A 55,768-nucleotide genomic window follows, 5' to 3' on the forward strand; every position below is an offset into this window, starting at 1 on the left:
CGCGGGCCAGCACGTAGACGTTCTGCGCGGTCGGCAGCGCGGCGCAGACCACGGCCGCGAGCCGCAGCGGCCCGTCCACGCCCAGGGCGAGGCACGCCAGGAACGTCACCAGCGGGTGCAGCAGCAGCTTCAACGCCACCGCCGCGCCGACCTGCGCCCGGTCGCGCCGATCAGGCGCACGCAGGGCGGTGAGCGACATCCCGAGCACCACGAGCGCCGTGGGGACGCCGGCCGCGCCGAGCGCTTTCACCGGGTCGAGCACCAGCGCGGGTACCTGCCACCCGCTCGCGGCGACCACCACGCCGAGCAGCGACCCGAGGATGACCGGGTTGCGCACCGGCAGGGTCGCCAGCGTGCGCAGGGCCCCGCTGCGCTGCCCGGACCCCAGTTCGACCGCCGCGAGCACGATCGGCATCACGACGACCGGCTGGAAGAGCACCACGGCCACCATGAACGACGAGTCGCCGAGCACGCCGACCGCGACCGGGATGCCGAGGTTGCCGGAGTTCACGTACGCGCCCGCCATCGCGCCCAGCGCCCGGTCGGGCAACGACCGCCGGAACACCCGGCCGAACAGGACGAGGCCGATCGTGCCCACCACGAACGTGGCGATCACAAAAGCCAGCACGCCCCGGTTGGCGAGCGCCGCCGGGTCGCTCCCGACCAGCGTCGTGAACAGGACGGCGGGCATCGCCAGGTAGAACGCGAACCTGCCGAGCACCGCTTCGCCCCGCTCGCCCAGCACGTTCGTGCGGGCGGCGAGGAACCCGATTGCCGTGAGGACCCAGATGGGCACGAACCCGCCGAGCACCCCGGCCACGGGTCACAGGTGCCTGTAGACGTCTTCGAGCGTGAGTCCCCGGCCGAGCATCAGCACCTGGACGCGGTAGAGCAGTTGGGAGACCTCTTCGGCCAGCCGCTCGTCGGACTCGTGCTCCGCGGCGATCCAGACCTCGCCCGCTTCCTCCAGCACCTTCTTGCCCTGCGCGTGTACCCCGTCCGCCAGCGCCGCGACCGTGGCGGACCCCTCGGGGCGGGTGCGTGCGCGTTCGCTGAGTTCGGCGAACAGCTCGTCGAAGGTCTTCACGGGGGCTGATCCTCGCATCCCCAGGACGGCCGCCGGACACCACCCCGAAAGTGCGTGTCCCGAAATCTTGCGGGGTCCGCATTTTTCCAGTACCTTGATCACATGGACGAACGAGTGGGCTTGCGCGAGCGCAAGAAGCAGGAGACCCGCCAGGCGCTGAGCTGGGCGGCGCTCCGGCTCGCGGTCGAGCGCGGCCTGGAGAACGTCCTGGTGGAGGACATCGCCGCGTCGGCGGGGGTGTCACCGCGCACGTTCAACAACTACTTCTCCAGCAAGGCCGAGGCGATCACCTCCCGCCACCTCGACCGTGGCCGGCAACTGGCCGACCACGTCCGCCGCCGTCCCCGAACGGAGTCGGTGTGGGAGTCGATCCTGGAGGCGGCGCTGGAGCAGTACGCGCCGAACGACCACGTGCCGGACCCGGAGTGGACCGCCGGCGTCCGCCTGATGACCAGCGAACCGGCGTTGATCGGCGAGTTCCTCCGGGCCAGCTCGGTGATCGAGCGCGAACTGGCCCTGGCGATCGCCGAACGCACCCGAACAGACGTGGCGGTCGACCTCTACCCCCGGTTGGTCGCGGCGTCCGTGGGCGCCGCAATCGAAGTGGCCACCGACCGCTGGTTGACCGCCGATCCCCCAATCCCCCTCGGCCCCCTGGTCCGCGAGGCCCTGACCCAGGTGGCTGCCGGCATGCCGGCCCCGCAGCCCGAGTAGCCGACCGCCGACCCTCCGCCCCCGCCGCCACTCAGCCGGGTGACCGGCCCCCACCGCCACCGCCCCTCCACCTCCGCCGCCGGCCGCTCAGCCGAGTGACCGGACCCCATCTGCCGCCGTCCCTCCGCACCTGCCGCCGCCCCGCCCCCTCTGCCTGGGCCGCCCCTTCCATCGCTCTGCCGCCGGTCCTTCCGCCGGGCGGCCGGATTTTGCATCCCTTCGTGGTCCCACCCGACGTGGGGCCTGTTCAACGACGTCTCAAGGAGCCGAAATGTCAGTCGTCACCTCCCCTTCCACCGATGTCGTCATCGTCGGTGGTGGGCCCAACGGGCTCATGGTGGCCGCCGAGCTGATGCTCGCGGGTGTCCGGCCCACCGTGCTCGACGCCCTTCCCGAGCGCACTTCCACACCCAAGGCGAACGGACTGGTGGGCCGCGTCGTGCAAGCGCTCGACTACCGGGGCCTGTACGAAGCCGTCACCGGCACCTCGTCCCCACCGACACCGGCACCGTTCTTCCAGTTCGGCGCGCTCCCCCTCGACCTGTCCACCCTGGACGACAACGCCCTGTTCGCCCTGCCGGTCCCCCAGCGCGAACTGGAAGAGCTGCTGGAGCGCCACGCGGGCGTCCGGGTCGAGCGCGGCCACCGGGCGACCGACCTGACCCAGCACGACGACCACGTGACCCTGGACGTCTCCGGCCCGGACGGGCCCTACCGGCTCGCCGCGCGGTACGTCGTCGGCGCGGACGGTGGGCACAGCGTGGTCCGCAAGCGGGCCGGGATCGGGTTTCCCGGCGTCACCGACCACGGCTTCACGCACCGCAGCGGTCAGGTGGTGATCCGCGAACCGGTGGCCGACCACCGGACCGGGCGGCTCGACGTCGAGGGCTTGGGCGTGCTCTGGCCGGGCACGTTCCACCGCACCGAGCACGGCGTGTTCGCGTTCGGCATGTTCCAGCCGGGCGTCTACCGCATCGCCCTGATCGAGTGGGGGCAGTCCGGCCTGACCGACACCGACGAGATGCCCCTGTCCGAGCTGCGCGACGCCGCGAAGCGCGTGCTCGGCGTCGACCTCCCGCTGGCCGAGCCCGAAGGCCGACCACCGGCCCTCAACCGCCGGGCGGAGGGCACGAACTCGCGCCTGGCCGACCGCTACCGCGAGGGCCGGGTCCTGCTCGTGGGCGACGCTGCGCACGTCCAGTCCGGCGTGGGTGGCCCGGGGCTCAACCTCGGTCTCCAGGACGCCCTGAACCTGGGCTGGAAGCTGGCCGCCGTCGTCGGCGGCTGGGCTCCGCCGCACCTGCTGGACAGCTACGAGGCCGAGCGCCGCCCCGTGGGCGACAGGGTGATCACGCACAGCCGTGCCCAGTCGGCGCTGCTCGCCGAGGGCCCGAACGTCACCGCCCTGCGCCGGGTCCTCACCGAGCTGCTCCAGGACGAGGCGGCCGTGCGCCGCATCTCGCACCTGATGTCCGGCGCGGACACGGTCTACGACATGGGCACGTCACCTCACCCCATGACCGGCCGGTGGATGCCCGACCTCCCGCTGGGGCACGGCACGTCCTTCGCCCGGCTGGCCCGTTCCGGCCGCCCGCTGCTGCTCGACTTCACCACCACTTCGGCCCTGCGAAGCGCTGCCCGGCCGTGGGTCGACCGCGTGGACGTCCACGCCGCCACCACACCGACACCACCCGCCGACGGGGTCCTGGTCAGACCGGACGGGTACGTCGCCTGGGCGGGCACCGCCCCGGAGGACCTGACGCACGCCCTGCGGCGCTGGTTCGGTGTCCCACCCGCACAAGGTGTGTCCGGTGCTCGGTGAACGGCCTCACCGAGAGCTTGTGTCAGAGGCCGAACTGGGGCGTGGTGAACGGCCAGTCGCGGGCGATCCACTCGGGCACGAAGGCGTCGAGGGTGCGTTCCAGCTCCGTGCCCGCGTACTCGTCCACCACCCACCACGAGACGAGGGCGTCCTCGGCCGGATCGATGTAGACGCAGCCGAGCAGCGCGGTCTCGTCGTTGTCGAACAGGGCGTAGTTGAACGACTCGTGGGCTTCGGCCTCCCGCGCGTGGCGGGCGAGGTCGGCGCGGTCCTCTTCGTAGGTCATGGTCACCGGTGGCCAGTTCCACTTCTCGCCGAAGATCGACCACAGCCGTTCCCGGGAACCCATCACCGCCGGGTAGTCCAGGTCCACATCGGACGCCTGGATCGGCCGCAGGTGGTGGCCCGGACCCAGCTCGACGCGGGTGGGGTGGACGAAGTCGGACGGGAGCCAGGACATGGCCGGGATTGTGCGTCACGCGCGGCCCGGCGGCCAAACGGGTTCGGGGGCCGGCTCGGGAAATGCGGTGGCACGTCGGCGGGAGGAGGCCCGACACTGCACGGATGACCTCGCCGAGCGGCTTGGTGCTGCGCACCGCGCAGCCGCGTGACCTCGACCAGATCGGTGCGCTGTTGGCCGAGCGGGGCGAGCCGGAGGACGCGGTGGACCACCGGCTGGTGGTCTCGGACCCGGACGCCGGGTGGGACGCGTGCGCGGTCGTCGTGGACGGCGACCGGGTCGTGTCGACCCTCACCCTGCTGGACGAGACGCTCGTGCTGGACGGCGTGGAGATCCCCGCCGGGCAGGTGGAGCTGGTCGCCACCCACCGGGACTACGAGGGGCGCGGCCTGGTCCGGGCGTTGATGGGGTGGGCGCACGAGCGCTCGGCGGCTCGCGGGCACCTGGTCGGCATCATGGTCGGCATCCCGTACTTCTACCGGCTGTTCGGCTACACCTACGCCGTGCCGATCTCGGCGACGCGCGACGTCGTCGGCACGCCGACGGCCGGCACGGACGTGGTGCGGGAGGCCACGCTCGCCGACATCCCGGCGATGGCGGCGCTGCAGGACGCCGAGCAGTCCCGGGCGGACCTGCGGATGCCGCACGGTGCCGGCCTGTGGCGCTGGCTGGTCGAGCGCGGCGGCAGCCACCAGTGGCTGGTGGAGCGGGACGGGGTGCCGGTCGGGACCGGCCGCTCGACGCCGCCGGAGGAGGGCGTGCGGTTGTGCGAGGTGGCTGCGGTGGACGCCGCCGCCGTGCACGCGCTGGTCGCGCACACCAAGGCGACGTCGGCGAACGAGCGGCCGGGGACGGTCGCGGGCCAGGCGCTCGAACCGCTCCTGGGGCCGGTGCCGGAGGACGCGGGCTCGTACTACGTGCGGGTGGCCGACCCGGTCGCGCTGCTGGACCGCCTGCGGCCGGTGTTCGGCAGGCGGCTGGCCGCCTCGGCGTTCGCGGACGCGGAGGGCGAGGCCGTCGTGTCCTTCTACCGCCGGCACGTGCGCCTGCCGTACCGGGCCGGCGAGGTGGGGCCGGTCGTGGCCGGAGGGGTGATGCAGGCGCCGTATGCGGCGGGCGGGGCCGGGGTGGCGCCGGACCTGCTGGAGTCGCTGCTGTTCGGCCCGCTCGGCCTGCGCGGGCTGACCGCCCGCTTCGCCGACGTCTACCCGGGGCCGAACGCGGACCTCATGCACACCCTCTTCCCACCGGTCACGAGCGACATCACGACCTTCTACATCCCGTAACGGGCTACCTCCCGTAGCGGGCCGGCGGCCGGGCAGACTGATCGCGTGTCCGACTACGAACCGGTGCTCTCCACCCTGCGGCGCGTCCGAGGTATCAGCCCGTTCTTCGCGCTGGACGTCGGTCGCCCGACCGCCGCCGACGGTGCCGGCTGGCGGTCGGGTGCCGAACTGGTCGACGGGCGGGCGCTGCCGGACGCGCTGTCGGCCATCGGTGAGCGGTACCGGACCGGGGAGGCGCGGGTCGCGGCGTCCTTGTTCTTCCTCGGGTACTCCGCGCGGCTGCTGTGCCCGACGGTCGCCGCGCACGCCGTGGGCGGGGTCGTGCCCGACATCCGGCCCGGGAACGTGTGGTGGCGCTTCGGGGCGGACGGGATGCGGGTTCGGATCGGCGAACCCGTCGCGGGGGTGTCGATCTCCGAGTCGTTGGAGCCGGTGGTGGCGGCGATCCGGGACGTGGTGCCGGTGGCGCGCGGGCTGCTGTGGGGCAACGCGGCGTCGTCCATCGCCGGGGCGCTGCGGACGGTGGGCCACAGCGGCACCGCGTCCACCGAGGAGTGCGTGGTGCTGGGCGAACGCCTGCTGGACGCACCCGGGCTGCGGGGCTCCGGCGACTTCGTGCCGTTCCCCGGCGAGGTCGCCTTCCGGCGGCGGAGCTGCTGCCTGTACTACCGCCTCGACGGCGGCGGGACCTGTGGCGACTGCCCGCTCCCGCCCCGCCAGACCTGATGGGACGACCTCGCGGACCGTCTGCGCGGAGTACGACAACTCGTCTGGTCGGTTGTGCCCGGACGCGCCGGACATCTACGGTTCCACAGCCGCAGTGGACGGGAAGCCGGTGGGAATCCGGCGCGGTCCTCGCCACTGTGACCGGGGAGCCAACCCGCCGAGAACGTCACTGGTCGCACGGTGCGGCTGGGAAGACGCGGGGACGGTGTCGATCCGGGAGTCAGGAGACCGGCTGCGGCGCGAGTTGTTGTTGACCTTCCACGAGGTATGGAGGAGGCCGTCTTGACGAGCCCCGCGCACTCCCTGTCCATCCCCATCCCCAAGTGGGCCTACGCCGTCGCCCTGGTCGCGCTGATGGTGACCTGGCTGGTCCTCCAGGAGAACGGCATCGCGCTCGGTCACGCCGCCGAGTCGCTGCACGAGTTCTTCCACGACGGGCGCCACGCGCTCGGCGTCCCGTGCCACTAGGGCCGACCGTGGACACCTACAAGAACGTGCTGCTGCGCGGCGTCGGTGCGGGTGGCGTCGCCGGGCTGCTGGCGGGCCTGGTCGGCCTCGTCGTGGTCGAGGTGCCGATCCGGGCCGCGCTGGCCGTCGAGGAGGCCCGCGCCGCCACCGAACCGGTGGAGCCTGGCGGGCACGACCACGGCGAGATGTTCGGCCGGGGCACCCAGATGCTGGGCGGCGTGCTCGCGGCGGTGATCGTCGGGTTGGCGGTCGGCGCGCTGTTCGCCACCGCCTACGCCGGGTCGCGGCGCTGGTTCGCGGGCCGGCCGCCGTTCACCCGGAGCGTGACGCTCTCGGCGGCGGTGTTCGGGGCGGCGGCGCTGCTGCCGGCCGTCAAGTACCCGGCCAACCCGCCGGCGGTGGGCGACCCGGAGACGGTCGACTACCGGACGGTGCTCTACCTCGGGGTCGTCGCGGCCGGTCTGCTGGTGGTGTTCGGCGCGAGCTTCCTGGCGTCCCGGCTGGGGCACCTGAGCGGCCCGGTCCGGTCCACGGTGGTCGGGGTGGCCGTGGTGGTCGCGGTCGCGGTCGTCCTGCTGGTCTTCCCCGCACCGCCGGACGCGGTGCCCGCCGACATGCCGAGCGACGTGCTGTGGGAGTTCCGCCTCGCGTCGCTCGCCGAGACGGCCACCCTGTGGCTGGGCCTCGGCGTCGTGTTCGGCCTGCTGGTCGACCCGGCGGTCCGGCGCGGCGGCAGGAAGGCCCGGACGGCGGCCGTCGCCTGATCGCGCCCGTGCCCGGTCCGGCTCCCACCGGACCGGGCACGGCTCGATCGAGCCCGGCCCGATCAGGCGCGGAGGGCGCCGAGGACGGCCAGGTCGACCCCGACCAGCGAGTCGCGGAAGACCCGGCGCTCCCCTGGCGGCACCGGGACGTCGCACGGCACGACCAGCACCGTGCACCCCGCCGCCACCGCCGACCTCACGCCGGTCGGCGAGTCCTCGACCGCCACGCACGCCGCCGCGTCCACGCCGAGCAGGGTCGCGGCTTTGAGGTACGGGTCCGGGAGGGGCTTGTTGCGGCCCTCCACCTCGTCACCGCACACCGTCACGTCGAACAGGTCCCGGCCGATGGTGTCCAGCGCGACCTCCGTCAGCGCGCGTTCGGTCGAGGTCACCAGTGCCATCGGCACGCCGGTCTCCCGCACCGCGCGCAGCGCCTCCCGCGCCCCCGGGCGCCACGGCAGGCCGGCCCGGAACACCTCTTCGGTGCGCCGCATGATCCAGGCCGCGCCGTCGGCCGTCTCCTCCTCGGTGGGCGTCAGGCCGACCTCGGCGAACAGCAGTGCCATCGTCGTCGGCACGTTGGACCCGACCATGGCCTGCCGGGTCTCCAACGACAGCGTGCCGCCCATCTTCTCCGCGAACTCGTACAGCGGGACGTCCCACAGCTTCTCCGAGTCCAGCAGCGTGCCGTCCATGTCCCACAGCACCGCTTCGACGCTCACCTCTGGGTCCCCTCCACTCCCTCACCGGCCGGACGTCCCGCCCGGACCGGTCCACGACGCCCACCCTCGCCGGTGCGCGCAGGCCACACTGTGCCTGACCACCGCGCCACCACCCGAGCCGTTTCCGGGCACCCCGCCTCCCGCACCGCTTCGGACCTGTGCGCGGGACCACGGCCTCGCGCACGGGAGCGGCCTCGCGCACGGGGGCGGCCTCGACGGCGGACGGTTCCGCAGCCGACCGGGATTCGCCCGGAAGGTGCACTTCGGACAACTCCGACCGGCGGGGAGCCGGCTCCTCTCCCCGCCCGCCGCGCGGTGCCCTGCGCCCGGTCACCACCGCCACCCGCCACACGTGCCTTGACCTGCGGTGTCGTGGTCGGTCCCGGGCACTGCCCGAGGTGCGGCACCCGCCGGGGCGTCCACAGCGGCGGGGCGGTCGGCCGGTGCGTCCCGGACGGGCGGGAGGACACGAGCCGACATGGCCCAAGCCTACGGCGTCGGGTGCGCGGCGGTGGTCGTAGTCTGACCCGGTGACCGATCCGGACCAGGCCGCCAAGATCCCCTTCGACCCCGCGAAACCGCTCACCAACCCGATCATGGTGGCGGCGTTCGAGGGGTGGAACGACGCTGGAGACGCTGCCAGCACGGCGGTCGAGCACCTGCAACTCACCTGGGACGCGACGCCGCTCGCGGAGATCGATCCGGACGACTACTACGACTTCCAGGTGACGCGGCCCACCGTCCGGATGGTCGACGGCATCACCCGAAGGGTGGAATTCCCGACGACACGCCTGTCGGTGTGCCGGCCGCCGGGGTCGTCCACGGACGTCGTCCTGGTGCACGGCATCGAGCCGAACATGCGCTGGCGCAAGTTCGCGGGCGAGCTGCTGGGGCACATCGAGAACCTCGGCATCACCACCGTGGTCACGCTCGGCGCGCTGCTCATGGACACCCCGCACACCCGCCCGGTCCCGGTGACCGGCACCGCCTACGACGCGGCGGCGGCGCAGAAGTTCGGGCTGGAGCGCTCGCGCTACGAGGGGCCGACCGGGATCGTCGGCGTCTTCCAGGACCTGTGCGTGCAGGCGGGCGTGCCGGCGATCTCGTTCTGGGCGGCGGTGCCGCACTACGTGTCGCAGCCGCCCTCGCCGAAGGCGACGCTCGCGCTGCTGCACCGGGTCGAGGAGGTGCTCGACGTCGAGGTGCCGCTCGGCGCGCTGCCCGAGCAGGCCGAGGAGTGGGAGCGCACGGTCAGCGAGATGGCCGACGAGGACGAGGACGTGCGCAACTACGTCCGGGCGCTGGAGGAGCGCGGCGACGCGGAGATCCAGATCACCGAGGCGAGCGGGGACGCGATCGCGGCCGAGTTCGAGCGCTACCTGCGCCGCCGGGGTCGCGGTCCCGGTCGCGGCCCGACCGGCATCTGACCCGACCGGCATCTGACCCGGCCGACATTTGCCCCGGACAGGCAGCGGAACCGGCAGCCAGGAGCGCGGGCCGACGTGCGACCGCCGGGGAGCGGGCGCGGCTGAGCGGGGCCGTGCGGGAGCCGGTGGGCGGGAGCTGCCGGCCGGGTCGGCGCTGGTCACACCGCGAGCCCGCGCGGCCCGGTGTGGGGGACACTCGGCGGGTGGCACAGGTGCGGGCGGGTGGTCGGCGGCTCGCGGTGGTCGGGCTGTACGCCGGGGGGTTCCTCGGGCCGTTCGGCGGTGCGATGACCTCGTCCGTGCTGCCGGAGATCGGCGCGGACTTCCGCGTCTCGGCCGGTGCGGCGGCGGCCACGTTGACCGGGTACCTGCTGCCGTTCGCCGGGTTCATGCTGTTCTCCGGGACGTGGGGCGAGCGGTGGGGCGCGCGGCGGACGGTCCGGGGCGCGTACCTGGTCTACGCGGCGGCGTCGGTGCTGTGCGCGGTGTCGTGGTCGTTCCCGGTGCTGCTGGGCGGGCGGGCGGTGCAGGGCGCGGCGAACGCGTTCACCACTCCCCTGCTGCTCGCGGCCATCGCGGCGGTGACGCCCAGGGAGCGGCTGGGGCGCGCGTTGGGCGTGTTCGCGTCGATGCAGGCCGCCGGGCAGACGTCCGCGCCGCTGGTGGGCGGCTTGGCGGCCGAGGTGTCGTGGCGGTGGGCGTTCGCCGGGGCGGCGGTGGTGGCGGGGCTGCTGGCGGCGGCCGGGATGCCCGCCGACCCGCCGCGCACCCGGCAGCCGCCGAGGCTGCGCAGCGCGTGGCGACCCGAGGTGCTGCGGTTGGCGGCGGTCGGCTTCGTCGGGTGGGGCTGCCTGGGCGGGGTGTCGTTCCTGGTGGCGCTGCGGCTGGGCGACGACTTCGGGTTGGGCGCGGGTGAGCGCGGTCTGGTGCTGACCGGGTTCGGCGTGGTCGGGATCGTCAGCGCCCGGCTGACCGGGTGGATGGTCGACCACGTCGGGGCGCGCAGGTGCGTGCTGTTGGGGACGACGGTCGGCGCGGTGCTGCCGGCGCTGATCGGGGTCCTGCCGAGCCTGGTCGCGGTGGGTGCGCTGTGGGCGGTGGCGGGCGCGTTCTCGCAGGTCGTGATCGTCGGGTTGAGCGCGGTGGTGCTGGGGCGCGACGGCGGCAACCGGGGTGGGGCGATCTCGGTGCTCCAGTCGTTCCGGTTCCTCGGCGGGGCGGCGTCGCCGCTGGCGTTCGTGCCGCTCTACCACGCCCAGCCGGCCGTCGCGTTCCTCGCGCCGGCCGCGCTGGTCCTGCTCATCCCACCCGCGCTGCTGCTCCGCCGGCGCGCGCCCGACGCGCGATCAGCAGCGCCAGCAGACCTGCCGTGAGGTAGCAGCCCGCCTGCACGTCGAGCAGCGCGGTCAGCCCGAGCGGCACGGCGAGCGCGCCCGCGAGCACCATGCCCACGGCCTGGAAGCCGTCGTAGAGGCTGCCGAAGGTCGCCAGGACTCGCCCGCGCGCCGCGTCGGAGGTGTGCAGTTGCAGCACGGACATCATGCCGACGCCCGACATGACCCCCGGAGCGCCGCACACCGCGAACACCGCCAGGTAGAACGTGAACGCCGTGGTGACGTGCACGCCGTTCCAGCCAGCGAACGAGAGGACCGAGAACGCGACCAGCGACCACGCCAGCAGCGGCCACGCGGGCACCCGGCGGGCGACCAGCCCGACGACCGCCCCGGCGACGAGCCCGCCGACGGCCTGGATGCCGCGCAGCAGCCCGACCTCGGCCTCACCACCACCGAGCCGCTCGGTCACGAACACCACGAACAGCACCACGAACATGCCCTGGCCCGCCGCCATCAGCCCGACCACGGCCACCATGCCGCGCAGCGGCCCCCGGATCTCGCGCAGCCCGTCCAGCCAGGCCCGCCAGACCGGCGCACCGCTGCGCGCGCCCCGGGCCACGCCGAACGGCCGGACCAGCAGCGCCGCCGCGACCAGGAACGACGCCACGTCGAGCAGCAGCACGCCGGGCAGCCCGGACCAGCCGAGCACCAGCCCGCCGAGCGAGGCGCCGAGCAGCCGGGCGAGGTTGGCGTTCAGGCCGACCAGCCCGTTCGCGGCGGCCACCTGCGCCCGGCCGACGAGGTCGGGCAGCAGGGCGTTCTTGGCCGGTTCGAACACGGCGGCGAGGGCCGCCTGCACCGCCATCACGACGTTGACCAGCACGAGGTCGCCGGTCAGCAGCGGCAGCAGGGCGGCGGCCTGGGCGAGGCTGGTCCAGAGCATCAGCCTGCGCCGGTCCCACCGGTCGGCCAGGACACCGGCCAGCGGAGAGAGCGCCAGGCCGGGCAGCAGCGCGACGACGAAGGTGGTGGCGGTCGAGCCGACGGACCCGGTGAGCTGGTAGACGTAGACCGGCAGCGACACCATGAGCACCCAGTCGCCGATCTCGGAGACGAACCCGGCCAGCCACATCCGGCGGAAGGCGGGCACCGCGAGCGGTCCAACGGGGCGGGTCCGGGCCTGCGGCGGGGCGGTCATCGGGGGAACGCCCGCAGGCCGACGTGGGCGGGCAGCGCGCCCTCGGGGGCGTCCGCCCGCAGCGGCACCAGGTAGGGCCGGAGGATGTCGTCGATCATGCCGAGCAGCCCGGTGAGCTCCTCGGGCGTCACGTTCACCGTGTAGCCGTGCATCCCGGCCGCGTCGAGCCACTCCCGGGAGAGTTCGTGCTGCCGGTCGAGGAACCGCTGCGCGAGCCGGTTGTCCTCGTTGAGCTGCAACGCGATCAGCGCGTCCTGCTGGCTGCGCACCGCCGGGTCTTCGGAGAACGCGCCCACCGAGTAGCCGACGTCGAGCGCCCGCCACGGCCGCTCGCGCCCGTCGCCCGCGTCGACCCGGTCCACGAAGCCGGCTTTGGCGAGCTGCCGGAGGTGCCAGCTGCAGTTGGACGCCGAGGAGCCCACCTCGGCGGCGCACTCGCTGGCCGTGCGCGGGCCGACCGCCACGAGGTGGTTGAGCAGCGACACCCGCAGCGGGTGCGCGAGCGCCTTGAGCGCGTCGACGTCGGTGACCCGTCGGGGCTGGGGAAGGTCCATGCCCCGACGGTATACCTGAAACACCTCTTTCGAAAGGTTACTTTCAGACTTTCCACCGCACCACCTCACTCGGGCGTACCCGGGCGGTCAGCCGATGTCGCGCCGTCGGAACCCCGCAAACCCGACGGCCACCAGCACGCCCGCCACCACCGTCAACCACACCAGCGGGCCGGCCGTCACCTCGACGCCGGGCACCTTGGGGATGTGGCTGAACGGCGACAGGTCCATCGCCCACCGGTCCAGGCCGAGCAGCGGCCCCAACTGGCCCAGGAGCAGGAAGACCACGAGGAACGCCCAGACCACCGGGGTGAGCTTCGGCAGCACGCCGAACAGCGCCAGGGCGATGCCCGCGACCACCCACACCGCCGGCACGTGCGCCACCGCCGCCCCGACCAGCCGCACGACCTGGCCGCCCACGTCGCCGACCCGCACGCCGTGCACCAGGCCCGCGCCCAAGCCCGCCGCCGCGAGCACCACGGCCGCGCCGACCGTGGCGAACAGCAGGTGGCCGGCCACCCAGGACGTCCGCCGCACCGGGGTGGCCAGCACCGGTTCGGCCCGGAGGCCGGATTCCTCGGCGCGCAGCCGCAGGATCGCCTGCACCACGTAGACCGAGCCGACCAGGCCGATGATGCCGAGGATCGACGCCAGGTAGACGTCCACGACCGCGCCCGTCCCGCCCATCCGGGAGATGACCTGCCCCAGCGCCGGGTTGGCGTCGAGCATCTGCTCCACGCCCCGGGCGACCGCCCCGTACACCGCGCCGAGTCCGAACAGGCTCAGCGCCCAGCCCAGCAGCACCCCCCGCTGCAACCGCCAGGCCAGCCCGAACGCGCTGCCCAGGGACGCCGGCGCGCGCGCCGGTCCGAGCCGGGTCGGCAGCAGGCCGCCGCCGTGGTCGCGCCGCGCCACCAGCGCGGACGCCACGCCGACCAGCACCCCGCCCAGCGCGGGCGACAGGAGCAGCACCCACCACCGCTCGTCGGCGAACGCCCGCACCTGCTCCAGCCAGCCGATCGGCGACAGCCAGGTCAGCCACGTCGGCCCGGCGTCGCCGGCCGCGTCGCCGACGGCGCGCAGCAGGTAGGCGACGCCGAGGACCGCGCCGGAGATCGCGTTGGCGGACCGGGCGCCCTCGGTGAGCTGCGCGGTCACCGCGCCGACCCCGGCGAACACGAGGCCGGCGGCGGCGAGGGCCAGGCCGAACGCGACCGAGCCGGCCGCCGCCTCGCCGAGGGCGACCAGGCCCGCCGCCGACAGCAGGCCGATGAGCAGGCTCGCCAGCCCCGACACGGTGACCGCCGCCGCGAGCGGGGCGTGCCGCCCCGTGGCGGTGGAGCCGATCAGCTCCAACCGCCCGGCCTCCTCTTCGGCCCGGGTGTGCCGGGTGACCAGGAACATCGCCATCAGGCCGGTGAGCAGCGCGCCGAACACGCCCCACCGCCAGGCCAGGATGCCGCCGGTCGACGTGGAGTCGTGGACCGGGCCCAGCATCGCCAGGAACGCCGGGTTCGTGCCCGCCGTGACGCCGATCTGCTGCCGCAGCGCCTCCGTCCCGTACAGCTCGTCCACACCGGACGCGGTGGCCAACGTGGTGCCGACCAGGCCCAGCACCCAGACCGGCAGCAGCACGCGGTCGCGGCGCAGTGCGAGGCGGACCAGTGCCCCGGTCCCCACCAGGGCGGTCATGGCCGCACCGCCGCCTCCGGCACCTCGTAGTGGCGCAGGAACAGCTGTTCCAGGGTGGGCGGCCGGCTGGTCAGCGCGCGCACGCCGCAGCGGACGAGGACGCGCAGCGCGTCGTCGAGGTGGTCGGTGTCCACTTCGAAGCGGACCCGGTCGCCCTCGACCACCAGGTCGTGCACGCCGGTCAGCGCGGCCAGGCCCTCGGGCGGCGCGGCGAGTTCGGCCGACACGCTGGTGCGGGTCAGGTGCCGCAGGTCGGACAGCGTGCCGGTCTCCACGGTGCGGCCGTTGCGGATGATGCTGACCCGGTCGCACAGCGCCTCGACCTCGGCCAGGATGTGGCTGGACAACAGCACCGTGCGCCGGCCGCGCTCCTCGTTGACCGCCTCCTGGAACACCGCCTCCATCAACGGGTCCAGGCCCGAGGTGGGCTCGTCGAGGACGAGCAGTTCGACGTCCGAGGCCAGCGCCGCGACCAGGGCCACCTTCTGCCGGTTGCCCTTGGAGTAGGTGCGCCCCTTCTTGCGCGGGTCCAGCTCGAACCGGTCGAGCAGGTCCTCCCGGCGCTTCTCGTCCAGCCCGCCGCGCAGCCGGCCCAGCAGGTCGATGACCTCGCCGCCGGTCAGGTTGGGCCACAGGCTGACGTCGCCGGGCACGTAGGCCAGCCGCCGGTGCACTGCGGCCGTGTCGCGCCACGGGTCGCCGCCGAGCAGCGCGACGTCGCCCCCGTCGGCGCGCAGCAGCCCCAGCAGGACCCTGATGGTGGTCGACTTGCCCGCCCCGTTGGGGCCGAGGAAGCCGTGCACCTCCCCCTCGCGGACGGCGAGGTCCAGGCCGTCCAGTGCGCGTGTCGACCCGAACGACTTCACCAGGTTCGACACGGCTATCGCATCGCTCATGGCCGGAAAGCTACAGCGATTTCACAAACTCGTGAAGTTAAGGAACCGTATAAACTCCACTCCGATCGACGTGGCGGACGGCATGATTCGGCGGTGACCCAGGTGACGGAACGGGACCAGCAGGCGGTGTTGCGCTTCATCGAGCGCTTCGCGGCGGCGTTCGCGGAGTCGGGGATGCCGAGGATGCCCGCCCGGGTGTTCGTCGCGCTGCTCGCCGACGACGGCGGCACGATGACCGCCGCCGAGCTCGCCGAGCTGCTCCAGGTCTCGCCCGCCGCCATCTCCGGCGCGGTCCGCTACCTCACCCAGGTCAACGTGGTCAGCCGCGAGCGCGAGTCCGGGTCCCGCCGCGACGTGTTCCGGGTCTACGACGACGTCTGGTACGAGGCGATCTTCCGCCGCGACCAGATGCTGGCCCGCTGGGGCGGCCCGCTGCGGGAGGGCATCGGCGTGTTGGGCGAGCAGACGCCCGCCGGGCGGCGGATCGCGGAGACGCTGGCCTTCTTCGAGTTCGTCCACGAGGAGCTGCCCAGCCTGCTCGACCGCTGGCGGGCGCACCGGGACAAGCTCTTTAACTCCTGACCGTGTACGCGTGAACTGCGGTTTCCCCGCTGTTCGCGCGACCGGCTCCCGGTGATTACGCCCAACGGCGCTACTCGCCGGCGCTTTTTGTCCCGACCATGCATGTGACCAGGTCGGCACCACCCGTTCGCGCGAACGTCCCCTATCCCTGCACGCCCCACCGTCCTGCCACAACCCGGCAGGCCGGTCGGGCGAACCTGTCCCAAGGGAGAACCCTTCATGGGAGACGCCCGCATGTTCAGAAAGACGGCCGTCCTCGGCCTGGCCGCGATATCCGCGGCGGCGATGGCGTTCGCCACCGCCGGTGTGGCCGTGGCGGAGGGCCAGGTCCTGGCCGCCGACCGGGCCGACGCGGTGCCCAACTCCTACATCGTGGCGCTGAAGGACTCGGCGTCGCCGAGGGCGCTGTCGGCATCGGCCGCGGGCTCGCTGGTCGCCAAGTTCGGCGGCGAGGTGCGCACCACCTGGCAGCACGCGCTGAACGGCTTCCACGCCACCCTGTCGCCGCAGCAGGCCCGCCGGATCGCCGCCGACCCGAGGGTCGACTGGGTCCAGGCCGACCTGCCGGTGAAGATCGCCGGTGTGCAGCCGAACCCGCCGTCCTGGGGCTTGGACCGCATCGACCAGCAGAACCTGCCGCTGGACAGCAGCTACACCTACCCGAACGGCGCGAGCAACGTCCGGGCGTACGTGATCGACACCGGCATCAAGATCACCCACCAGGAGTTCGGCGGTCGCGCCACCTGGGGCACCAACACCGTCGACAGCCAGAACACCGACTGCCACGGCCACGGCACGCACGTCGCCGGCACGGTCGGGGCCACCCGCTACGGCGTGGCCAAGGAGGTCAAGCTGGTCGCGGTCAAGGTGCTCAACTGCCAGGGCTCCGGCACCTCGGCGGGCGTCGTCAACGGCGTCAACTGGGTCGCCCAGAACGCCGTGAAGCCCGCCGTGGCCAACATGAGCCTCGGTGGCAGCGCGGACACCGCGACGGACACCGCCGTGCGCAACCTGGTGGCGGCCGGTGTCACGACGGCGGTCGCGTCGGGCAACGACAACCAGAACGCGTGCAACTACTCGCCGGCCCGCGTCCGCGAGGCGATCAGCACCAACGCCTCCAACCGGTCCGACGCGCGCGCCTCGTTCTCCAACTGGGGCACCTGCACCGACCTGTTCGCGCCGGGCCAGGACATCACGTCCACCTGGCACACCAGCGACAGCGCGACGAACACCATCAGCGGCACCTCGATGGCCTCGCCGCACGTCGCGGGCGTCGCGGCGCTGTACGTGTCCGCCAACCCCTCCGCCACCCCGGCCCAGGTCGAGACGGCGCTGGTGAACGCGGCCACCAACGGCAAGATCAGCAACCCGGGCACGGGTTCGGCGAACAAGCTGCTGTTCGTGCAGAACAACGTGCCGAGCAACCCGACGGTGAACAACCCCGGCAACCAGACCACCACCAAGGGCCAGGCGGTCAACCTGACCGTCACCGCCACCGGTGGCACCGCGCCGTACTCGTTCTCGTTCAGCGGCCTCCCGGCCGGCCTGACCGGTAGCGCGTCCGGCCAGGTGACCGGTTCGCCGACCACCGCCGGCACGTACAACGTGACCGTGACGGTGACCGACGCGGGCTCCCGCACCGGCACCGCCACCTTCACCTGGACCGTCCGCGACAACACCGGCGGCTGCGACCCGGCCACCAACGACGCGGACGTGACCGTCGGCGACAACAGCGACGTGAACAGCCCGATCACGCTCTCCTGCTCGGGCAACGCGTCGGCCACCACGCAGGTGACCGTCAACATCGTCCACACCTACGTCGGCGACCTGATCGTCGACCTGGTGGCCCCGGACGGCACGGTCTACAACCTGCACAACCGGACCGGCGGCAGCGCCGACAACATCAGCAAGACGTACTCGGTGAACGCCTCCTCGGAGACCGCCGCCGGCACGTGGAAGCTGCGCGTCCGCGACGTGGCGACGATCGACACCGGTCGCATCGACACGTGGACCCTCGACGCGTGATGTGAGCGCTTGACACGGTGGGGCCACCTCTCGCGGGGTGGCCCCACTGCCGTTCCGGCGGGTCGACGGGACCCGAACTCCTTACAGCTCCACGCCCAGCAGCGCGTCCACGGCGTCGCGGAACAGCTTCGGCGCGGTCGCGTCCCGGCCACCGGTCGACAGGGCCTCGGCGGCCCACGCGTCCAGCGCGGCCAGTGCCGCCGGGGTGTCCAGGTCGTTGCCGAGGTGGTCGCGCAGCCGGGCGACGGTCGCCTCCGCGCTCGGGCCCGCGTCGAGGTCAGCAGCGCGCCGCCAGGTGTCGAGCCGGTCGAGCGCCTCGGCCAGCAGCGCGTCGGTCCACGGGCGGTCCTCGCGGTAGTGGCCCGCGAACAGCGCCACGCGGATCGCGTTCGGGTCGACCTTCTGCGCCCGCAGCTTGGACACGAAGACCAGGTTGCCCCGCGACTTCGACATCTTCTCGCCGTCCAGGCCGATCATGCCCGCGTGCACGTAGTGCCGGGCGAACGGGTGCTCGCCGGTCAGGGCCTCGGCGTGCGCGGCGCTGAACTCGTGGTGCGGGAAGACCAGGTCGGAGCCGCCGCCCTGGACGTCGAAGCCGGTGCCCAGGCGGTTGAGCGCGATGGCGCTGCACTCGATGTGCCAGCCCGGCCGGCCCGCGCCCAGCTCCGACGGCCACGACGGCTCGCCGGGACGGGCGGTGCGCCACAGCAGGGCGTCGAGCGGGTGCCGCTTGCCGGGGCGGTCCGGGTCGCCGCCGCGCTCGCCGAAGTACCCCAGCATGGTCGGCTCGTCGTAGTTCGACTCGTAGCCGAACCGGCCGGTCGCGGTGTGGTCGAAGTACACGTCCGGGTGGTCCGGGTCGTCCACCCGGTACGCCGCGCCGTCCGCGAGCAGCTTGGCCACGGCCTCCACGACCTCCGGCACGGCCTCGACGGCGCCGATGTACTCGCGCGGCGGCAGCACCCGCAGCGCGACCATGTCCTCGCGGAACAGGGCCGTCTCCCGCATGGCGAGCACCACCCAGTCGTCCTGGTCGCGCTCGGCGCGCTCCAGCAGCGGGTCGTCCACGTCGGTGACGTTCTGCACGTAGTGCACGTCATGGCCGTTGTCCAGCCACACCCGGTGCACCAGGTCGAACGTCAGGTAGGTCGCCGCGTGCCCGAGGTGGGTCGCGTCGTAGGGGGTGATGCCGCAGACGTACAGCCTGGCGGTGTCACCGGGAGCGGTGGGGCGCACCTCGCCGGCCGACGTGTCGTACAGCCGCAGCGGGCGCGGCTCCCCCGCTACCCGGGGGACAGGGGTGGGTGACCAGGTCTGCATGTCTCCGACCCTAACTCGCCAGTTCAAGCCCACGTCCGCCTGGCGGGACGTCACACCGCCGACGCCACGGCCGGTCACCGACGCGGCGGGCGCGGACCGTCGTGCTCGGGGCGCGGCGGGGCGGGTCGCGGCAGGACGGCGGCGGGACGCGGGCAGGCACGGCAGGCAGGCACGGCAGGCAGGGGCCGAGCGCGGCCGAGCCAGGCGGGGCGGGCGGGGCGGGAGCCATCGTTGTCCGGTGGGCCGTGGGCCTTGGCGCGGGCGCAGGGCGCGGCGCAGCAGGCAGGGCGCGGGGCGGCAGGGCGGGGTGCGGCAAGTGCGGATCATGCTCCGCCCGGCCGAGTGATTGCCCGCACCCTCGATCGGGGGGACGATGTGAAGTGGCTCACGTCAACGGACGAGGGAGGCGGTGGGTGTGACCGCGCTCAAGCCGGTACCCGTGGTCACGCACCCGGGAGCGGCGCGGCGGCGTTCCAAGGGTTCGGTGCTGCTCGGCCTGGTCAAGACGACCGACCCGAAGCAGATCGGGCTGCTCTACCTGACCACGTCGTTCCTGTTCTTCATGATCGGCGGCCTGATGGCGCTGCTGATCCGGGGCGAGCTGGCCCGGCCCGGCCTCCAGTTCCTGTCGACCGAGCAGTACAACCAGCTTTTCACCATGCACGGCACGATCATGCTGCTGCTCTACGCGACGCCGATCCTGTTCGGCTTCGCCAACTTCATCCTGCCGCTCCAGATCGGCGCCCCGGACGTGGCGTTCCCGCGCCTCAACGCGTTCTCGTACTGGCTGTACCTGTTCGGCGGCACGATGGTGATGCTGGGCTTCGTCACGCCGGGCGGCGCGGCGGACTTCGGCTGGACGGCCTACACGCCGCTCTCGAACGCCGTGCACTCCCCCGGCGTCGGCGCGGACCTGTGGATCATGGGGCTCGCGGTCAGCGGCCTGGGCACGATCCTCGGCGGGGTCAACATGGTGACCACGGTGTGCTGCCTGCGCGCGCCCGGCATGACCATGTTCCGGATGCCGATCTTCACCTGGAACATCTTCGTCACCAGCATCCTGATCCTGCTGGCGTTCCCGATCCTGACGGCGGCGCTGATGGGCCTGGCGGCCGACCGGCACCTGGGCGCGCACGTGTTCGACCCGGCCAACGGCGGCGTGATCCTCTGGCAGCACCTGTTCTGGTTCTTCGGCCACCCCGAGGTCTACATCGTCGCGTTGCCGTTCTTCGGCATCGTGAGCGAGATCTTCCCGGTGTTCAGCCGGAAACCCCTCTTCGGGTACAAGGGGCTGGTGTTCGCCACGTTCGCCATCGCGGCGCTGTCGGTGGCGGTGTGGGCGCACCACATGTTCGCCACGGGCGCGGTGCTGCTGCCGTTCTTCTCGCTGATGACGTTCCTGATCGCCATCCCCACCGGCATCAAGTTCTTCAACTGGATCGGCACGATGTGGAAGGGGCAGCTCTCCTTCGAGACGCCGATGCTGTTCAGCATCGGGTTCCTGATCACGTTCCTGCTGGGCGGGCTGACCGGCATCCTGCTGGCGTCGCCGCCGCTGGACTTCCACGTCACCGACACCTACTTCGTGGTGGCGCACTTCCACTACGTGCTGTTCGGCACGATCGTGTTCGCCACCTACGCGGGCATCTACTTCTGGTTCCCGAAGATGACCGGCCGGATGCTGGACGAGTCGCTGGGCAAGCTGCACTTCTGGACCACGTTCATCGGCTTCCACCTGACCTTCCTCATCCAGCACTGGCTGGGCAACATCGGCTTCCCGCGCCGGTACGCGGACTACCTGCCCTCGGACGGCTTCACCACGATGAACACCGTCTCCACCATCGGCGCGTTCCTGCTGGGCGCGTCGGTGCTGCCGTTCGTGTGGAACGTGTTCCGCAGCTACCGCTTCGGCGACCCGGCGGAGGGCGACGACCCGTGGGGCTTCGGCAACTCGCTGGAGTGGGCGACCACCTGCCCGCCGCCCCGGCACAACTTCACCGAACTGCCCCGCATCCGCTCCGAGCGGCCGGCGTTCGAGCTGCACTACCCGCACATGGTCGAGCGGATGCGCGAGGAGGCGCACTTCTCACTGGCCAGGTCGGGCACCCACGGCGTGCACCCGGACCCGACCACGGAGAAGGCGCTCGCCGCGACCGACCGCGAGTCGAAACCGGACGACGGGACGTAGGACCACGCGGACGGCGGGCACCGCGCAGTCGGTCGATCAGGTGGTCGGCGCGCTTCAGGACAGGTCCAGGCTGATGGCGTGCTTGGCCCGCTCCATGGACTCCTCCGACGCTCCCTGGCCCGGGTTCTCCGTGGCCAGCGCCTGGTTCACCGCCACGAACGGCCGCATCCGGGCGTCGTAGCGGGCGAGCGCGGCGCGGTGGTCGTCGGACCGGGCGAGTTCGTCGGCCAGCACGTACGCGCCCACCAGCGCCAGGCTGCTGCCCTGGCCGGACAGCGGGGACGGGCAGTGCGCGGCGTCGCCGACCAGCACGACCCGCCCATGCCACCAGGCGTCCATGCGGACCTGGGCCATCGCGTCGAAGTAGAAGTCGGGCGCGGCCCGCAGGGCGTCGAGCACCTTCGGGGTCTCCCAGCCCAGGCCGCCCAGCCGCTCGGCGAGCAGGGCCTTCTGCCGGCCGACGTCGTGGCGGTCGTGGTCGAGCGGGTCGGCGGCGAAGCCGAGGGTGGCGCGCAGCTCGGTGTTGGCGCGGGCCGGGTAGAGGCAGTAGCTCGCGGTGCGGGAGTCGTCGTGCACCCACACCTGCCAGTCGTCCAGGCCCAAGAAGTTGTCGGTGCTGAACACGCCGACGTAGGAGCCCAGGTGGTGCACGAACCGCTCCTCCGGCCCGAACGCCAGCCGGCGCACCGCCGAGTGCAGCCCGTCCGCGCCGACCACCAGGTCGAACGTGCGCGGGGCGGCGTCGCGGAAGGTGACGCGCACGCCGTCGTCGTCCTGGTCGAGGGCGGTGACGGCGTCGCCGAACAGGTACTCGACGCCGTCCTGGGCACTGCTGTGCAGCAGAGCGGTGAGGTCGTCGCGCAGCACCTCGACGTCGTCGCTGTCGAGGCGGCCGGCGCTGAGCGTCAGCTCGGTCGAGCGCCACTGCTCGGTGCCCTCGGCGTCGAGCATCGACATGCCGCGCGTGGTGGTGCGCAGCCGCCGGGCACCGGCCAGCAGGTCCATCCGGTCGAGCACGTCGAGGGCGACGCCCCGGACGTCGACCGCCTGGCCGCCGGGGCGCAGGGCGGGCGCGCGTTCGACGACGGTGGGCGCGTAGCCGTGGCGGTGCAGCCAGTGGGCGGCGGTCAGACCTGCGACGCCTGCGCCGGAGATGAGCACGGTCTTCTTCACGGGAGTCCTCCTGGTCGGTGCGGTACGCGGCTGAATTTACGTAGTACGCATAGCACCCGGCAACGCTGTACTAGAGCAGGAAACCCATGCTCAGCGCCTCTTTGCTGCTAGGTTCTGCACTAGTACAGGAGGAGGCACGACATGATCCCGCCCTACCAGCGCATCGCCGCCGAGATCAAGCGCCGCATCACCGCCGGCGAGCTGTCGCCCGGCGACCGGGTGCCGTCCGCCCGGCAGGTCGCCAAGGAGTGGGAGGTCGCGCTGGCCACCGCGACCAAGGCCCTGACCGCGCTGGGCCAGGAGGGGTGGGTCGAAGCCCGGCCGAGGGTCGGCACGGTGGTGGCGTCCACCCGGCCGCGCCCGCGCGGGGCGGCGGCACCCGAGCGGGAGCTGACCCGGGACCGGGTGGTGCGCGCGGCGATCGACATCGCGGACGCGGAAGGTCTGGCGGCGCTGTCGATGCGCGGTGTCGCGGCCCGGCTCGGCGTCGCCGCCATGTCGCCCTACCGCCACGTGGCGAGCAAGGGCGACCTGGTGCTGATGATGGCCGATGCGGTGTTCGGCGCGAAACCGCTGCCCGCACGGCCCCCGGCGGGCTGGCGGGCGCGGGTCGAGGTGGGTGTGCGGGCGCTGTGGGAGCTGCACCGGGAGCACCCGTGGCTGGCGCAGCTCGGCCCGCTGACCCGGCCGCTGGTCGTGCCGAACCTGCTGGCGCACTCGGAGTGGGTGCTCGGCGGCCTCGACCAGCTCGGCTTGGACCCGACGACCACGTTCGACCTCAACGTGCTGCTGTACAGCCACGTCCTGGGCCTGGCCGTGCACCTGGAACGGGAAGCCGGCGCCGAGGGCGCGACCGGCCTGTCGACCGAGCAGTGGATGGACGGCCAGGCGCGCACCCTGGACCGGCTGGCCCCGGCCCACCCGACCTTCGCCCGGATCATGGCCTCGTTCGCGCGGACCGGCTACGACCTCGACCTGGACGCGCTGTTCGAACTGGGTCTCCGCTCGATCCTGGACGGGGTGGAACGCCGGGCGGCTCCCGGCGTCACGACGTCGCGGGAGCCGGCGCGGGGGTCTGGGTCGGCACCTGGCCGGGTGTCTGGGGGACCTCCTTCGACAGCTTGATCACGTCCGCGCCGTACCGCTCGGCCAGCACCGCCCGGTCCGCGTCGCTGCCGTCGACCGTCGCCACGTCCACCCCCGAACCGTCCGTCGCCGGACCCCAGGTGGAGATCCGCACGCCCCGTGACTTCAGGTACTCGTTGTCGGCCTCGATCCGGCCGGCGACCTCCACGAGGCGGCTGAGCGGGAACTTCGCCTCGACCAGCTCCACCCGCGCGCCGTGCGCCGATTCACGGGCCACCTGGTCCAGGGCCGGGTCCGGCAGCCGGTAGACGATCACCCGGTCGCCGTCGAGCCGCAGCCCGGCGTAGGTCTGCGGGAAACCGGCCTTGAGCAACGGCCCGAGCACGGATGCGGCCTCCTCGGCCACCGGGTCGTTGGTCGGCAGCACCGAAGACGACGTGGCCGGAGCAGGCTCCACGGCCCCCTGCTCCGCATCGCAACCGCCCACCGCGAACGCACCTGCCACCAGCACCGCGAGCACCACCCGGTTCACCGGTCCCGACCTCCTCGCCTCGCCCCGTCCGTCGTCGTCAGGACGGGACGGGTGCCCCGGCCGGTTGCATCACCGGTCGTGCTTCCGGACCTCCAGGAAGCCCGCGAACGCCGCCGAACCGAACACCAGCACCGGGCCACCGGGGTTCTTCGAGTCGCGCACAGCCGCCGCACCCGGGAGTTTCGAGACCTCCACGCAGTTGTCCGCGCCGTTCTGGCTGCGGCTGCTCTTACGCCACCCGGACTCCCCCATTGCGCTCCCTCACTCCAACTCCAGGATCAGACGACCAAGCCGCTCAAGGGAATCCGCCGGCGACAGCGCCGCACGGCGTGCTCGGTCGAACGCCAGTCTATAGACGTCCGTGTGCGGTGGACGATCATGGATTTCGGCATCGCTGAGCGCTTCCACGTAGGCGAACGTCACCACTGGGTCGCCGATGTGGAGCAGGGTGAACCTGGTGCCCTGCGCCAAGTGCGCACCGGCTTCGAACGGCAGGACCTGCACCACGGCGTTGGGCATCGAAGCCAGGTCACGCAGGTGGTCGAGCTGGGCGCGCAGCACCGCGCGACCGCCGACCTGGCGGCGCAGCCCCGACTCGCTGAGCACCAGCGCGAGGTGCGGCCCGCCCGGTTCGAGCAGCCGCCGCTGCCGCTCGGCGCGCTGCCGCACGGCCGCCTCGACCTCGTCGGGCGAGAGCACCGCGCCCTGCACGAGCAGGGCACGCGCGTAGTCCTCGGTCTGCACCAGGCCGGGCAGCAACTCCTCGGCGAACAGGTCGAGCCGGTCGGCCACCGTCTCCAGCGCGATGTACGCCTGGGCCCAGTCGGCGACGAACGCCGGCCCGGGGTCCCGCTTGCGGGCGACCCGGCCCAGTTCCACGACCTTGGCGCGCTCGTCGGCGTCGAGGCCGAGCAGGTCGGCGAGCGCGGTCACCTCCACCGCCGCCAGCTTGCGCTTGCCGCTCTCGACCAGGCCGACCTTCTGGACGTAGGACCAGCCCAGCGCCTTCGCCACGGCGGCGGCGTCCACGCCGGCCCGCTCGCGGTAGCCGCGCAGCAGCGCGCCGAGTTCGATGCGTCGCGCCAGGGGCGGCGGCTGAGCGGCCACGGGTGGTCCTTCCGATCGCGGTACGGGGCGGCGCAGGGAGTATCGGGCCGCCACCGGCCCGGCCCGTACACCCGATCGTGCAGTTCCTAGTGTCACATGACAGTAATAGTGTGGCACTACTCATCCCCGCCGAGAGGACATGCCGGTGAACGCACGTCGGGAACCCCGGCCGCTGTGCGACGACCAGGGGCCGGCCGAGGCCCTGCGGGAACTGGTCGCCGCCGACGCGCCCGGCCTGTTCGCCATCGTCGAGGAGCGCGGGGTGCGCGAGGACGCGTCGATCACGGCGTGGGGGCTGGACCTCGGCGACCACGCGGAGGTGCTCAGCGTGGACGGCGGCTTCCGGCTCACCGCCCAGAGCCCGGAGAACGCCGTGCGGCTGTTCACCGCGACCGGCGACTGCGCCGCGCACCTGGTGTGGGTGTCCGACGACCGGCGGGGTCAGCGCCTGCGGCGGGACCTCAGGTAGTCGCCCACCACGGCCGCTCCGAGGCCGTCCTCGTCCGGGGCGACCACGCGGCCCCCGCTGCGCCGCGCCACCTGGTCCACGAACGCGGCCAGCCTCGGGTCGTCGCCCAGCCGGAACACCGTGATCGACGCGCCCAGCCGGGCCAGGGCGTCCACCTCCACCAGCGTCTTGGCGACGGTGCGCGGCAGCGGCGGGTAGTGGAACTCGGCCTCGCCGTCGTGCTCCAGGTGCGCGGTCGGCTCGCCGTCGGTCACCACCAGCACCACCGGCTGGGCGTCCGGGTGCTCGCGCACGTGCCGGCCGGCCAGCAGCAGCGCGTGGTGCAGGTTCGTGCCCTGCTCCCACACGCCCTCCAACGCCGTCAACTGCCCGATGTCGACCGCCTCCGCGTGCCGCCCGAACGTGATCAGCCGCAGCGCGTCCGTGCGGAACCGGGTGCTCACCAGGTGGTGCAGCGCCAGCGCCGTGCGCTTCATCGGCACCCAGCGGCCGTCCTGCACCATCGACCACGACGTGTCCACGCACAGCGCCACCGCCGCCCGCGACCGCTGCTCGGTCTCGCTGATCTCGACGTCGGCCACGTCGAGCGCGATCTCCCCGACGCCGGCGCGGAGCACGGCGTTGGTGAGCGTGCGCGGCACGTTCCACGGCTCGGTGTCGCCGAACTGCCACGGCCGCGTGCTGCCCAGCGGCTCGCCCGCCGCGCCGGCGCGCGCGTTGTCGCGCCCGCCGCGCGCCCGGACGCTGTCGATCACACCCCGCAGCGCGGTCTCCCCCAGGCGCCGCAACGCCTTCGGGGTCAGCCGCAGCGAGCCGTCCGGTCCGCGTTCGAGCAGGTTCTGCCGCCGCAGCTCGCGTTCCAGCTCGGCCAGCCGCCGCGCGTCGACGCCCGCGTCGTCACCAAGCTGGCGGACCAGCGCCTCCAGGTCGATGTCCTCCAAGCGCGCGCCGGGGTAGGACTGGGCCAACTGCTCGGCCAGCGCGTCCAGTTCGGCCAGGTCCGCCATCGCCTGCGCGCCCTCGCCCAGCCCCAGCGGCCGGTCGCCCCGGAAGCGCGCCGACCCGCTCCAGTCCTCGCCGGGCCGCAGCCCCTGCAACAAGGAGTCCAAGGTGGACAGTTGCGAGCCGATGCCGGAGTTGCCGAAAGCCTGCTGCGACAGCGCGTTCAGCTCCTCGCGCTGCTGCTCGGTCATCGAGTTCATCATCCGCTGGGCCGCCGCCGACCGGGCCGCGAGCGCGTCCACAAGCTCCTGCACGGTCTGCGGGTCCTCCGGGAAGAACTCGCCGTGCCGGCGCATGAACTCCCGGAACTGCTCCGGCGTGTCCACGCCCCGGGCGTGCGCGGCCAGCAGCTCGTTGAGGTCGGTCAGCATCTCCTGGATGCGCCGGACGTCCTGCGGGCCGACGTTGCGCATGGCCTGCTTCATGCCCTGGAACCGCTGGTCCAGCGCCTCCCGGCCGAGCAGGTCCCGGATGCGCTCGTAGGAGTCGCGGGCCTGCGGCGAGCGCCAGTCGTACTCGGCCAGCTCCTGGACGGCCGCCGCCGTGCCCTGCGGCAGCGCGTCGAGCCGCGCCTCGCGGAACCGCGCGTCGTCGTCCGGGTCGGGGAACAGCGCCCGGCGCTCGGCGTCCAACGCCTCCTCCAGCAGCCGGCGCACCTCCTGGAGCGTGCCGTCGAGGCGGTGCCGGCGCTGGATCGCCGACCGCCGCTGCCACAGCCGCGCCGTCAGGTCGTCCAGGCCGCGCGAGCCCGGGACGCCGCGCCGCAGCAGCTCGCGCAGCGCCGACTCCGGCGACGCGCCCTCCATCACCTCGCGCCCGAGCTCGTCCATCGCCGCCCGCAGGTCGGTGGGCGGCGCGAGCGGGTCGGGCCCGTCGACGTACCGGTCGTAGCGGTACCCGGTCATCCGTAGACCGTCCGGTCGTCGTCGCTGTCCTTCGAGAGCTGACGGGTCAGGTAGAGCGACTCCAGGGCCAGTTCCACGGCGGACGCGATGCGACCCGGCGGGTCGGCCGGGTTCGCGCCCAGCCGCTGCGCCACGTCGTGCAGCACCGGCAGCTCGGGCAGCGCGGCCAGCACGTCGGCAGCGGGCACCTGCTCGCCCGTGGCCACCGGGTGGCCGTCGGACACCAGCTCGGCCAACGGCCGCAGGTCCAGCCCGGCGAACGCCGCCCGCGCGGTGTCCGCCACCGAACGCCGCAGCAGGTGCGTGAGCACCTCCTGCTCGCGCCCCTCCTCCCCCGCCTCGAACTCCAGCTTGCCGCGCAGCACGGCCGGCACCGCGTACAGGTCGACCGGGCGGGCGACCGCCGGGTGCTCGCCGACCAGCGCGCCGCGCCGCAGCGCCGACGCGGCCACCGTCTCCGCCGCCGCCACCGCGAACCGCGCCGAGACGCCCGACCGCTGGTCGATCGCCGACGACTCGCGCAGGTGCCGCACGAACCGCGCCACCGCCTCCAGCAGGTGGTCGCCCACCTCGGCGACCAGCTCCGCCTCCTGCCGCACGAGCGCCACCTCGGCGGCGACCTCCAGCGGGTAGTGCGTGCGGATCTCCGCGCCGAACCGGTCCTTGAGCGGGGTGATGATCCGGCCCCGGTTCGTGTAGTCCTCGGGGTTCGCGGTCGCCACCACCAGCACGTCCAGCGGCAGCCGCAGCGCGTAGCCCCGGATCTGGATGTCGCGCTCCTCCATCACGTTGAGCAGCGACACCTGGATGCGCTCGGCCAGGTCGGGCAGCTCGTTGACCGCGATGACGCCCCGGTGCGCGCGCGGCACCAGGCCGTAGTGGATGGTCTCCGGGTCGCCCAGGCCACGGCCCTGCGCGACCTTCACCGGGTCGACGTCGCCGATCAGGTCGCCGACGCTGGTGTCCGGCGTGGCCAGCTTCTCGGCGAACCGCTCGTCGCGGTGCCGCCACGCCACCGGCAGGTCGTCGCCCAGCTCGGCGGCCCGCCGCTTCGACTCGGGCGTGATGGGCAGCAGCGGGTCCTCACCCAGCTCCGCGCCCTCGATGACCGGCGTCCACTCGTCCAGCAGGCCCACCAGCGAGCGCAGCAGCCGGGTCTTGCCCTGGCCGCGCTCGCCGAGCAGCACCAGGTCGTGCCCGGCCAGGATCGCCCGCTCCACCTGCGGCAGCACGGTCCGGTCGAACCCGACGATGCCCGGCCACGGGTCGCGCTTCGCCCGCAGCGCCGCGACGAGGTTGTCCCGCAGCTCGGCCTTGACACCACGCGGCTCGTACCCGGCGGCGCGCAGCTCGCCCAGGGTCTTGGGAAGTCCAGGGGTCACCCCCACGACGCTACGCAACCCTCGGCGGGCAGTCGACGTGGAGCGACTCCAGGCACCCGCTCGACGGGGCGGGCCGACCCGGGCGCGGCGGCCGGGCCGGGCGGCGACCGCCGCACGGCCGGACCGTCCGCCAACCCCGCCGGCGCGGGTCAGTGGCGGCCGGCGGCCTGGTCCGACAGCACGCGCACGGCCTCGTCCACGGCCGCCAGGCGGGCCCGGCGGACCGCCTCCGACAGCGGGCGCAGGGCGTCGTCCCGGCCGGCCTGGGCCGACGCCGACATCGCCCCTCCGGGCGCGTCCGTCGCCGCCACCGCCAGGATCGCCGCCACCTCCGCCGCCCGTTGCAGCACCCGCAGCGCGCGCGGGGGCATCCCCGCCGGCCACGCCAGCTTCGAGTGCTCCGAGGACAGCTCCGCGATCTCCGCGCGCACGTTCGGCCGGTGCCGCGCCACGTCCAGCGTGACCAGCGCCGTCGCCGCCTCGCGCATCGCCGACGCCAGGCCGTGCTCCGCCTCGCCGATCGGCACGTGCTCCACCGCCGTCACGGCCGGCAGGTCGAACACCGTCCACCGCAGCACGCCGTCCGCCACCAGCTTCGGCACCAGCCCGATGCCCACCTCCGGCAGCACCGCCGCGTTGCCGACGCTGAGCGCGAACCGGCTCAGCGGGCCCTTGCCGCCCAGGCCCCGGACGTCGCCCGGGATCGGCAGCACCATCCGCGCGGTGGTCGCGTCGGCCCGGCGCAGCGCGGCCAGCAGCAGCGCCGGGCCGACCGGGCGCTCGTCGGGGCCGGGGAGGTCGAGCGCGGTGGCCGTGCCGTCGTCGTCGGCCACCACCTCGTGCAGCCCGGCCCAGAACCCCAAAGCGTCGAGGACGTCGTCAGCCGCAGCCGCTCCATGCAGCCAGGCGGACGTCCAGACGACCAGCGTCGCACTCGCACAGGACACGCTCGCCAAGGTTACGCGCGCCCCCCGACGCCTCAGGCCCCCGGGCCGACGTGTTCCACCAGCAGGGAACGGAACCGGTCGACGTCGTCGGCGCCCGCGAACGCGCGGTGCGGCACGGCGTACATCGCGGACGTCCCCGTGCGCAGCACGAAACCCCTCGGGGTCTCCGACCACCCGGGCAGCTCGTCCCAGGCCAGCTCGCTGCGCGCGGCCTGGCCGACCGACATGCGCAGCGAGTGCTCGTCGGCCGACCCGGTCACGGTCTTCGCCGCCAGCGGGTGGTTGTGGAAGTTCACCGCCGTGCCCACCGGCACGAGTGCGACGATGATCACAGCCAGCGCCAGGCCGAACACGCCCGCCCACGTCATGCCCAGGAACAGCACGACCACGCCGAGCACGCCCAGCGCCACCCCGAACCACGGGGCCCAGCGGAACACCGGCACCGCCGTGCGCAACGCGTCACGCCAGTCCGCCGCGCGCGGCGACCACGTGAAGTCGACGGTCACCGCGCGGGCCTCTTGGCGGGTTCGCAGCACAGCGGGGCGCACGGAGCGCCGTTCACCGTGCACCCGGACGCCGGGAACGCGGACAGCTTGCGCGGCGACGCGCCCGTCAGGTGCTCGTCCACCAGCTCCGCGACCAGCCGGGCGAACCGGGGGTCGTCGTTGGGCGTGGCCGCGCGGGCGAAGCCCATGCCGTGCTCCGCCGCCCGGTCGCGGGCCTCGGTGTCCAGGTCCCACACCACTTCCAGGTGGTCGGAGACGAACCCGATGGGGCACACCACGACGTTGGCCACGCCCTTGGCGTGCAGCGCGTCGACGTGGTCGACGATGTCCGGCTCCAGCCACGGCACCTGCGGCGGCCCGGACCGGGACTGCCACACCACGTCGTAGTCGTCCGCGCCGACCGCCCGCGCGACCAGCCGGGACGCCTCGGCCACCTGGCGGGAGTACCGGTGGCCGCCCTCGGCGGGCGGGCCGGCCGCCTGGTCGGCCGACAGCGGCACCGAGTGCGCGGTGAAGACCAGGCGGTGGTCGGCGAAGTCGGCCGAGGCGGCGCGCACCGCGTCCGCGAACGACTCGACGAACAGCGGGTGGTCGAAGAACTGGCGCAACTTCACCAGCTCCGGGGCGTCCGGCACGGCCGCGCGGGCGCGCAGGATGTCCTCGTCGTACTGCCGGCACGCCGAGTACCCGCCGTAGGCGCTGGTCGGGAACACCAGCGCGCGCCGCACACCGGCGGCCTTCATCTCGGCGAGGGTGTCCTCGACCATCGGGTGCCAGTTGCGGTTGCCGAAGTACACCGGCAGGTCGACCAGTTCCCCGACGGCCGCGATCGCGGCGCGGTTGAGGGCGTTGATCGGCGAGACGCCGCCGAAGTGCTGGTAGTGCTGCTCGACCTCGTCCAGGCGTTCGGGTGGGACACCTCGGCCCCGGGTCACGTTCTCCAGGAAGGGGCGGACGTCTTCCGGCCCTTCCGGTCCTCCGAAGGACAGCCAGAGCAGCGCGTCGTAACTCACCCGGACATCCTCGCCCCGGCTGCGCGGAGCCGCACAACCGGGTCGGCGTGATCGGCGGCACGCCGACCCGGTCGGGTGGTGCGGGCCCGGTCGGGCGCTGCGTCAGAGGCCCAGGAAGTGCACGCCGCCGTCCACGAACACCATGGAGCCGGTGGTGGCCGGGAAGAAGTCGGACAGCAGGCCGCACACGGACTGCGCGACCGGCGTGGGGTCGTTGACGTCCCAGCCGAGCGGGGCCTTCTCGCCCCACATGGCCTCCAGCTCGGAGAAGCCCGGGATGGACTTGGCGGCCATGGTGCGCACCGGGCCGGCCGAGATCAGGTTCACCCGGATGCCCTGCGGGCCCAGGTCGCGCGCCAGGTAGCGGTTGACCGACTCGAACGCCGCCTTGGCCGCGCCCATCCAGTTGTAGGCGGGCCACGCCTGGCGGGCGTCGAAGTCCAGCCCCACAACGGACGCGCCGCGCCCCATCAGCGGGAGCGTGGCCTGCACCAGCGCCTTGTAGGAGAACGCGGAGATGTGCATGGCGGTCGCCACGTCCTCCCACGGCGCGTCCATGAACGGCGCACCGAGGCACGACGGCGGCGCGTAGCCGATCGCGTGCACCACGCCGTCGAGGCCGTCGACGTGCTCGCGCACGCGGTCGGCGAGCGTGTCCAGGTGCTCCTGGTTCTGCACGTCCAGCTCGACCACCGGGGCGGGCTGCGGCAGCCGCTTCGCGATCCGCTCCACGAGGCTCATCCGGCCGAACCCGGTGAGCACCACCCGGGCACCCTGCTCCTGGGCGACCCTGGCCACGTGGAAGGCGATCGACGCGTCCGTGATCACCCCCGTGATCAGCAGCCGCTTGCCTTCGAGCAGACCCGTCACGTCTGTTCCCTCCGAGAGTTGTGAGTTGCGGTAGGGCGGCCGGTGGCCGCCCGGTCAGGTCGGCCGCGCCCGGCAGCCGTGGTCGGCGGCCCGGTCGGCTCGGTCAGTGGCCCATGCCCAGTCCGCCGTCGACCGGCAGCACCGCGCCGGTGATGTAGGCGGCGGCGTCGGAGGCCAGGAAGGTGACGGCGGCGGCGATCTCGTCGGTCGTGCCGTACCGGCCGGCGGGCACCTGGGCGAGGATCTGCTTGCGGCGCTCCTCGGACAGGGCGTCGGTCATGTCGGTGGTGATGAAGCCCGGCGCGACGACGTTCGCGGTGATGTTGCGCGAGCCCAGCTCGCGGGCGATCGACCGGGCCACGCCCACCAGGCCCGCCTTGCTGGCCGCGTAGTTGACCTGACCGGGGCCGCCCATCAGCCCCACCACCGACGAGATGAACACGATCCGGCCGTACCGCTTGCGCAGCATCCCCTTGGACGCGCGCTGCGCCACCCGGAACGAGCCGGACAGGTTCGCGTCCAGCACGCGGGTGAACTGCTCGTCGGTCATCCGCAGCAGCAGCGTGTCGTCGGTGATGCCCGCGTTGGCGACCAGCACCTCCACCGGCCCGTGCGCGGCCTCGACCTCGGCGAACGCGGCGTCGACCTCGGCGGGGGAGGTGACGTCGCACTTGACGCCGAACAGCCCCTCGGGCGCACCGGACCCCCGGTGGGTGACCGCGACCTTGTCGCCCTGCGCGGCGAACGCCCGCGCGATCGCCAGGCCGATCCCCCGGTTCCCGCCCGTGACCAGTACGGACCTCGACACGCCCTGCTCCCATCGCCGCTGGTTGATGCGGGGCGAGGCTATCTCCTGGGCCGGGGTCCGCCGCCACTGGCCGGGGGTGGATCACAATCACCGGGTGACCGGTTTCGTCGAACAGCTCCGGGCCGAGGTGGACGGGGACGTGCTGGCCGACCCGGCCAGTCGCGCGCTGTACTCCGTGGACGCCTCCAACTACCGGCACGTCCCGCAGGTGGTGGTGCGGCCCCGCACGGTGGCCGCGGCGGTGGCCTCGGTGCAGGTCGCGGCGCTGTTCGGGGTGCCGATCACCAACCGGGGCGCGGGCACCGGCATCGCGGGCAACGCGGCCGGGACCGGCCTGGTGATCGACTTCGCGCGCCACCTCGACCGGGTCGTGTCGATCGACCCGGACGCGCGCACCGCCGTCGTCCAGCCCGGCGTGGTGCTCGACCGGCTCAACGACGCGGCCCGGCCGCACGGCCTGGTCTTCGGGCCCGACCCGTCGACGCACTCGCGGTGCACGGTGGGCGGGATGATCGGCAACGACGCGTGCGGCGCGCACTCGGTCGCGTGGGGCAAGACCAGCGACAACGTGCTGGACCTCGACGTGCTGCTGGCCGACGGCCGCCGGTTCGGCACCCGCACGCCCCCGCCGCTGCGGCTGCCCGAGGTGGACCCGGCGTGGTTCCCGGCGCTGGACCGGCGGGTGTCGGGGTACCGGCTGGACGCGCTCCCGGACCTGACCCGGGCGCTGGTCGGCTCCGAGGGCACCTGCGTGACGGTCCTCGGCGCGACGCTGGGCCTGGTCGAGCTGCCGCCCCGGCGGGTGCTGGCGGTCCTCGGTTTCGACGGCCCGTACGACGCGGCCGACCTCGCCGAGCACGTGCGGCACCTGGACGTGCTGGCCGTCGAGGGCATCGACCGGGCGCTGGCCGAGGCGGCGGGCGACTCCCGGCTGCTGCTGCCGCGCGGCGTGAGCTGGCTGTTCGTGGAGACCTCCGACGAGGCGGTGGCGCACGTCGCGGCGAAGCTCGCGCCGCACTCGGTGGTGGTGACCGACCCGGTGCGGCAGCGGGCGCTGTGGCGGGTGCGCGAGGACGGCGCGGGGCTGGCGACCCGGATGGCCGACGGCGGCGAGGCGTGGTCGGGCTGGGAGGACGCGGCGGTGCCCCCGGAGCGGCTCGGCTCCTACCTGCGCGAGTTCGACGCGCTGCTGGCCGGGCACGGGCGGCGCGGCGTGACCTACGGGCACTTCGGCGAGGGCTGCGTGCACGTGCGGATCGACTTCGACCTGCGCGCCGGGCACCGGTCGTTCCTGGAGGACGCGGCGGACCTGGTGGTGGCGCACGGCGGCTCGCTGTCCGGCGAGCACGGCGACGGCCAGGCCCGCTCGGAGCTGCTGTCCCGGATGTACCCGCCGGCCGCGATCGCCGCGTTCGGGCGGTTCAAGGCCGCGTTCGACCCGGAGAACCGGATGAACCCCGGCCGGATCGTGGACCCGCTGCCGCTCGACGCCGACCTGCGGGTGGTGGTCGCGCCGCCGACCATCCCGACCCGGGCGAAGCTCGCGCTGCGCGCCGACCGCGGCGACCTGGCGGCGGCGACCCGGCGGTGCGTGGGCGTCGGCAAGTGCCTGAACACCGCCGGCGGCGTGATGTGCCCGAGCTACCGGGTGACCCGCGAGGAGCAGCACTCCACGCGGGGCCGCGCGCGGCTGCTGTTCGAGATGCTCAACGGCTCGGTGGTGCGCGGCGGGTGGCGGTCCGAGGAGGTCCGCGAGGCACTGGACCTGTGCCTGGGGTGCAAGGGCTGCAAGCGGGACTGCCCGGTGGACGTGGACATGGCCACCTACAAGGCGGAGTTCCTGCACCGGCACTACCGGGGGCGGCTGCGGCCGGCGGCGCACTACTCGATGGGGTGGCTGCCGCTGTGGCTGCGCCTGGGCCTGGTGAACGGGGTGACGTCGCGGTTCGCCCGGTTCGCCGGGGTGGCCGCCGAACGGCCGCTGCCGCGCCCGACCCGCCGGACGTTCCAGCGCGGGTTCGCGGGCGGCGGCGCCGGCGAGCGGGTGCTGCTGTTCCCCGACACGTTCACCAACCACTTCGACCCCGGGATCGGGCACGACGCGGCGGCGGTCCTGTCGGTCACCGGGCAGGGCGTCGAGGTGCCGAGGTCGGCGGTGTGCTGCGGGTTGACGTGGTTCTCCACCGGGCAGCTCGACGTGGCGCGGAGGGTGGTGCGGCGCACGGCCCGCGTGCTGCGGCCGTGGACCGCAGCCGGCGTGCCGGTGGTCGGGCTGGAACCGGGCTGCACGGCGTTCCTGCGGTCCGACGCCCTGGAGGTGGCGGGCGACGACCCGGACGTGGTGCGGCTCGCGCGGTCCGCCAGGACGTTCGCCGAACACGTCGCACCCCTGCTGGAACCGTTGCCTCACACCGCTTCCGCGCTCGTCCAGCCGCACTGCCACCAGTACGCCGAGATCGGGCTGGACGCCGACCGGGAGCTGTGGGGCAAGGCCGGCTACGACGCGTCGGTGCTGTCGGGGTGCTGCGGCCTGGCCGGCAACTTCGGGTTCGAGGAGGGCCACCACGAGGTGTCGACGGCGGTCGCCGAGCAGGTGCTGCTGCCCGCCGTGCGGGCGGCGTCGCCGGGGACGGCCGTGGTGGCGGACGGCTTCAGCTGCCGCACCCAGGTGCGGCAGGGCGCGGGTGTCGAGCCCGTGCACACCGCGACCCTGGTGGCGCGGGCGCTGGGCGTGGCTACGGGGTCCGCTCCTGCCGGGTCTGGGCGGTGACCCAGTCCAGGTAGTCGGGGCTGCCGCCGAGCACGGGCAGGGCCAGCACCTCGGGCGTGTCGTAGGTGTGGTTGGCCCGGATGAAGTCGGTCAGCTCGTCGAGCCGGTCGTAGGCGGTCTTGACCCAGAGCTGCCACTCCCGGTCGTCCCGGACCTCGCCGTCCCAGCGGTACACGCTGCGGACCGGCGCGCTGATCTGCACGCAGGCCGCCAGGCGGGCCGCCACGACGGCCCGCGCCAGCGCCGCCGCGCCGTCCTCGCTGTCGGTGGTCGTGATCACCACGACGTGGTTGTCGTCCATCCTCGGGAGGGTAGTGCGGCCGGCGGTTTCCTATCCTGGTGCGCGTGACCCCTGACGAGGCCGTGGCCGTGCTGACCGACCCGGGCACCGCCGCCGACGCCCGCTACCAGGCGCACGCCGAGCTGTCGGCGGCGGCGGCGGGCGGTGACGCCTCGGCGGAGGCGGCGCTGTCCTGGCTCCGCTTCGCCCGCTCGGAGCGCCCGGCGTGCGAGGTGGAGCGACCGTGAGCTGCCCCTGCGGGTCGGGCGAGCCGTACGCGACGTGCTGCGGCGCGCTGCACGCGGGACCGAGGACCGCGCCCACGGCGGAGGCGCTGATGCGCTCCCGGTACGCGGCCTTCGCGGTGGCGGACGAGGCGTACCTGCTGGCCACGTGGCACCCGACCACCCGGCCGGCCGCACTCGACCTGGACCCCGACCAGGAGTGGCTGCGCCTGGACGTCCTGGACCGCACCGGCGGCGGCCTGCTGCACACGACGGGCACCGTCGAGTTCCGCGCCCTCTACCGGTGGCGGGGCCGGCGCGCGGAACTGCGGGAGAACAGCCGCTTCGTCCGCGAGGACGGCCGCTGGCTCTACGTCGAACCGGTCCGCGACTGAGCCGAACGGGTGCCGTCCACCCGTCCGCGAAACACCTCCCGGGCACTCCGCGATCAACCGGAGGTCACCGCCCGACCGGAGGGCGGCGCGGGCGTGCGGGGTGGGGATGGACGAGCGGGTTGCGGCCAGGGGCATCTACGACGAGTTCCCCGGCCACCGGCTGCCCTCCGACGGCGAGCTGGACGCCGCGCTCGGTGCCGCGCTGGTCGTCGTGGACGCCAACGTGCTGCTCAACCTCTACCGCTACAACGAGTCCACCCGCGTCGACCTGCTGGGCGTGCTGTCCCGGCTGGGCGAGCGGCTGTGGGTGCCGCACCAGGTGATGCAGGAGTTCTGGCGCAACCGGCTCAGCGTGCTGGCCGGGCGGGCGTCGGCGGGCAAGCAGTTCCTCGACGCGCTGGGCAAGCAGCGGCGGGCGGCGAACGACGCGCTGGACCAGTGGGCCAAGGCGACCGCGATCCCCGGCCCGGAGCGGGACGCGCTCGCCGAGCGGCTGGCGGAGCTGTACGCCGGCGTGGAGGCCGCCGTGTCCGAGCACACGCCCGCCGTGGTGGGCCGGGCCGCCGACGACCCGGTGCTGCACGAGTTGGAGCACCTGCTGGCCGGCAAGGTCGGGGCCCGGCCCGACGAGGCGGAGTGGCAGCTCGCGGCGGCCGAGGGCAACCGCCGGGTGGCGAACGGCGAGCCGCCCGGCTACCTGGACGCGAAGAAGGCCGGCTCGGACCTGCCGGAGGAGGCGGCGGGCGACTACCTGGTGTGGTCGCAGTCGATCCTGGAGGCAGCCCGGCGGGAAGCCGACCTGCTGATCGTGACCGGGGACGAGAAGGAGGACTGGTGGTGGCGGCACCGGTCGGAGTTCCTCGGTCCGCGCACCGAACTGGCCGACGAGTTCACCGCGCTGGGCGGGCGGCGGCTGTTCCTGCTGCGCCCGGTCGACCTGCTCAAGCGCGCCGACGCCCTGGCGTTCGAGGTGCGCAGCGGTTCGGTGGACGACGCGGACCGGGTGAGCCGCGAGGTCCCCGCCGATCCCCTGTGGACGGGGCAGGGCGTGCGCACCCTGCTGGACCTGATGGACCTGGAGGGGCTGGTCCAGGCGGACGTCATCCGGGCCGCCGCCGCGAATGGCGGCAGCGTCGACCGCGCGTCGGTCTACCGGATCGGCAAGTTCGACGACGACCGGATGCTGCGCGGCTTCACCAAGCCCGCCGCCCGGATCACCGCCGAGCTCCAGGACGCCGGCGTGGTCCGGTTCGGCGTCGAACCCGCGCTCACCCCCGTCTACCGGGGCGGGGTGAAAGCGGTGGAGTTCCGCATCCCGGACGAGGTGGCGCTCATCCTCGGCGACGCCGAGTGGGACGACGAGGCCGAGAAGCCCGCGGTCGGACCGCGTTCCTGAGCGGTCGACCTCGGTTCCCCGTGCAGTCCCCGATCAGGGGTGGTGGTGCGGTGCCTTCGTCCGCCGGCGGGGCGGCTAGGGTCTGCGCACCGAGTCGAGCAGGTTGCGCGCGACCACCCGCAGCTTGGTGTTGTGCGTCTGCGACTCCTCCACCAACCGCTGGAACGCCTCGGCCTCGCCGATCCCGTGCGCCGCCATCAGCACGCCCTTCGCCTGGTCGATCTCGCTGCGCGACAGCAGCGCCCGTTCCAGGTTCGCCACCAGCACCCGTGAGCGCTCGTAGCGCCGGAACCCCGTGATCGCCGCCGCCGACGCCGTCGTGAACAGGCGCAGCAACGCCTCGTCGAACGGGTCGAACGCCGACTCGTCCGAGCTGTAGAGGTTCAGCGACCCCAACGTGCCGCCTTCCACGAGCAGCGGCGCGGACAGGTACGCCCGCACGCCCGCCTCCTCGGCCGCTGCCGCGAACTGCGGCCACCTCTCCCGACCGCCCTCGACGGCGAGCCGCACCGGTCGCTGCGTGCGCGTGGCCTCCAGGCACGGGCCGTCACCGGCGGAGTACTGCGCGGCGTCGATGGCGACGACCTTGCGGTCGGTCGCGGCGACCGTGGACGCGCCGTCGGCGCCGACCACCGTGACCGAGACGTTCTCCGCGTCCGGGATGACGCGGGACGCCGACTCCGCCAGTTGCTGGAGCACGTCGTCCAGCGACTGCTCGTCGGCCAGCACGCCGGCGAGTTCCTCCAGCGCCTCGCTGGCCTCGTCCAACAGGGAGGCGGGCACGCGGTCTTCGATGCTCACCAGCATTGTCTACACCGCGCACGACATAATCGCCGCCACCAGTCGAGGAGGTCACCGGTGCGCGTGCTGCTGGTCGAGGACGACGACGGGGTCGCGGACGCCTTGGTGGAGGCGTTGGAGGCCAACGGGCACCGGCCGCAGCGGGTCGTGCGGGGCGCGGACGCGCTGCTGCGCCACCGGGACTTCGACATGCTGCTGCTGGACCTCAAGCTGCCGGACACCGACGGGCTGGAGGTGCTGCGCAAGATCCGCAAGATCGCGCACACCCCCGTCGTGGTGCTGACCGCGAGCGGCGACGAGCGGTCCATCGTGCGCGGCTTGCGCCTGGGCGCGGACGACTACCTGGTCAAACCGGTGCGGCTGGGCGAGCTGCTGGCGCGGATGGACGCGGTGGCCCGGCGCACCGCCCGGGTCGGGCCGGCCGACCGGCTGGTCCGGGTCGGGGACGTGGAGGTCGACCTGGAGGCCCGGCGGGTCACCGTGGCCGGCCGCGAGGTCCCGTTGACCACCAAGGAGTTCCAGGTGCTGGCGGCGCTGGCCCGGCGGGCGGGCACGGCGGTCAGCCGCCAGCAGCTCATGGACGAGGTGTGGGGCGACGCGTACCTGGCGGTGTCGCGGTCGCTGGACGTGCACCTGACCGGGTTGCGCGCCAAGCTCGACCGCCCCGGCCTGCTGACCACCATCCGGGGCTTCGGCTACCGGCTCGGTGACTGAGTGCGCCGCCGGCTCCTGCTGGTGCTGCTGCTGTTCTCCGCAGCGGCCGTGACCGCGTTCGCCGTGCCGCTGCTGGCCTCCACCGCCACCGAGCGCACCCAGCGGTTCGTGATCGACCGCACGTCCGGCCTGGACCGGTTCGCCGCGCTCGCGCAGCAGGCCGACACGACCGGCGACGCCGCCGCGCTGGCCGACGAGGTGGCGGCGTACGTGCGGCTGTACGGCGAACCCGTCCTCGTGGTCGACGCGCGGCGGCGGCCCGTGGCCCAGGCGGGGATCGCCGCCGACGACCCGGACCTGGCCGACGTGCTGGACGCGGCGCTGCGCAACCAGCCCGCGCCGACGGTGCCGGTGGTGACGCCGTGGTCGTCGGGCACGGTGGTGTTCGCCCGCCCGGTCGGCACCGGGACCCGGGTCGCGGGGGCGGTGGTGCTGCGCGCGTCGGTGGACCGGGCGGCGTCGGACGTGGCGCGGCGCTGGCTGTGGGTGCTGGCGGGCGTGCTGGCGGCGGGCGCGGGCTCGGTGCTGCTGGTGCTGGCGGTGGCGCGGTGGCTGCTCGGGCCGCTGGCGGAGCTGGCCGCCGGGGTGCGGGCGGTGGCCGCCGGCGAGCGGCGGGCGCACGTCCCGGAGCGCAGCGGCCCGCCGGAGGTGCGGGAGCTGTCCGAGTCGTTCAACCGGATGTCCGACGCGGTGACCGAGGCCGCCGACCAGCAGCGCAGGCTGATCGCCGACACCTCGCACCAGCTGCGCAACCCGATGGCCGCGCTGCGGTTGCGGATGGACACGCTGGGCGGCCGGGTCGAGCCGGGCGGCCTGCGGGCCTACGACGCCGGCCTGGCCGAGATCGAGAGGCTGGAGAGGTTGCTGGACGGGCTGTTGGCGCTGGCGTCGGCGGAGAGCACCGCCACCGAGGTCGCGGCCGGCGGGCGGGAGCCGGAGTTCGCGGACCTCGGCGCGGTGGTGGTGGAGCGGGCCGGCTTCTGGCAGGTGCCGGTGCCCGGGGCTGCGGTGCCGGGGCTCGCGGTGCTGGTCCGGTGCCCGGAGGCGGAGGTGGCGCAGGTGCTGGACGTGCTGCTGGACAACGCCCTCAAGTACGGCGGCGGCCGGGTGCGGGTGGCGCTGGGCGCGGACCGGGCGGCGGGCGTCGGCTGGGTCGAGGTGTCCGACGACGGGCCCGGCCTGACCGCCGAGGAGCGCGCGCTGGCCACGACGAGGTTCTGGCGCGGCCGGTCCGACCGGCCCGGCACGGGCCTCGGCCTGGCCATCGCGGACCGCCTGGCCCGCGCCCGAGGGGGCGCGCTGGAGCTGTCCGGCACCACCGGCCTGGTCGCCCGCCTGGTGCTGCCGCTGGAGCCGGCGCTGTGAACCGCCGGGCGTTCCTGCTGGGCCTGCTGGCCACCGGGTGCGCGACCGGCGCGTGCACGGGTGCCGGCCCGGTCGGCGCGCTGTCCGTGGCGGCGGGCGAGCGCGGCGGGATGTACTTCGACTTCGCCACCCTGCTGGCCGGTCAGCTCGACCCGCCCGGCCGGGTCGTGGAGACCGAGGGCAGCCTCGCCAACCTCGACCTGCTCGCGTCCGGTGCCGCGCAGGTGGCGCTGACCCTGGCGGACGCGACCGGGGCGGCCGACCCGGCGCTGGGGCTGCGGGCGCTGGGCCGGGTCTACGAGAACTACCTCCAGCTCGTGGTGCGTGCCGACGACCCCGCGGCACGGGTCGCCGACCTCGCCGGGCGGGTGGTGTCGCTGGGCGCGGCGGGCTCCGGCGCGTCGCTGTCCGGCGAGCGGATGCTCGCCACGGCGGGCCTGGCCGCCCCGGTGCGGGTGGAGCACCTGCGGCTGGCCGACGCCGTGCGGGCGCTGGTGGACCGGCGGGTCGACGCGCTGCTGTGGTCCGGCGGCGTGCCGACGCCGATCCTGGCCCGGGTCGCCGGCATCCGGCTGCTGCCGCTGGCCGACCTGCTGCCCGGCCTGCGCCGGGCCCACGGCTCGGTCTACGAGCAGGTGCCGGTGCCGGCCGGCGTGTACGGCGCGGCCCGCGAGGTCGCCACGATCGGCGTGGCGAACCTGCTGGTGTGCCGCGCGTCCCTGCCCGACGAGGTGGCGGCGGCGGTGACCCGCACGCTGGTGTCCAGGGCGGCGGCCCTGGTGCCGGACCAGGCGCTGGGCACCCAGTTCCTGGACGTCCGCAGCCTGATCGGCACGGCCGGCCTCCCCCTGCACCCCGGCGCCGCGACGGCCTACCGCGACCTGCACGGCTGACCGGTCCGGTGGGCGTCAGAGGTTGCCGGTGTAGGCGTGCCGCAGCCAGTCCAGGGTCTCGTCGTCGATCGCGTCCGCGCTGGCGATCGGGATGCGGACGGTGATCGTGTCGTTGCCCAGGGCCGACGCACCCTCCAGCCGGCCCGACGGCTCGTGGCCCGCCAGGCGCAGGCCGAGGTCGACGCGGGTGCGGGTGGTGGCCTTGACGATGGCGAACGTGCGGCGCGGCGACACCAGTGCCACGTAGGTCTTGCGGGCCCGGACGTGCAGCGGGCCCAGCAGGGCGGCCTCGGCGAGCAGCCGGTCCAGGATCGGCCGCAGCTCGGGGCGGTCGGCGTACTGGCGGTCCACCAGCTCGTCCGAGGAGGCGGCCAGGAACTCAGGGTAGCCGAACCGCTCCATCACCAGCAGCATCTGCGGGTACCCGGTGACCTCGCGCTCCCGCAGCCAGGAGCGCAGCTCGCGCTCGGAGTCGATGCCGGACTCCAGCACCCGGCGGTTCCACTCCGGCACCCCCTGGCCGGTGCTGCGGTGCAGCAGCCCGACCGACCAGTCGACCATCTCGCGCAAGCTGGACACCTCCGTCATGGCGGCCATCCTGCCGGGTGCCGGCCGACCCCGCCCGGGGAGCGGGCGCGGCCCGGGAGACGGCGGACCCGCCCGTCGGGCAGGCCGACGGGCGGGTCCGGTGACGTCCGCGCTCAGGGCAGGCGCTGGCCCAGCAGCAGCGCCGCCGCCAGCGACGCCAGGCCGATCAGCGTGCCCAGCACCACCCACGGCCGGCTCGCGTCGGCCTGCTTCTTCTCGTAGCCGATCTGCTCGCCCAGCGTGTCGTACACCCGGCGCAGCTCCTCGGCGCTGGCCGCCTTGAAGAACTCGCCGCCGGACAGCTTGGCGATCTCCTTCATCGAGTCGTCGTCCACCGGCACCTCCTGCCGGCGGCCCTCGATCTCGACCACGCCGTCCTCGGTGCCGAAGGAGATCGTGGAGATCGGGATGCCCGCCTTCTTGGCGTCCTCCGCCGCGTCGAACGCCCGCCGCGTGCCCACCGTCTCCTTGCCGTCGGTCATCAGCACGACCCGGGCCGGCGGCGGGCCGTCGGCTCCCCCGACGACCTTGCCGAACGAGTCGATCGACGCCAGCGCCGCGACGATCGCGTCCCCGGTCGCGGTCGCCTGCGCCAGCTTCAGCCCGTCGATGCTCTGGGTCACCGCGCCCCGGTCCGTGGTCGGCGCGACCAGCACGGTGGCCGACCCGGCGAACGTGATCAGGCCCAGGTTGATGCCGGGGGTCAAGCCGTCCGCGAACGACTTGGCCGCGACCTGCGCCGCCTCCAGGCGGGACGGCCGCACGTCGGTCGCCTTCATCGACAGCGACGTGTCGATCACCAGCATCACCGTCGCCCGGTTGCGCGGCACCTTCTGCTCGGCGGTCGGCCCGGCCAGCGCCACCGTCAGCAGGATGAACGCGACCAGCAGGAACGCCGCCGGGACGTGCCGCCACCAGCCCTGCCGGCGCGGCGCGACCTTCTCCAGCATGGGCAGGTTGGCGAAGCGCAGCACGCGCTTGCGCAGCACCCGCTGCATCACCACGTAGACCGCCGCCACCGCCGCCACGGCGATCAGCAGCAGGAACCACCACGGAGCGGTGAAACCCGTGAAGCTCATCAGGCCACCCCTCCCGACCAGCGGCGCTTGCGGGCCACCACGAAGCGCACGGTGTCGGCGATCCAGTCCGAGTCGGTGCGCAGCACCAGGTGCCCGGCGTTGGCCCGGCGCAGCCCGGCCGCGACCTCCGCCCGGTGCTCGGCCGCCGCCGCGGCGAACTCGCGGCGCAGCAGCGGCGACGCCGTCACCTCGCGCTGCCGGCCGGACTCCGGGTCGGCCAGCACGACCGTGCCGACCTCCGGCAGGTCGATGTCGCGCGGGTCGACCACCTCGACGGCCACCAGGTCGTGGCGGGCGGACAGCGCGCGCAACGGCCGCTGCCAGTCGGTCTCGCCCAGGAAGTCCGAGACGACCACGACCAGCCCGCGCCGGCGCGGCGGCCGGCGCAGCTGCTCGACCAGGTCGGCCAGCGAGCCCCGGGTGCCCTCGGGCGCGCGCGGCGTCTCGGCCACCTTGCGGATCAGGCCCCGGGAGTGCGCCAGGCCACCGCGCGCCGGCACCCGGACCAGCTCGGCACCGGTCGACACCAGCGCGCCGATCCGGTTGCCGCCGCCCCGCGTCAGGTGGGCGACGGCGGCCGTCGCGGCCACCACCAGGTCGCGCTTCTCGCACACCGCCGTGCCGAAGTCCAGCGACGGCGACAGGTCGATGGCCAGCCACGTCTCCAGCTCGCGGTCCGCGACGGTCTCGCGGATGTGCGGCACGGTGGTGCGGGCGGTGACCGCCCAGTCCATCCGCCGCACGTCGTCACCGGGCTGGTAGGGCCGCGCCTCGCCCGGTTCGGAGCCCGGACCGGGCACCAGCCCGAGGTGGTTGCCCTGGAGCAGGCCGTCCAGCCGGCGGCGCACCTCCAGCTCCAGCGTGCGCAGCGCCGCCTCCAGCCGGCCGCCGTGCAGGGCGGGCGGTGCCCAGCTCGGCCGCCCGGCGGGCTCTTCGGGGGTCTGCTCGGAGGTCACGGCCTGCCCGCGGGCTGCGGCGCGGCCTGCGCGGGCCGGGCGGAGACCTGCGGCAGCGGCACGGTCTGGAGCACGCGGGTGATGATGTGGTCCAGCGGCACGCCGTCGGCCAGCGCGTCGTAGGACAGCACGAGCCGGTGCCGCAGCACGTCCGGCACCACGTCCACGATGTCCTGCGGCAGCACGTAGTCCCGGCCCCGCACCAGGGCGAGGGCGCGCGCGGCGGCGATGATGCCGAGGCTGGCGCGCGGCGACGCGCCGTAGGCGACCCAGCCGGCCACGTCGGTGAGCTGGTGCTCCTTGGGCGCGCGGGTGGCGATCACCAGGCGCACCACGTAGTCGACCAGCGCGTGGTGCACGAACACCCGCGACGCCACGCCCTGGAGCCGGACCAGCTCCTCGGGGCTGAGCACCTGGGACGGGACGGGGGCCTCGACACCCATCCGGTAGACGATCTCCCGCTCCTCCTCGGCCGTCGGGTACTCGACCTGGATCTTGAACAGGAAGCGGTCGCGCTGCGCCTCGGGCAGCGGGTAGACGCCCTCGTTCTCGATCGGGTTCTGGGTGGCCAGCACCAGGAACGGGTTCGGCATCGGGAAGGTCTTGCCGCCGATCGACACGTGCCGCTCGGCCATGACCTCCAGCATCGCGCTCTGCACCTTGGCGGGCGCGCGGTTGATCTCGTCGGCGAGCACGAAGTTGGCCACGACGGGGCCGAGTTCCACGTCGAAGCTCTCGCTGGCCTGCCGGTAGATCCGGGTGCCGAGGATGTCGGCGGGCACCAGGTCGGGCGTGAACTGCACGCGCGAGAACGATCCGCCGACGACGGTCGCGAAGGTCTCCACGGCGAGCGTCTTGGCCACGCCGGGCACGCCCTCCAGCAGCAGGTGGCCCTTGGCCAGCAGGCCGACGAGCATCCGCTCGACGAGCCGGTCCTGACCGACGATCACCCGCTTGACCTCGAACACGGTGCGTTCGAGCAACTGGGCGTCACGAGCCGGCGTGTTGGGCGCCTCGGCGGCGGGCTCGGACAACAGGTCCTCCTACGACAGGGATTGCGACGATGCCAAGTCTTCCCTGTCGCCGGTATGGCTCTTGTGAAGGGGCCTACCGCTCCAGATCGGCCGGCGTGTCCACGTCCCGGGCCTCGCCGGGCAGCGCCGCGACCGGGGCGGGGAGCAGCGGTCCGAGCACGGAGCGCATCGACGCGCCGCGCGGGTCGTCGGGCAGCGCGGCGACCAGCGCGCCGGTCCGCCACGCGCCGGCCAGCCACTGCTCCCGGCCGTCCTCGTCCACCAGCACGGCGGGCCCGCCGACGGCGAGCAGGCGCTCCACAGTGGACGACGTGACGCCCGGCTGGTCCACCGCGAGCACGACGACGACGTCGGCGCGCACGTGCCGCAGCCCGGCCGCGACACCGGCCGCCGGTCCCCCGCCGGGCGGCTCCTCGCGCGTCCACAGCACGCCGGGGACGTCCTTCTCCGGTCCGACGACGACCACCCGCGCGGCACCGCGCACGGCGTCCAGCGCGTGGTCGAGCAGGGTGCGGCCGGCGACCCGGATCGAGCCCTTGTCGACGCCGCCCAGCCTGCTGCCGCGACCCCCGGCGAGGACCACGGCGTCCCACCCGCCCTGCGCGCCGCTCACCCGACCGAGGGTAGTCGCCCCGGCTTCGGCCGGTCGCCGCCGATCCCTGCGGCCCGCGCGGTGCGCTCAGGGGTCGCGTTGTGGTCGCGCCGCGGTGTGGTCACGCGGCGCGAGGGTGCGGATCGACGGGTGTCGTCGGGTCGGTGCACGTGCCCGACGACACCCGTAGCCCCCAGTCGATCCGCTCGCACGGCATCCGAACCCCCCGCGGATGCCGCCCGACACCGGTGCCCCGTCCTTCCCCTGCTTGGTGCGACCGGCATCCACGAGGATGCTCGACCACGTCGGAAAGATTCCTGAACGATTCTTGAATCGCCAGGTCAACGCCCTGCGGAGGGGGCTGGGGTGCGGCCCGTGACCGACACCCCGTGGGAACCGCCCCTGGCCGGCACCGAGGTCGAGCACCTCCTCGGCGCGCTCGACCGGCAGCGCTCGACGTTCCGCTGGAAGGCCGACGGGCTCGACGCGGCCGGCCTGCGCGCCCGCGTCGGCCGGTCCGCGCCCACCCTCGGCGGCCTGCTCAAGCACCTGGCCGCGTGCGAGGACCACCTGACCACCGTCCGGATGAGCGGGGAGCCGCTCGGCGACCCGTGGGGACGGGCTGGGCTGGGACGGCCGGGACTGGGGCGTCACGTTCGCCGCCGACGACCTCGCGCCCGAGCAGCTCTACGCGCTGTGGGACGGCGCGGTCGAGCGCAGCCGCGCGCGGCTGGCCGGTGCCCTGGCGGACGGCGGGCTCGACCGCCGGGTCCACCTCACCTCGGTCGTCGGCCGATCGGTGAGCCTGCGCCGGCTGCTGTTCGACCTCATCGAGGAGTACGGCCGGCACACCGGCCACGCCGACCTGCTGCGCGAGTCCGTGGACGGCCGCACCGGAGAGGACCCGCCCGCCGACTGGCACCCGGCGAGCACGCCGTCACGGCCCGGGTGAGCACGCGGTGCGGGTGATCAGAGCAGGCGGGTCGCGTACGGCATGATGCCGCCGTAGCGGACCGGTGCGACGCGGACCGACGAGCCCGAGTACGGGGCCTCGACCATCATGCCGTCGCCGAGGTAGAGCGCCACGTGCGTGCCGCCGCCGGGGCCCCAGAACAGCATGTCGCCGCGCTCGGCCTGGGACAGCGGCACCTTGACGCCGGCGTTGTACTGGTAGCCGCTGTAGTGCGGCAGGTAGACGCCCGCGCCCGCGAACGCGTACATCATCAGCCCGGAGCAGTCGAAGCCCACGCTGTAGTAGTCGCCGTACGAGTCGGCGACGCCGCCGTCGCGGATGCCGATCGTCGGGCCGTCGTAGTTGCCGCCGCCCCACGAGTAGCGCACGCCGAGGTTCGCCATCGCGCGCGCGACCACGGTCTCCACACCGCCCCCGGCGGCCGGGGCGACCACGGGCCGGGTCTGGGCGGGTGCGCTCGGCTTCGCCGCGTTCAGGGCCGCCTGGCGCGCGGCCTCCTCGTCCTCGCGGCGCTTGTCGTCCAGCCACTGGTCGTACTGGGCGCGCTGGCCCTCCAGCCCCTCGACGGCGGTGAGCGCCCGGGTCAGCTCGCCCTCCACCCGCTCCTTGTCGCCCTGGATGGCGGCGGCCTGGCCCGCCTGCGCCTGCTGGGCCTGCACCGCCGACTGCCGGATGGCGTCCGCGTCCCGCTCGGCCTGGTCGGCGGCGGCCTGCTTCTCGTGGGCCAGGTCCAGCGCGGCGCGCGCGGAGGAGTCCTTGTTGGCCTTCTCCGACCGGGCGCGCTCGACGTCGTCCAGCGCGTTGAGGCCGGAGTCGCCGACCGCCGCGAGCAGCTGCGAGCGGGCCAGCACGTCCTCCGGGCTGGTGGCGCCGAAGTAGGCGGACAGCGACCCGATCGTGCTGCCCTGCTGGAAGCTGGCGGCGGCGAACTCGTCGAGGTCGGCGCGGGCGTCCTCGACGGCCCGGCCCGCCGCGTCGGCCTCGGTGCGGGCGGCGTCGGCCTCCCGCTCGGCCTCGGCCGCCGCCTCCTGGGCGGTCTCCAGGTCGACGCGCGCCTTGTTGGCCAGTTCCATCTTGGAGGCCACGTCGTCGGTGAGGCGCTGGAGCTCCGCCTCGGCGGAGGTCAACTGGCCGGTCAGCTCGCCGACCCGGGCGGCCTTGGCGTCGGCCTCCCGGCGGCCGACGCCGATCTCGGCGTCGCTGGGGTTGGGCGGGGGCGGTGGGACGGCCGAGGCGGACCCCGGGAGCAGGACCAACGCCGCGACCAGCGCGACCACCCAACGAGCCACGACACCCGCCTCCCCACCCGCTCGGCCGATCCGCGTTGCGCCGAACGGCGCTACCCGGACCCGTCCCAGGACTGTGCCACTTCACCACCACGGTTTCCAATCGACCCGGCATGAACTTCAGCCACACGGGTCACACCGGTACCGAGTGATCTACTTCAGGCAACCCCCGAGATCGAGGCGTGATCGGCAGGCTCACCGCAGTTCGGCTCTCTACCCCCGGCCGGCGGCGGCGCGCGGCACGGTCGGACGGTGGTTCACGGACGGGCGAACCCGGAACCCGACCGGGCGAACGTCGAGGCGCGCGGGCCACCGGCACCCGGCCGGGTGATCACCAGGTGGCGGGGTCGCCCCACGTCCGAAGTGGACCGGACTCGACCACCGGCACGGCGACCAGCGCGGGCAGCGACTCCCCCACCGGCTCGCGCACGACGGCGGTGGCCAGGTGGTCGCAGGGCGTCGGCTCGTCGTTGCAGATGACCACCCGCGCACCCGCCCGCGCGGCCAGCCCGACCAGCCCCGCCGCCGGTTCCACCAACAACGACGTGCCCGCCACCAGCACCAGGTCGCAGTCCAGCGCCGCAGTCCGGGCCGCGCGCAGCACGTCCGCGTCCAACGGCTGTCCGAACGCGACCGCCGTGGACCTCAGGACGCCGCCGCACGCGGGGCAGCCCGGGTCCGCCTCCCCCGCCCGCACCCGGTCCAGCGCCGCGCTCATCGCCCCGGTCGCGCCGCAGTCGACGCACACCGTCCCCGACAGCGACCCGTGCAGCTCGACCACCGCGACCGACCCGGCGCGCTGGTGCAGCCGGTCGACGTTCTGGGTCAGCAGCGCCCGCACCCGGCCGGCCCGCTCCAGCGCGGCCAGCGCCCGGTGGGCCGCGTTCGGCTCGGCGGTCCACATCGGGTGGTCCAGCCGCGCCTGCCACGCCGCCCGCCGCACACCGGGGTCGGTCAGGTAGCCGTCCAGGGTGAACTCGCGGCCGAGGGCCGTCCACACGCCCTGCGGACCTCGGAAGTCCGGGATGCCGGAGTCGGTCGACACCCCCGCGCCGGTCAGCGCGGTGATCCGCCGCGCCGCCGCCATCGCGTCCCGTGCGTCCATCCCACCACCATTCCACGGGGCGGGTTTGCGAGCATGGCCGCGTGCGGAGGACTTGGGGCGCGGGTGTCGGGGTTGTCGGCTTGGTCACAGGCGTGGTGGGGACGTTCCTGCCGTGGCTGCGTTCGGGATCGGTCACGAGGGACAGTTACGAGGTGCTCGCGCTGCGTGGTTTCGCGGGGTTGGACGGCACTTCGGGGGAGGTGGTGCGGGCGGTCTGGGTCGGCGTGACGCCGTTGGCCGCGCTCTGCGTGGTGCTCTGGTCGGTACGACTTCACCGGTTTGCCGCCTTTTTCGCCCTGCTCTTTGGCACGATTGCGGGAACGGTGGCGGCCCTTGCCGCCGTCCAAGGGGGCGACGAGGGATCGCTGGTCGGGATCACCCCGACCGGACCGGTCGTCACCCTCGGTGGTGCCGTGCTGGGGATCGCGGGTGCGATCGCCGTGCTCACCGCGAAAACCCGCACAGCGATCAGTCCAGGAGGAGCACCGTGAGCTACCCGAGTGGCGGCGGAGGCGAGTGGCCACCGCAGAACAACCCGTACGGTCAGCCGCAGCAGGGCGGGTGGCCGCAGCAGCCCCAGCAGGGTGGCCCCCAGCAGGGCGGCCCGCAACAGCCCCAGCAGGGCGGCTACCCGCAGGGTTTCCCGCAGACCGGCCCGCAGCCGCAGCAGGGCTACCCGCAGACCGGCCCGCAGGGCTTCCCCCAGCAGGGCTACGGCCAGCAGTTCGGCGGCCCCCAGCAGCCCTACGGGCAGCAGCCGTTCGGCTACGCGGGCGGTGAGCCGCCGAAGAAGAAGCGGACCGGCCTGGTCATCACGGCCGTCGTCGCCGTCCTCGCGCTGGCCGCCGGCACGTTCTTCACCGTGCGCGCGCTGCGCAGCTCCGACTCCGTCGCGGCCGGCTCGGACACCCCGCAGACGGCGGCGAACAACCTGCTCAGCGCGCTGGGCAGCGGTGACGTGCTGGGCATCATGAACGGCCTGGCCCCGGCCGAGGCCCAGCTCAGCAAGGACTACACCGAGGCCACCGTCAGCGAGGCCAAGCGGCTGGAGATCCTCAAGCAGGACGCGGACCCGCAGAAGATCAGCGGCGTCACGATCAAGAGCGAGGGCATCAAGTTCGACGAGGCCGCCGCCGAGAAGGTCAACGACCGGATCACCATCAACAAGGTGGTCGAGGGCAAGATCACGATCACCTCGGACGTCAAGCAGATCCCGCTGACCGACAAGCTGGTCCAGGCGATGGGCTCGAAGGCCGACCAGGCCCCGGAGACCGAGACGCTCGACTTCGCCAAGGAGAAGGCCGACCGCAAGGGCAAGCCGATCGGCATCGCCACGATCAAGGTCGGCGACGAGTGGTACCCGTCGCTGTTCTACACGATCGCCAACGCGGCGCTGGAAGAGGAGAACCTGAAGTGGCCCGCCCAGGGCATCGCGCCGGCGGGCGCGGGCTCGGCCGAGGAAGCCGCCAAGGGCCTCGTGGACAAGGCGCTGGCCGGTGACGTCAAGGGCGTCATCGCCCTGCTGCCGCCGGACGAGATGGGCGTGCTCCAGGACGTCGGCCCGGTGATCCTGGACCAGATCGGGCGGGTGCCCTCCACCGGCGCGAAGCTGGTCGAGCTGGAGACCGACTCGAAGGACGTCAAGGGCGGCAAGCAGCTCACCATCCGCAAGGTCGTCGTGGAGGTGAAGGGCCAGAAGGGCGAGGTCTCCCGCGACGGCGACTGCTACACCGCCACGGCGGACGGCCAGACCCAGCGGCTGTGCGCGGACGAGCTCGCGGACCTGGTCAAGCAGCAGGGCGGCCGGAACATGCCGCAGGCGGCGGTGGACGTGATCTCGCGGGTCGGCGCGCAGGTGCTCAAGGACGGCGTCGGCGTGGTCGCCACCGAGGTCGACGGCAAGTGGTACGTCAGCCCGGTCCGCACCTACAGCGAGGTCTTCCTGACGCTGATGCGCGGTCTGGAGCCGAAGGACATCGACGAGCTGCTCAAGCTCGCCAAGTAGGCGGCCCGCAGGTCGCAGCACTCCCGAGGAGCCCCCACCGGTACCGCCGGCGGGGGCTCCTCCGCGTTGAACGGTCGCCCCTGACCGCCCGGTGCCGGGTCTGACACCGGACTGACAGCGGTTTGGCAGCACCGCGCGACAGCATGGCCGCCATGGACACGACCGTACTGATCGCCGGGGCCGGGCCGACCGGCCTCACCCTCGCCGTCGACCTCGCCCGGCGGGGCGTGGACTTCCGGCTGGTGGACCGCGCCGACGGGCCGTCCACCGGGTCGCGGGGCAAGGGCTTGCAGCCGCGTTCGCTGGAGGTGCTGCACGACCTGGGCGTGGTGGACGAGGTGCTGGCGAGCGGCCGGTTCCCCGTGCGGTTCCGGGGGTACGACGGCGCGCGGGTGCTGGGCGAGTGGGACATGAACGAGGGCCGGTGCCCGACGCCGGACGCGCCGTACCCGAGCACCGTGCTCATCCCGCAGTTCCGGGTGGAGGAGGTCCTCCGCGACCGGCTGGCGGAGCTGGGCGGCGCGGTGGAGCACGGCGCGGAGGTCACCTCGTTCGAGCAGGACGGCGACGGCGTCACGGCCGTGGTCGGCGGCGAGCCGGTGCGCGCGGCCTACCTGGTCGGCTGCGACGGGGGCCGCAGCACGGTGCGCAAGCGCCTCGGCGTCGGGTTCGAGGGCGAGACGTGGGAGGACGAGCGGATGGTCGTCGGGGACGTGCGGCTCGACGGCCTGGACCGCGAGCACTGGCACGCGTGGCCGAAGTCGCCCGCCGGGCTGATCGCGCTGTGCCCGCTGCCGGGCACCGACCTCTACCAGCTCCAAGCCCCGGCCGACGCCGAACCGTCGCTGGAGGTGCTGCGCGCGCTGGTCCGGGAGCGCACCGGCCGGGACGACATCGTGGTGCGCGACGCGACCTGGATGTCGTTGTACCGGGCGAACGTGCGGATGGTGGACCGGTACCGGGTGGGCCGCGTGTTCCTGGCGGGCGACGCCGCGCACGTGCACCCGCCGGCGGGCGGCCAGGGCATGAACACGGGCATCCAGGACGCCTACAACCTGGGCTGGAAGCTGGCCGCCGTGCTGACCGGCGCGAATGCCGAGCTGCTGGACACCTACCAGGCGGAGCGCCTGCCGGTGGCCGCGCGGCTGCTGGGCCTCACGAGCCGGCTGCACCGGGAGGCGGCCACCACCGAGCAGCCCGGCCGGCGGGACGACGAGACGTTGCAGCTCACCCTGACCTACCGGGGCGGCCCCCTGGCCGGGGTGGGCGACCGCGCGGGCGACCGCGCGCCGGACGCGCCGTGCGCGCTCGCGGACGGGACGCGGACCCGGATGTTCGACCTGTTCCAGGGCCCGGAGTTCACGTTGGTGGGGCTCGACGCGGACGACGCGCTCGCGTACGTGCAGGACGCGCACCCCTACGTGCGCACGCACTCCGTGGTCGACGTGGACGGTCACGTCGAGGTGGCCTACGGAGCGGGCGGGGGCACGCTGCTGCTGGTCCGGCCGGACGGTTACCTGGGCGCGGTCACCACCGACCCGGCCGAGGCGGTCGCCTACCTGGACCAGGTGCTCGGCTGATCCCGGCGCGGGCGGGCCGTAGTCCGGGGTCCGGTCAGGGGGCGGTTCCGAGGTCTAGAGACAGCGCGCGGAAGCGGGACTCGGCGAGGGGGGCGGGGTCCTCGTCCAGCCAGGCCAGGTGACCGAAGGTCTCCAGCACCACCAGGCCGTGGATCGCGGTCCAGGCGGCGAACGCCACGGCTGCCGCCTCCGGGGGCAGGTCCACCGCCGCCGCGAAGGTCTTCAGCGCGGTGGGGGCCGGTTCCGCCGCCGCGCCTCCCGGCGTGCCGCTGCGGAGCGTGCCGCGACGCCACGCGTCGATGATCGGCGGGACGAAGGCGGCACCCACGTTCCGGCTCGCGTTCGACGTCGGACCGGATTCCGGCGCCTGGTAGTCCGGGATCGGCGTGCCGTACAGCAGCGCGAACTCGTGCGGGTGGGCCAGCGCCCACGCCCGGTAGGCCAGCGCCGCCGCCACGAACGCGTCGCCCTCGGCCGCGTCCCTGGCGCGCGCGACCTCCTCTGCCAGCGCCGCGAAGCCGTCGGCGATCAGGTCGGTCAACAGCGCGTCGCGGTTCGGGTAGTAGCGGTACAGGCCCGCCGGGCTCATCCCGATCGACAGCGCCACCGCCCGCAGGGACAGCGCCGCGCCGCCGCCCTCCCGCAGGTGGGTCAGCGCCGCCGCCTTGATCTCGGCCGACGTCTGCTCCCGGAGCCGTTCCCGCCTGGTCGCCATGTGCGTGAGGGTAGCGCGTTGCGAACGGTGTTCGCACTGCGATACCATGCTTGAGTGAACACTGATCGCAATGTAAACACTGATCGCAGTGCGCCTGTCGAACGCACCAGCGCGCCGCGCCGGACCACAGCGGCGCTGCTGCTGGTCGAGGGGCTGCTGATGGTGGTCCCGATCGTGCTGCTCGGGGCCGCCGTGGACTGGCCGGCGAGCCTGGGCGAACCCGCGGCCACCGTGCTCCCCCGGGTGGCCGAGAACGAGACGGCGATGCGCCTCGGGTACGTCGCGTACCTCGCCTACTCGGCGCTGTTCCTTCCGGTGGCGCTGTGGGTGACGGCGACCCTCGCGCCCGCCGGCCAGGACTCGCGGGTGGCCCGGCTCGGGACGGCGTTCGCCGCGCTGTCCGCGCTGGCGCGCTGCGTGGGCATCATCCGGTGGCTCACCACCATGCCCGACCTGGCCCACGCCTGGCAGTCCGGCGCGGACCGGGCGGCCGTCGAGGTGCAGTACGACGCGCTCAACTCGTTCGCGGGCGGCGTCGGCGAGCTGCTCGGGGTGTCGCTGTTCGCTGCCGGCTGGCTGCTCTGCCTGGCCGGGGTCGCCGACGTCCCGAGGTGGCTGCGGGCCTTCACCGTCCTCACCGCCGCCGCCCTCGCGCTGCCGCTGGTCGAACTGCTCGGCGTGGACGCGGGCGCGCTGATCAGCGTGGGCAGCGCGACGGTCCAGGTCTGGTTCCTGGCCACCGCCGCGCACCTGCTCCGGGGCCGCCGGTCCTAGTTCCGGCGCGGGCCCAGGGTGCGGGACAACCAGGTCGCGCCCACCACCAGCGCGGCGGCGCACACCCCGGACACGGCGAGGTGCGGCGCGAGGTCGTGCTCGTGCCCGAGCGCACCCAGCACGTTGCCGATCGGCGGCGCCTGGCCGAACAGGTACGCGAGCACGACCAGCGCGGCGGCGGCCGGCACGGACCAGCCGTGCCGGGTGATCACCGGGCGCGCGCACAGCACGCCCACGCCGACCCCGACGACACCGCACACCAGCAGCGAGGCGAACCCGAGCGCCACGGTGCCCGGCGGGTAGGAGCGGCCCTGGGTGAGCACCGGCAGCACCGCCGCGAACGCCGCCACCACCGTCACCAGCAGGCACGACAGCACCGACACGGCCGCCTGGGACCGGCCCCACCCGCCGGCCGCCACGACCGTCACCGCCCGGCGCACCGGGTCCTCGGCGGTGGCCACCACGACGGTCAGCCACACCGCGACCGGGTACAGGAACGCGCACGACCCGGCGTAGGAGGACGGCGGCGGCCCGGCGTCGCCGCCGTTGAACACGGCCAGCACGGCGGCGTAGACGAGCAGCGGCGGCAGGTAGCGCTGGGTGCGCAGCAGGTCCGCGAGCAGGTACCGCACCAGCGCCGTCACGACCGCACGCTCCGCACCGAGCAGCCCAGCCGCAGCGCCTCGGCCAGCACCCGGTCGCTGTGCCCGGTGGCCACCTCGACCCGCGCGCCGCCGCCGACCGCCCGCGCCTCCCGCACGCCCTCCAGCGCGCTGATCAGCTCGAACGACCCGCCCACCCGGTCCAGCTCGATCACCACGCCGGTCCGGCGCGCGCCCAGCGCGAACTCCCGCGCCCCGGGCAGGTCGTGGCCGTGGTGGTCGGTGACCAGCCGGGCGGGCCCGCCGCCGGTCACCAGCCCGGCGAGCACCGCACCGGCGGCGGCGTCCAGGCCGGACCACGGCTCGTCGAGCACCAGCAGGCCGGTCGCGGTCAGCGCCTGGGCCAGGGCGACCTTCTGGGTGTTGCCCTTGGACAGGGTCGCCATGGGCGCGTCCGGGTCGCCGACGAAGCCGAGCGCGTCGACCAGGTCCCAGCGCGCCGGGACGCCGCGCACGGCGGCCAGGTGCCGCAGGTAGTCCCGGGCGGACAGCGCCACGCCGGGCGGGAACCGCTCGGGC

The 55,768-nt window shown here is 74.0% G+C and carries 57 protein-coding genes, 1 pseudogene and 1 riboswitch (2 of these 59 only partly in view); of the genes and pseudogenes, 26 read left to right on the forward strand and 32 right to left on the reverse strand.

The window, feature by feature from the left end:
* Together AB0I60_RS13665 and AB0I60_RS13670 are read right to left on the reverse strand one after the other, a co-directional pair.
* Nucleotides 1–820: the 5' portion of an AEC family transporter gene (locus AB0I60_RS13665; protein ID WP_360729129.1), read on the reverse strand. Its footprint begins 98 nt before the window's first position; the window shows 820 of its 918 coding nt (coding positions 1–820); it begins with the start codon at nt 818–820; the stop codon falls past the left edge of the window.
* A 3-nt stretch (nt 821–823) separates the two neighbouring features.
* The gene (locus tag AB0I60_RS13670; RefSeq protein ID WP_360729132.1) at nt 824–1,087 is read right to left on the reverse strand and encodes a phosphoribosyl-ATP diphosphatase; all 264 of its coding nucleotides are present in this window, start codon (nt 1,085–1,087) and stop codon (nt 824–826) included.
* A gap of 102 nt (nt 1,088–1,189) precedes the next feature.
* Between AB0I60_RS13670 and AB0I60_RS13675 the strand changes: the two genes are divergently transcribed.
* Together AB0I60_RS13675 and AB0I60_RS13680 are read left to right on the forward strand one after the other, a co-directional pair.
* Entirely contained in the window at nt 1,190–1,801 is a 612-nt protein-coding gene (locus tag AB0I60_RS13675; protein WP_360729134.1) for a TetR family transcriptional regulator, read from the forward strand.
* 271 nt (nt 1,802–2,072) lie between these two features.
* Entirely contained in the window at nt 2,073–3,623 is a 1,551-nt protein-coding gene (locus AB0I60_RS13680; RefSeq protein WP_360729137.1) for an FAD-dependent monooxygenase, read from the forward strand.
* A 22-nt stretch (nt 3,624–3,645) separates the two neighbouring features.
* Here the strand turns inward: AB0I60_RS13680 and AB0I60_RS13685 are convergent, their stop codons facing one another.
* Nucleotides 3,646–4,083: an N-acetyltransferase gene (locus AB0I60_RS13685; RefSeq protein ID WP_360729138.1), complete on the reverse strand. Its 438-nt coding sequence runs from the start codon at nt 4,081–4,083 to the stop codon at nt 3,646–3,648.
* A 104-nt stretch (nt 4,084–4,187) separates the two neighbouring features.
* Here AB0I60_RS13685 and AB0I60_RS13690 point away from each other — a divergent pair, with 104 nt between their 5' ends.
* From AB0I60_RS13690 to AB0I60_RS13705, 4 genes are all read left to right on the forward strand, one after another.
* Entirely contained in the window at nt 4,188–5,369 is a 1,182-nt protein-coding gene (locus AB0I60_RS13690; RefSeq protein WP_360729141.1) for a GNAT family N-acetyltransferase, read from the forward strand.
* Between the two features lie 45 nt (nt 5,370–5,414).
* A complete protein-coding gene (locus AB0I60_RS13695) occupies nt 5,415–6,095 on the forward strand; it encodes a (2Fe-2S)-binding protein (protein ID WP_360729143.1) in 681 nt (226 codons plus the stop codon).
* Nucleotides 6,096–6,156: 61 nt separating this feature from the next.
* Nucleotides 6,157–6,347, forward strand: a riboswitch (cobalamin riboswitch).
* Between the two features lie 30 nt (nt 6,348–6,377).
* Nucleotides 6,378–6,563 carry a CbtB-domain containing protein gene (locus AB0I60_RS13700; protein ID WP_360729146.1) on the forward strand — a complete coding sequence of 62 codons (186 nt, stop codon included), beginning with the start codon at nt 6,378–6,380 and terminating at the stop codon, nt 6,561–6,563.
* 8 nt (nt 6,564–6,571) lie between these two features.
* Nucleotides 6,572–7,327 carry a CbtA family protein gene (locus tag AB0I60_RS13705; protein ID WP_360729148.1) on the forward strand — a complete coding sequence of 252 codons (756 nt, stop codon included), beginning with the start codon at nt 6,572–6,574 and terminating at the stop codon, nt 7,325–7,327.
* A gap of 62 nt (nt 7,328–7,389) precedes the next feature.
* Here the strand turns inward: AB0I60_RS13705 and AB0I60_RS13710 are convergent, their stop codons facing one another.
* Complete coding sequence (locus AB0I60_RS13710; protein ID WP_360729151.1) at nt 7,390–8,049, reverse strand: HAD family phosphatase; 660 nt, start codon at nt 8,047–8,049, stop codon at nt 7,390–7,392.
* Between the two features lie 530 nt (nt 8,050–8,579).
* Here AB0I60_RS13710 and AB0I60_RS13715 point away from each other — a divergent pair.
* Together AB0I60_RS13715 and AB0I60_RS13720 are read left to right on the forward strand one after the other, a co-directional pair.
* A complete protein-coding gene (locus tag AB0I60_RS13715) occupies nt 8,580–9,476 on the forward strand; it encodes a PAC2 family protein (RefSeq protein ID WP_360729153.1) in 897 nt (298 codons plus the stop codon).
* Nucleotides 9,477–9,679: 203 nt separating this feature from the next.
* Nucleotides 9,680–10,849 (forward strand): MFS transporter, encoded by a 1,170-nt coding sequence (locus tag AB0I60_RS13720; RefSeq protein ID WP_360729156.1) that lies wholly within the window; start codon nt 9,680–9,682, stop codon nt 10,847–10,849.
* Here AB0I60_RS13720 and AB0I60_RS13725 read toward each other — a convergent pair.
* The 4 genes from AB0I60_RS13725 to AB0I60_RS13740 all read right to left on the reverse strand — a co-directional run bounded on the left by AB0I60_RS13725 (nt 10,776) and on the right by AB0I60_RS13740 (nt 15,147).
* On the reverse strand, nt 10,776–12,008 hold the full coding sequence (locus tag AB0I60_RS13725) for an MFS transporter (RefSeq protein ID WP_360729159.1): 1,233 nt from the start codon (nt 12,006–12,008) through the stop codon (nt 10,776–10,778). The two genes, AB0I60_RS13720 and AB0I60_RS13725, sit on opposite strands and share 74 nt — an antisense overlap.
* The gene (locus AB0I60_RS13730) at nt 12,005–12,562 is read right to left on the reverse strand and encodes a helix-turn-helix domain-containing protein (RefSeq protein WP_360729162.1); all 558 of its coding nucleotides are present in this window, start codon (nt 12,560–12,562) and stop codon (nt 12,005–12,007) included. Before AB0I60_RS13730 ends, AB0I60_RS13725 begins: the two co-directional genes overlap by 4 nt.
* Before the next feature lie 87 nt (nt 12,563–12,649).
* Nucleotides 12,650–14,251 carry an ABC transporter permease gene (locus AB0I60_RS13735; protein WP_360729164.1) on the reverse strand — a complete coding sequence of 534 codons (1,602 nt, stop codon included), beginning with the start codon at nt 14,249–14,251 and terminating at the stop codon, nt 12,650–12,652.
* On the reverse strand, nt 14,248–15,147 hold the full coding sequence (locus AB0I60_RS13740) for an ABC transporter ATP-binding protein (RefSeq protein WP_360729167.1): 900 nt from the start codon (nt 15,145–15,147) through the stop codon (nt 14,248–14,250). Before AB0I60_RS13740 ends, AB0I60_RS13735 begins: the two co-directional genes overlap by 4 nt.
* Nucleotides 15,148–15,240: 93 nt before the next feature.
* Here AB0I60_RS13740 and AB0I60_RS13745 point away from each other — a divergent pair, with 93 nt between their 5' ends.
* Nucleotides 15,241–15,729, forward strand: a complete 489-nt coding sequence (locus tag AB0I60_RS13745) for a MarR family transcriptional regulator (protein ID WP_360729170.1) — start codon at nt 15,241–15,243, stop codon at nt 15,727–15,729.
* A 234-nt stretch (nt 15,730–15,963) separates the two neighbouring features.
* Nucleotides 15,964–17,754, forward strand: coding sequence for a S8 family serine peptidase (locus AB0I60_RS13750; protein ID WP_360729173.1), 1,791 nt, complete (start codon nt 15,964–15,966; stop codon nt 17,752–17,754).
* Between the two features lie 81 nt (nt 17,755–17,835).
* Here the strand turns inward: AB0I60_RS13750 and mshC are convergent, their stop codons facing one another.
* Nucleotides 17,836–19,074 (reverse strand): cysteine--1-D-myo-inosityl 2-amino-2-deoxy-alpha-D-glucopyranoside ligase, encoded by a 1,239-nt coding sequence (gene mshC / locus AB0I60_RS13755; protein ID WP_360729176.1) that lies wholly within the window; start codon nt 19,072–19,074, stop codon nt 17,836–17,838.
* Between the two features lie 415 nt (nt 19,075–19,489).
* Between mshC and ctaD the strand changes: the two genes are divergently transcribed.
* Nucleotides 19,490–21,262 (forward strand): cytochrome c oxidase subunit I, encoded by a 1,773-nt coding sequence (gene ctaD / locus AB0I60_RS13760; RefSeq protein ID WP_360729179.1) that lies wholly within the window; start codon nt 19,490–19,492, stop codon nt 21,260–21,262.
* Nucleotides 21,263–21,316: 54 nt separating this feature from the next.
* On the opposite strand, the gene AB0I60_RS13765 is transcribed toward ctaD, so the two are convergent.
* The gene (locus AB0I60_RS13765; RefSeq protein ID WP_360729181.1) at nt 21,317–22,435 is read right to left on the reverse strand and encodes an FAD-dependent monooxygenase; all 1,119 of its coding nucleotides are present in this window, start codon (nt 22,433–22,435) and stop codon (nt 21,317–21,319) included.
* Between the two features lie 141 nt (nt 22,436–22,576).
* Here AB0I60_RS13765 and AB0I60_RS13770 point away from each other — a divergent pair, with 141 nt between their 5' ends.
* Nucleotides 22,577–23,560 (forward strand): GntR family transcriptional regulator, encoded by a 984-nt coding sequence (locus tag AB0I60_RS13770; protein WP_360729183.1) that lies wholly within the window; start codon nt 22,577–22,579, stop codon nt 23,558–23,560.
* Here AB0I60_RS13770 and AB0I60_RS13775 read toward each other — a convergent pair.
* The 3 genes from AB0I60_RS13775 to AB0I60_RS13785 form a co-directional block, all read right to left on the reverse strand.
* Nucleotides 23,481–24,053: a hypothetical protein gene (locus tag AB0I60_RS13775; RefSeq protein ID WP_360729186.1), complete on the reverse strand. Its 573-nt coding sequence runs from the start codon at nt 24,051–24,053 to the stop codon at nt 23,481–23,483. The genes AB0I60_RS13770 and AB0I60_RS13775 overlap by 80 nt on opposite strands.
* A 69-nt stretch (nt 24,054–24,122) precedes the next feature.
* Nucleotides 24,123–24,305, reverse strand: a complete 183-nt coding sequence (locus AB0I60_RS13780; protein WP_360729189.1) for a DUF397 domain-containing protein — start codon at nt 24,303–24,305, stop codon at nt 24,123–24,125.
* 9 nt (nt 24,306–24,314) lie between these two features.
* A complete protein-coding gene (locus AB0I60_RS13785) occupies nt 24,315–25,160 on the reverse strand; it encodes a helix-turn-helix transcriptional regulator (protein WP_360729191.1) in 846 nt (281 codons plus the stop codon).
* A 145-nt stretch (nt 25,161–25,305) separates the two neighbouring features.
* On the opposite strand from AB0I60_RS13785, the gene AB0I60_RS13790 reads away from it, so the two are divergent.
* Nucleotides 25,306–25,629: a hypothetical protein gene (locus AB0I60_RS13790; RefSeq protein WP_360729194.1), complete on the forward strand. Its 324-nt coding sequence runs from the start codon at nt 25,306–25,308 to the stop codon at nt 25,627–25,629.
* On the opposite strand, the gene AB0I60_RS13795 is transcribed toward AB0I60_RS13790, so the two are convergent.
* The 7 genes from AB0I60_RS13795 to fabG all read right to left on the reverse strand — a co-directional run bounded on the left by AB0I60_RS13795 (nt 25,602) and on the right by fabG (nt 33,062).
* The gene (locus AB0I60_RS13795) at nt 25,602–27,536 is read right to left on the reverse strand and encodes a VWA domain-containing protein (RefSeq protein ID WP_360729195.1); all 1,935 of its coding nucleotides are present in this window, start codon (nt 27,534–27,536) and stop codon (nt 25,602–25,604) included. The genes AB0I60_RS13790 and AB0I60_RS13795 overlap by 28 nt on opposite strands.
* Nucleotides 27,533–28,918, reverse strand: coding sequence for an ATP-binding protein (locus tag AB0I60_RS13800; RefSeq protein WP_360729197.1), 1,386 nt, complete (start codon nt 28,916–28,918; stop codon nt 27,533–27,535). The genes AB0I60_RS13795 and AB0I60_RS13800 overlap by 4 nt, the downstream gene beginning before the upstream one ends.
* A 149-nt stretch (nt 28,919–29,067) precedes the next feature.
* The gene (locus tag AB0I60_RS13805; RefSeq protein WP_360729198.1) at nt 29,068–29,865 is read right to left on the reverse strand and encodes a hypothetical protein; all 798 of its coding nucleotides are present in this window, start codon (nt 29,863–29,865) and stop codon (nt 29,068–29,070) included.
* A gap of 32 nt (nt 29,866–29,897) precedes the next feature.
* Nucleotides 29,898–30,371 (reverse strand): YcxB family protein, encoded by a 474-nt coding sequence (locus tag AB0I60_RS13810; RefSeq protein ID WP_360729201.1) that lies wholly within the window; start codon nt 30,369–30,371, stop codon nt 29,898–29,900.
* The gene (locus AB0I60_RS13815) at nt 30,368–31,384 is read right to left on the reverse strand and encodes a ferrochelatase (protein WP_360729204.1); all 1,017 of its coding nucleotides are present in this window, start codon (nt 31,382–31,384) and stop codon (nt 30,368–30,370) included. The genes AB0I60_RS13810 and AB0I60_RS13815 overlap by 4 nt, the downstream gene beginning before the upstream one ends.
* Before the next feature lie 102 nt (nt 31,385–31,486).
* Entirely contained in the window at nt 31,487–32,254 is a 768-nt protein-coding gene (gene fabI, locus AB0I60_RS13820; RefSeq protein WP_360729207.1) for an enoyl-ACP reductase FabI, read from the reverse strand.
* A 103-nt stretch (nt 32,255–32,357) separates the two neighbouring features.
* Entirely contained in the window at nt 32,358–33,062 is a 705-nt protein-coding gene (gene fabG / locus AB0I60_RS13825; protein WP_360729210.1) for a 3-oxoacyl-[acyl-carrier-protein] reductase, read from the reverse strand.
* Between the two features lie 25 nt (nt 33,063–33,087).
* On the opposite strand from fabG, the gene AB0I60_RS13830 reads away from it, so the two are divergent.
* Complete coding sequence (locus tag AB0I60_RS13830) at nt 33,088–35,832, forward strand: FAD-binding and (Fe-S)-binding domain-containing protein (RefSeq protein WP_360729213.1); 2,745 nt, start codon at nt 33,088–33,090, stop codon at nt 35,830–35,832.
* Here AB0I60_RS13830 and cutA read toward each other — a convergent pair.
* Nucleotides 35,798–36,133 (reverse strand): divalent-cation tolerance protein CutA, encoded by a 336-nt coding sequence (cutA, locus tag AB0I60_RS13835; protein ID WP_360729215.1) that lies wholly within the window; start codon nt 36,131–36,133, stop codon nt 35,798–35,800. The genes AB0I60_RS13830 and cutA overlap by 35 nt on opposite strands.
* A gap of 44 nt (nt 36,134–36,177) precedes the next feature.
* Between cutA and AB0I60_RS13840 the strand changes: the two genes are divergently transcribed.
* From AB0I60_RS13840 to AB0I60_RS13850, 3 genes are all read left to right on the forward strand, one after another.
* Nucleotides 36,178–36,360, forward strand: a complete 183-nt coding sequence (locus tag AB0I60_RS13840; RefSeq protein ID WP_360729218.1) for a hypothetical protein — start codon at nt 36,178–36,180, stop codon at nt 36,358–36,360.
* Nucleotides 36,357–36,731 carry a YchJ family protein gene (locus tag AB0I60_RS13845; RefSeq protein ID WP_360729221.1) on the forward strand — a complete coding sequence of 125 codons (375 nt, stop codon included), beginning with the start codon at nt 36,357–36,359 and terminating at the stop codon, nt 36,729–36,731. The genes AB0I60_RS13840 and AB0I60_RS13845 overlap by 4 nt, the downstream gene beginning before the upstream one ends.
* A gap of 106 nt (nt 36,732–36,837) precedes the next feature.
* The gene (locus AB0I60_RS13850; protein WP_360729224.1) at nt 36,838–38,127 is read left to right on the forward strand and encodes a PIN-like domain-containing protein; all 1,290 of its coding nucleotides are present in this window, start codon (nt 36,838–36,840) and stop codon (nt 38,125–38,127) included.
* A gap of 75 nt (nt 38,128–38,202) precedes the next feature.
* Here AB0I60_RS13850 and AB0I60_RS13855 read toward each other — a convergent pair whose 3' ends face one another.
* Complete coding sequence (locus tag AB0I60_RS13855) at nt 38,203–38,934, reverse strand: GAF and ANTAR domain-containing protein (RefSeq protein ID WP_360729227.1); 732 nt, start codon at nt 38,932–38,934, stop codon at nt 38,203–38,205.
* A 51-nt stretch (nt 38,935–38,985) separates the two neighbouring features.
* Here AB0I60_RS13855 and AB0I60_RS13860 point away from each other — a divergent pair, with 51 nt between their 5' ends.
* The 3 genes from AB0I60_RS13860 to AB0I60_RS13870 are packed head-to-tail and all read left to right on the forward strand — an operon-like array spanning nt 38,986 to nt 41,900.
* On the forward strand, nt 38,986–39,642 hold the full coding sequence (locus AB0I60_RS13860) for a response regulator transcription factor (RefSeq protein WP_360729229.1): 657 nt from the start codon (nt 38,986–38,988) through the stop codon (nt 39,640–39,642).
* The gene (locus AB0I60_RS13865; protein ID WP_360729230.1) at nt 39,643–41,007 is read left to right on the forward strand and encodes a HAMP domain-containing sensor histidine kinase; all 1,365 of its coding nucleotides are present in this window, start codon (nt 39,643–39,645) and stop codon (nt 41,005–41,007) included.
* Nucleotides 41,004–41,900 (forward strand): TAXI family TRAP transporter solute-binding subunit, encoded by an 897-nt coding sequence (locus AB0I60_RS13870; protein ID WP_360729233.1) that lies wholly within the window; start codon nt 41,004–41,006, stop codon nt 41,898–41,900. The genes AB0I60_RS13865 and AB0I60_RS13870 overlap by 4 nt, the downstream gene beginning before the upstream one ends.
* Nucleotides 41,901–41,915: 15 nt before the next feature.
* Here the strand turns inward: AB0I60_RS13870 and AB0I60_RS13875 are convergent, their stop codons facing one another.
* The 5 genes from AB0I60_RS13875 to AB0I60_RS13895 all read right to left on the reverse strand — a co-directional run bounded on the left by AB0I60_RS13875 (nt 41,916) and on the right by AB0I60_RS13895 (nt 46,170).
* Nucleotides 41,916–42,488 (reverse strand): DUF5655 domain-containing protein, encoded by a 573-nt coding sequence (locus tag AB0I60_RS13875; RefSeq protein ID WP_360729236.1) that lies wholly within the window; start codon nt 42,486–42,488, stop codon nt 41,916–41,918.
* Between the two features lie 113 nt (nt 42,489–42,601).
* Nucleotides 42,602–43,567: a VWA domain-containing protein gene (locus tag AB0I60_RS13880; RefSeq protein ID WP_360729239.1), complete on the reverse strand. Its 966-nt coding sequence runs from the start codon at nt 43,565–43,567 to the stop codon at nt 42,602–42,604.
* Nucleotides 43,567–44,523 (reverse strand): DUF58 domain-containing protein, encoded by a 957-nt coding sequence (locus AB0I60_RS13885; protein WP_360729242.1) that lies wholly within the window; start codon nt 44,521–44,523, stop codon nt 43,567–43,569. Before AB0I60_RS13885 ends, AB0I60_RS13880 begins: the two co-directional genes overlap by 1 nt.
* Nucleotides 44,520–45,557 carry a MoxR family ATPase gene (locus AB0I60_RS13890; RefSeq protein WP_360729245.1) on the reverse strand — a complete coding sequence of 346 codons (1,038 nt, stop codon included), beginning with the start codon at nt 45,555–45,557 and terminating at the stop codon, nt 44,520–44,522. The genes AB0I60_RS13885 and AB0I60_RS13890 overlap by 4 nt, the downstream gene beginning before the upstream one ends.
* Nucleotides 45,558–45,630: 73 nt before the next feature.
* Complete coding sequence (locus tag AB0I60_RS13895) at nt 45,631–46,170, reverse strand: NTP transferase domain-containing protein (protein ID WP_360729248.1); 540 nt, start codon at nt 46,168–46,170, stop codon at nt 45,631–45,633.
* 354 nt (nt 46,171–46,524) lie between these two features.
* Between AB0I60_RS13895 and AB0I60_RS13900 the strand changes: the two are divergent.
* Together AB0I60_RS13900 and AB0I60_RS13905 are read left to right on the forward strand one after the other, a co-directional pair.
* Nucleotides 46,525–46,695, forward strand: a pseudogene (locus AB0I60_RS13900) (DUF664 domain-containing protein); the annotation flags it as partial.
* A gap of 148 nt (nt 46,696–46,843) precedes the next feature.
* The gene (locus AB0I60_RS13905; protein ID WP_360729695.1) at nt 46,844–47,101 is read left to right on the forward strand and encodes a DUF664 domain-containing protein; all 258 of its coding nucleotides are present in this window, start codon (nt 46,844–46,846) and stop codon (nt 47,099–47,101) included.
* Between the two features lie 17 nt (nt 47,102–47,118).
* Here AB0I60_RS13905 and AB0I60_RS13910 read toward each other — a convergent pair whose 3' ends face one another.
* Both AB0I60_RS13910 and AB0I60_RS13915 read right to left on the reverse strand, forming a co-directional pair.
* A complete protein-coding gene (locus AB0I60_RS13910) occupies nt 47,119–48,411 on the reverse strand; it encodes an NlpC/P60 family protein (protein ID WP_360729251.1) in 1,293 nt (430 codons plus the stop codon).
* 328 nt (nt 48,412–48,739) lie between these two features.
* Nucleotides 48,740–49,513, reverse strand: a complete 774-nt coding sequence (locus AB0I60_RS13915) for a Sir2 family NAD-dependent protein deacetylase (RefSeq protein WP_360729253.1) — start codon at nt 49,511–49,513, stop codon at nt 48,740–48,742.
* A gap of 92 nt (nt 49,514–49,605) precedes the next feature.
* On the opposite strand from AB0I60_RS13915, the gene AB0I60_RS13920 reads away from it, so the two are divergent.
* From AB0I60_RS13920 to AB0I60_RS13930, 3 genes are all read left to right on the forward strand, one after another.
* On the forward strand, nt 49,606–50,004 hold the full coding sequence (locus tag AB0I60_RS13920) for a hypothetical protein (RefSeq protein ID WP_360729256.1): 399 nt from the start codon (nt 49,606–49,608) through the stop codon (nt 50,002–50,004).
* The gene (locus AB0I60_RS13925) at nt 50,001–51,518 is read left to right on the forward strand and encodes a flagellar basal body protein FliL (RefSeq protein ID WP_360729258.1); all 1,518 of its coding nucleotides are present in this window, start codon (nt 50,001–50,003) and stop codon (nt 51,516–51,518) included. The genes AB0I60_RS13920 and AB0I60_RS13925 overlap by 4 nt, the downstream gene beginning before the upstream one ends.
* Nucleotides 51,519–51,670: 152 nt before the next feature.
* Nucleotides 51,671–53,098 carry an FAD-dependent oxidoreductase gene (locus AB0I60_RS13930; RefSeq protein WP_360729261.1) on the forward strand — a complete coding sequence of 476 codons (1,428 nt, stop codon included), beginning with the start codon at nt 51,671–51,673 and terminating at the stop codon, nt 53,096–53,098.
* Between the two features lie 34 nt (nt 53,099–53,132).
* Here the strand turns inward: AB0I60_RS13930 and AB0I60_RS13935 are convergent, their stop codons facing one another.
* A complete protein-coding gene (locus AB0I60_RS13935) occupies nt 53,133–53,813 on the reverse strand; it encodes a TetR/AcrR family transcriptional regulator (RefSeq protein ID WP_360729264.1) in 681 nt (226 codons plus the stop codon).
* A 54-nt stretch (nt 53,814–53,867) separates the two neighbouring features.
* Between AB0I60_RS13935 and AB0I60_RS13940 the strand changes: the two genes are divergently transcribed.
* On the forward strand, nt 53,868–54,587 hold the full coding sequence (locus AB0I60_RS13940) for a DUF4386 domain-containing protein (protein WP_360729267.1): 720 nt from the start codon (nt 53,868–53,870) through the stop codon (nt 54,585–54,587).
* Here AB0I60_RS13940 and AB0I60_RS13945 read toward each other — a convergent pair.
* Nucleotides 54,584–55,231 carry a hypothetical protein gene (locus AB0I60_RS13945; protein WP_360729269.1) on the reverse strand — a complete coding sequence of 216 codons (648 nt, stop codon included), beginning with the start codon at nt 55,229–55,231 and terminating at the stop codon, nt 54,584–54,586. The genes AB0I60_RS13940 and AB0I60_RS13945 overlap by 4 nt on opposite strands.
* Nucleotides 55,228–55,768, reverse strand: partial view of an ATP-binding cassette domain-containing protein gene (locus AB0I60_RS13950; RefSeq protein WP_360729272.1) — the 3' portion only. 143 nt of this gene lie beyond the right edge of the window; only the last 541 of its 684 coding nucleotides appear in the window; its start codon lies beyond the right edge, outside the window; its stop codon occupies nt 55,228–55,230. The genes AB0I60_RS13945 and AB0I60_RS13950 overlap by 4 nt, the downstream gene beginning before the upstream one ends.

Origin of the sequence: Actinosynnema sp. NPDC050436, assembly GCF_040655415.1 — a bacterium.
GTDB lineage: Bacteria > Actinomycetota > Actinomycetes > Mycobacteriales > Pseudonocardiaceae > Actinosynnema.

Coding starts and splice junctions, on each gene's coding strand:
- AB0I60_RS13675 (WP_360729134.1), top strand. CDS start 1,190: ATGGACGAACGAGTGGGCTTGCGCGAGCGCAAGAAGCAGGAGACCCGC.
- AB0I60_RS13680 (WP_360729137.1), top strand. CDS start 2,073: ATGTCAGTCGTCACCTCCCCTTCCACCGATGTCGTCATCGTCGGTGGT.
- AB0I60_RS13685 (WP_360729138.1), bottom strand. CDS start 4,083: ATGTCCTGGCTCCCGTCCGACTTCGTCCACCCCACCCGCGTCGAGCTG.
- AB0I60_RS13690 (WP_360729141.1), top strand. CDS start 4,188: ATGACCTCGCCGAGCGGCTTGGTGCTGCGCACCGCGCAGCCGCGTGAC.
- AB0I60_RS13725 (WP_360729159.1), bottom strand. CDS start 12,008: ATGACCGCCCCGCCGCAGGCCCGGACCCGCCCCGTTGGACCGCTCGCG.
- AB0I60_RS13730 (WP_360729162.1), bottom strand. CDS start 12,562: ATGGACCTTCCCCAGCCCCGACGGGTCACCGACGTCGACGCGCTCAAG.
- AB0I60_RS13735 (WP_360729164.1), bottom strand. CDS start 14,251: ATGACCGCCCTGGTGGGGACCGGGGCACTGGTCCGCCTCGCACTGCGC.
- AB0I60_RS13740 (WP_360729167.1), bottom strand. CDS start 15,147: ATGAGCGATGCGATAGCCGTGTCGAACCTGGTGAAGTCGTTCGGGTCG.
- AB0I60_RS13750 (WP_360729173.1), top strand. CDS start 15,964: ATGTTCAGAAAGACGGCCGTCCTCGGCCTGGCCGCGATATCCGCGGCG.
- mshC (WP_360729176.1), bottom strand. CDS start 19,074: ATGCAGACCTGGTCACCCACCCCTGTCCCCCGGGTAGCGGGGGAGCCG.
- AB0I60_RS13770 (WP_360729183.1), top strand. CDS start 22,577: ATGATCCCGCCCTACCAGCGCATCGCCGCCGAGATCAAGCGCCGCATC.
- AB0I60_RS13780 (WP_360729189.1), bottom strand. CDS start 24,305: ATGGGGGAGTCCGGGTGGCGTAAGAGCAGCCGCAGCCAGAACGGCGCG.
- AB0I60_RS13795 (WP_360729195.1), bottom strand. CDS start 27,536: ATGACCGGGTACCGCTACGACCGGTACGTCGACGGGCCCGACCCGCTC.
- AB0I60_RS13830 (WP_360729213.1), top strand. CDS start 33,088: ATGCGGGGCGAGGCTATCTCCTGGGCCGGGGTCCGCCGCCACTGGCCG.
- cutA (WP_360729215.1), bottom strand. CDS start 36,133: ATGGACGACAACCACGTCGTGGTGATCACGACCACCGACAGCGAGGAC.
- AB0I60_RS13850 (WP_360729224.1), top strand. CDS start 36,838: ATGGACGAGCGGGTTGCGGCCAGGGGCATCTACGACGAGTTCCCCGGC.
- AB0I60_RS13855 (WP_360729227.1), bottom strand. CDS start 38,934: ATGCTGGTGAGCATCGAAGACCGCGTGCCCGCCTCCCTGTTGGACGAG.
- AB0I60_RS13875 (WP_360729236.1), bottom strand. CDS start 42,488: ATGACGGAGGTGTCCAGCTTGCGCGAGATGGTCGACTGGTCGGTCGGG.
- AB0I60_RS13880 (WP_360729239.1), bottom strand. CDS start 43,567: ATGAGCTTCACGGGTTTCACCGCTCCGTGGTGGTTCCTGCTGCTGATC.
- AB0I60_RS13915 (WP_360729253.1), bottom strand. CDS start 49,513: ATGGACGCACGGGACGCGATGGCGGCGGCGCGGCGGATCACCGCGCTG.
- AB0I60_RS13930 (WP_360729261.1), top strand. CDS start 51,671: ATGGACACGACCGTACTGATCGCCGGGGCCGGGCCGACCGGCCTCACC.
- AB0I60_RS13935 (WP_360729264.1), bottom strand. CDS start 53,813: ATGGCGACCAGGCGGGAACGGCTCCGGGAGCAGACGTCGGCCGAGATC.